This window comes from Moorena sp. SIO3A2 (genome assembly GCF_010672265.1).
In the GTDB taxonomy this organism is placed as follows: Bacteria; Cyanobacteriota; Cyanobacteriia; order Cyanobacteriales; family Coleofasciculaceae; genus Moorena; species Moorena producens.
In genome coordinates this window covers 1-56,462 of sequence record NZ_JAAHHC010000039.1, presented here as the reverse complement: position 1 = coordinate 56,462, position 56,462 = coordinate 1, and the positions used below count along the sequence as shown (strand labels likewise).

General features: G+C 44.5%; 53 protein-coding genes and 3 pseudogenes. 37 read left to right on the top strand and 19 right to left on the bottom strand.

Going from position 1 to position 56,462, the window contains the following annotated elements; translation table 11 throughout:
* Together F6K64_RS38490 and F6K64_RS38485 are read right to left on the bottom strand one after the other, a co-directional pair.
* Positions 1-91 (bottom strand): annotated as a pseudogene (locus F6K64_RS38490) (hypothetical protein); the annotation flags it as partial.
* Positions 61-171: pseudogene (locus F6K64_RS38485) on the bottom strand (hypothetical protein); the annotation flags it as partial. The pseudogenes F6K64_RS38485 and F6K64_RS38490, both read right to left, overlap by 31 nt.
* Positions 172-342: 171 nt before the next feature.
* Here F6K64_RS38485 and F6K64_RS29280 point away from each other — a divergent pair.
* The 6 genes from F6K64_RS29280 (at position 343) to F6K64_RS29255 (ending at position 5,664) form a co-directional block, all read left to right on the top strand.
* Entirely contained in the window at positions 343-741 is a 399-nt protein-coding gene (locus F6K64_RS29280) for a hypothetical protein (RefSeq protein WP_008190663.1), read from the top strand.
* The gene (gene ygfZ, locus F6K64_RS29275; RefSeq protein ID WP_008190662.1) at positions 731-1,798 is read left to right on the top strand and encodes a CAF17-like 4Fe-4S cluster assembly/insertion protein YgfZ; all 1,068 of its coding nucleotides are present in this window, start codon (positions 731-733) and stop codon (positions 1,796-1,798) included. Before F6K64_RS29280 ends, ygfZ begins: the two co-directional genes overlap by 11 nt.
* Positions 1,770-1,904 (top strand): hypothetical protein, encoded by a 135-nt coding sequence (locus F6K64_RS29270; protein WP_287252366.1) that lies wholly within the window; start codon positions 1,770-1,772, stop codon positions 1,902-1,904. The genes ygfZ and F6K64_RS29270 overlap by 29 nt, the downstream gene beginning before the upstream one ends.
* A gap of 131 nt (positions 1,905-2,035) precedes the next feature.
* Positions 2,036-3,427 carry a ribosome biogenesis GTPase Der gene (der, locus tag F6K64_RS29265; protein ID WP_008190660.1) on the top strand — a complete coding sequence of 464 codons (1,392 nt, stop codon included), beginning with the start codon at positions 2,036-2,038 and terminating at the stop codon, positions 3,425-3,427.
* A gap of 46 nt (positions 3,428-3,473) precedes the next feature.
* Complete coding sequence (locus F6K64_RS29260; protein ID WP_008190658.1) at positions 3,474-4,364, top strand: energy-coupling factor transporter transmembrane component T family protein; 891 nt, start codon at positions 3,474-3,476, stop codon at positions 4,362-4,364.
* A gap of 103 nt (positions 4,365-4,467) precedes the next feature.
* On the top strand, positions 4,468-5,664 hold the full coding sequence (locus F6K64_RS29255; protein ID WP_287267192.1) for an S-layer homology domain-containing protein: 1,197 nt from the start codon (positions 4,468-4,470) through the stop codon (positions 5,662-5,664).
* 255 nt (positions 5,665-5,919) lie between these two features.
* Here the strand turns inward: F6K64_RS29255 and F6K64_RS29250 are convergent, their stop codons facing one another.
* Positions 5,920-6,423 carry a hypothetical protein gene (locus tag F6K64_RS29250; RefSeq protein ID WP_131827103.1) on the bottom strand — a complete coding sequence of 168 codons (504 nt, stop codon included), beginning with the start codon at positions 6,421-6,423 and terminating at the stop codon, positions 5,920-5,922.
* 222 nt (positions 6,424-6,645) lie between these two features.
* On the opposite strand from F6K64_RS29250, the gene F6K64_RS29245 reads away from it, so the two are divergent.
* The 5 genes and pseudogenes from F6K64_RS29245 (at position 6,646) to F6K64_RS29225 (ending at position 12,462) form a co-directional block, all read left to right on the top strand.
* Positions 6,646-7,275, top strand: coding sequence for a L,D-transpeptidase (locus F6K64_RS29245; RefSeq protein WP_008190650.1), 630 nt, complete (start codon positions 6,646-6,648; stop codon positions 7,273-7,275).
* A gap of 353 nt (positions 7,276-7,628) precedes the next feature.
* Positions 7,629-8,892, top strand: a pseudogene (locus F6K64_RS29240) (RNA-guided endonuclease InsQ/TnpB family protein).
* A gap of 355 nt (positions 8,893-9,247) precedes the next feature.
* The gene (locus tag F6K64_RS29235; protein WP_008190642.1) at positions 9,248-10,129 is read left to right on the top strand and encodes a hypothetical protein; all 882 of its coding nucleotides are present in this window, start codon (positions 9,248-9,250) and stop codon (positions 10,127-10,129) included.
* A gap of 181 nt (positions 10,130-10,310) precedes the next feature.
* Complete coding sequence (locus F6K64_RS29230; RefSeq protein WP_287267190.1) at positions 10,311-11,417, top strand: DUF1565 domain-containing protein; 1,107 nt, start codon at positions 10,311-10,313, stop codon at positions 11,415-11,417.
* A gap of 166 nt (positions 11,418-11,583) precedes the next feature.
* Positions 11,584-12,462, top strand: a complete 879-nt coding sequence (locus F6K64_RS29225; protein WP_287267187.1) for a hypothetical protein — start codon at positions 11,584-11,586, stop codon at positions 12,460-12,462.
* Positions 12,463-12,613: 151 nt separating this feature from the next.
* Here F6K64_RS29225 and F6K64_RS29220 read toward each other — a convergent pair whose 3' ends face one another.
* The gene (locus F6K64_RS29220; protein WP_287267185.1) at positions 12,614-12,988 is read right to left on the bottom strand and encodes a helix-turn-helix domain-containing protein; all 375 of its coding nucleotides are present in this window, start codon (positions 12,986-12,988) and stop codon (positions 12,614-12,616) included.
* A gap of 450 nt (positions 12,989-13,438) precedes the next feature.
* Here F6K64_RS29220 and F6K64_RS29215 point away from each other — a divergent pair, with 450 nt between their 5' ends.
* Positions 13,439-14,623: an aldo/keto reductase gene (locus tag F6K64_RS29215; RefSeq protein WP_008190635.1), complete on the top strand. Its 1,185-nt coding sequence runs from the start codon at positions 13,439-13,441 to the stop codon at positions 14,621-14,623.
* 880 nt (positions 14,624-15,503) lie between these two features.
* On the opposite strand, the gene F6K64_RS29210 is transcribed toward F6K64_RS29215, so the two are convergent.
* Positions 15,504-16,052 (bottom strand): shikimate kinase, encoded by a 549-nt coding sequence (locus F6K64_RS29210; protein ID WP_008190629.1) that lies wholly within the window; start codon positions 16,050-16,052, stop codon positions 15,504-15,506.
* 243 nt (positions 16,053-16,295) lie between these two features.
* Between F6K64_RS29210 and F6K64_RS29205 the strand changes: the two genes are divergently transcribed.
* Positions 16,296-16,505 carry a hypothetical protein gene (locus F6K64_RS29205; protein ID WP_008190626.1) on the top strand — a complete coding sequence of 70 codons (210 nt, stop codon included), beginning with the start codon at positions 16,296-16,298 and terminating at the stop codon, positions 16,503-16,505.
* A 231-nt stretch (positions 16,506-16,736) separates the two neighbouring features.
* Positions 16,737-16,937, top strand: a complete 201-nt coding sequence (locus F6K64_RS29200) for a hypothetical protein (RefSeq protein WP_008190624.1) — start codon at positions 16,737-16,739, stop codon at positions 16,935-16,937.
* Positions 16,938-17,103: 166 nt separating this feature from the next.
* On the opposite strand, the gene F6K64_RS29195 is transcribed toward F6K64_RS29200, so the two are convergent.
* The 5 genes from F6K64_RS29195 to F6K64_RS29175 all read right to left on the bottom strand — a co-directional run bounded on the left by F6K64_RS29195 (position 17,104) and on the right by F6K64_RS29175 (position 22,647).
* Positions 17,104-17,754 carry a hypothetical protein gene (locus F6K64_RS29195; protein WP_081431888.1) on the bottom strand — a complete coding sequence of 217 codons (651 nt, stop codon included), beginning with the start codon at positions 17,752-17,754 and terminating at the stop codon, positions 17,104-17,106.
* Positions 17,755-17,987: 233 nt separating this feature from the next.
* A complete protein-coding gene (locus F6K64_RS29190; protein ID WP_008190620.1) occupies positions 17,988-18,605 on the bottom strand; it encodes a flavin prenyltransferase UbiX in 618 nt (205 codons plus the stop codon).
* A gap of 363 nt (positions 18,606-18,968) precedes the next feature.
* Positions 18,969-21,221, bottom strand: coding sequence for a ribonuclease R family protein (locus F6K64_RS29185; protein WP_044495596.1), 2,253 nt, complete (start codon positions 21,219-21,221; stop codon positions 18,969-18,971).
* A 579-nt stretch (positions 21,222-21,800) separates the two neighbouring features.
* On the bottom strand, positions 21,801-21,923 hold the full coding sequence (locus F6K64_RS29180; protein WP_267872120.1) for a hypothetical protein: 123 nt from the start codon (positions 21,921-21,923) through the stop codon (positions 21,801-21,803).
* Between the two features lie 559 nt (positions 21,924-22,482).
* Positions 22,483-22,647 carry a hypothetical protein gene (locus F6K64_RS29175; RefSeq protein ID WP_287267183.1) on the bottom strand — a complete coding sequence of 55 codons (165 nt, stop codon included), beginning with the start codon at positions 22,645-22,647 and terminating at the stop codon, positions 22,483-22,485.
* Positions 22,648-22,716: 69 nt separating this feature from the next.
* Here F6K64_RS29175 and F6K64_RS29170 point away from each other — a divergent pair, with 69 nt between their 5' ends.
* Positions 22,717-23,526 (top strand): slr1353 family protein, encoded by an 810-nt coding sequence (locus F6K64_RS29170; protein WP_008190615.1) that lies wholly within the window; start codon positions 22,717-22,719, stop codon positions 23,524-23,526.
* Between the two features lie 4 nt (positions 23,527-23,530).
* Here F6K64_RS29170 and F6K64_RS29165 read toward each other — a convergent pair whose 3' ends face one another.
* The gene (locus F6K64_RS29165; RefSeq protein ID WP_267872119.1) at positions 23,531-23,665 is read right to left on the bottom strand and encodes a hypothetical protein; all 135 of its coding nucleotides are present in this window, start codon (positions 23,663-23,665) and stop codon (positions 23,531-23,533) included.
* Positions 23,666-24,174: 509 nt separating this feature from the next.
* On the opposite strand from F6K64_RS29165, the gene F6K64_RS29160 reads away from it, so the two are divergent.
* On the top strand, positions 24,175-24,375 hold the full coding sequence (locus tag F6K64_RS29160) for a hypothetical protein (protein ID WP_287253711.1): 201 nt from the start codon (positions 24,175-24,177) through the stop codon (positions 24,373-24,375).
* 47 nt (positions 24,376-24,422) lie between these two features.
* On the opposite strand, the gene F6K64_RS29155 is transcribed toward F6K64_RS29160, so the two are convergent.
* From F6K64_RS29155 to F6K64_RS29145, 3 genes are all read right to left on the bottom strand, one after another.
* Entirely contained in the window at positions 24,423-24,590 is a 168-nt protein-coding gene (locus F6K64_RS29155) for a hypothetical protein (RefSeq protein ID WP_154659975.1), read from the bottom strand.
* Positions 24,591-24,825: 235 nt separating this feature from the next.
* Positions 24,826-24,975 carry a hypothetical protein gene (locus F6K64_RS29150; RefSeq protein WP_287267182.1) on the bottom strand — a complete coding sequence of 50 codons (150 nt, stop codon included), beginning with the start codon at positions 24,973-24,975 and terminating at the stop codon, positions 24,826-24,828.
* Positions 24,972-28,436, bottom strand: a complete 3,465-nt coding sequence (locus tag F6K64_RS29145) for a leucine-rich repeat domain-containing protein (RefSeq protein ID WP_287267180.1) — start codon at positions 28,434-28,436, stop codon at positions 24,972-24,974. Before F6K64_RS29145 ends, F6K64_RS29150 begins: the two co-directional genes overlap by 4 nt.
* Positions 28,437-28,873: 437 nt before the next feature.
* On the opposite strand from F6K64_RS29145, the gene F6K64_RS29140 reads away from it, so the two are divergent.
* Entirely contained in the window at positions 28,874-29,152 is a 279-nt protein-coding gene (locus F6K64_RS29140) for a hypothetical protein (protein WP_287267178.1), read from the top strand.
* Positions 29,153-29,212: 60 nt separating this feature from the next.
* On the top strand, positions 29,213-30,073 hold the full coding sequence (locus F6K64_RS29135; RefSeq protein WP_287267175.1) for a tetratricopeptide repeat protein: 861 nt from the start codon (positions 29,213-29,215) through the stop codon (positions 30,071-30,073).
* Positions 30,074-30,218: 145 nt separating this feature from the next.
* On the opposite strand, the gene F6K64_RS29130 is transcribed toward F6K64_RS29135, so the two are convergent.
* The gene (locus tag F6K64_RS29130; RefSeq protein WP_008190602.1) at positions 30,219-30,620 is read right to left on the bottom strand and encodes a response regulator; all 402 of its coding nucleotides are present in this window, start codon (positions 30,618-30,620) and stop codon (positions 30,219-30,221) included.
* Positions 30,621-30,929: 309 nt separating this feature from the next.
* Here F6K64_RS29130 and F6K64_RS29125 point away from each other — a divergent pair, with 309 nt between their 5' ends.
* From F6K64_RS29125 to F6K64_RS29115, 3 genes are all read left to right on the top strand, one after another.
* Complete coding sequence (locus F6K64_RS29125) at positions 30,930-31,109, top strand: hypothetical protein (RefSeq protein ID WP_287267173.1); 180 nt, start codon at positions 30,930-30,932, stop codon at positions 31,107-31,109.
* A 702-nt stretch (positions 31,110-31,811) separates the two neighbouring features.
* A complete protein-coding gene (gene iscB, locus F6K64_RS29120) occupies positions 31,812-33,095 on the top strand; it encodes an RNA-guided endonuclease IscB (RefSeq protein WP_008190597.1) in 1,284 nt (427 codons plus the stop codon).
* A 124-nt stretch (positions 33,096-33,219) separates the two neighbouring features.
* Positions 33,220-35,748 carry a DNA gyrase/topoisomerase IV subunit A gene (locus tag F6K64_RS29115; protein WP_287267170.1) on the top strand — a complete coding sequence of 843 codons (2,529 nt, stop codon included), beginning with the start codon at positions 33,220-33,222 and terminating at the stop codon, positions 35,746-35,748.
* On the opposite strand, the gene F6K64_RS29110 is transcribed toward F6K64_RS29115, so the two are convergent.
* The gene (locus tag F6K64_RS29110; RefSeq protein ID WP_287267167.1) at positions 35,717-36,409 is read right to left on the bottom strand and encodes a response regulator transcription factor; all 693 of its coding nucleotides are present in this window, start codon (positions 36,407-36,409) and stop codon (positions 35,717-35,719) included. The genes F6K64_RS29115 and F6K64_RS29110 overlap by 32 nt on opposite strands.
* A gap of 209 nt (positions 36,410-36,618) precedes the next feature.
* Here F6K64_RS29110 and F6K64_RS29105 point away from each other — a divergent pair, with 209 nt between their 5' ends.
* Positions 36,619-37,959, top strand: coding sequence for an adenylosuccinate synthase (locus F6K64_RS29105; protein ID WP_008190589.1), 1,341 nt, complete (start codon positions 36,619-36,621; stop codon positions 37,957-37,959).
* 21 nt (positions 37,960-37,980) lie between these two features.
* Here F6K64_RS29105 and F6K64_RS29100 read toward each other — a convergent pair whose 3' ends face one another.
* Positions 37,981-38,106 (bottom strand): hypothetical protein, encoded by a 126-nt coding sequence (locus F6K64_RS29100; RefSeq protein WP_008190587.1) that lies wholly within the window; start codon positions 38,104-38,106, stop codon positions 37,981-37,983.
* A gap of 40 nt (positions 38,107-38,146) precedes the next feature.
* On the opposite strand from F6K64_RS29100, the gene F6K64_RS29095 reads away from it, so the two are divergent.
* From F6K64_RS29095 to F6K64_RS38475, 9 genes are all read left to right on the top strand, one after another.
* The gene (locus F6K64_RS29095; RefSeq protein WP_008190585.1) at positions 38,147-38,698 is read left to right on the top strand and encodes a 50S ribosomal protein L25/general stress protein Ctc; all 552 of its coding nucleotides are present in this window, start codon (positions 38,147-38,149) and stop codon (positions 38,696-38,698) included.
* A 272-nt stretch (positions 38,699-38,970) separates the two neighbouring features.
* Positions 38,971-39,990, top strand: a complete 1,020-nt coding sequence (locus tag F6K64_RS29090; RefSeq protein ID WP_008190583.1) for an adenosine kinase — start codon at positions 38,971-38,973, stop codon at positions 39,988-39,990.
* Positions 39,991-40,142: 152 nt separating this feature from the next.
* Positions 40,143-40,721: a hypothetical protein gene (locus F6K64_RS29085; RefSeq protein WP_008190580.1), complete on the top strand. Its 579-nt coding sequence runs from the start codon at positions 40,143-40,145 to the stop codon at positions 40,719-40,721.
* A 27-nt stretch (positions 40,722-40,748) separates the two neighbouring features.
* Positions 40,749-40,967: a hypothetical protein gene (locus tag F6K64_RS29080; RefSeq protein ID WP_008190578.1), complete on the top strand. Its 219-nt coding sequence runs from the start codon at positions 40,749-40,751 to the stop codon at positions 40,965-40,967.
* Positions 40,968-41,091: 124 nt separating this feature from the next.
* Entirely contained in the window at positions 41,092-41,277 is a 186-nt protein-coding gene (locus F6K64_RS29075) for a hypothetical protein (protein WP_008190569.1), read from the top strand.
* Between the two features lie 331 nt (positions 41,278-41,608).
* Positions 41,609-41,773: an excalibur calcium-binding domain-containing protein gene (locus tag F6K64_RS38480; protein ID WP_081432012.1), complete on the top strand. Its 165-nt coding sequence runs from the start codon at positions 41,609-41,611 to the stop codon at positions 41,771-41,773.
* A 953-nt stretch (positions 41,774-42,726) separates the two neighbouring features.
* The gene (locus F6K64_RS29070) at positions 42,727-43,671 is read left to right on the top strand and encodes a trypsin-like serine peptidase (protein ID WP_008190568.1); all 945 of its coding nucleotides are present in this window, start codon (positions 42,727-42,729) and stop codon (positions 43,669-43,671) included.
* Positions 43,672-43,925: 254 nt separating this feature from the next.
* The gene (locus F6K64_RS29065) at positions 43,926-44,327 is read left to right on the top strand and encodes a hypothetical protein (protein WP_287250651.1); all 402 of its coding nucleotides are present in this window, start codon (positions 43,926-43,928) and stop codon (positions 44,325-44,327) included.
* Between the two features lie 20 nt (positions 44,328-44,347).
* Positions 44,348-44,527: a hypothetical protein gene (locus F6K64_RS38475; protein WP_071986983.1), complete on the top strand. Its 180-nt coding sequence runs from the start codon at positions 44,348-44,350 to the stop codon at positions 44,525-44,527.
* A 249-nt stretch (positions 44,528-44,776) separates the two neighbouring features.
* On the opposite strand, the gene F6K64_RS29055 is transcribed toward F6K64_RS38475, so the two are convergent.
* Positions 44,777-46,459, bottom strand: a complete 1,683-nt coding sequence (locus tag F6K64_RS29055) for a dipeptide ABC transporter ATP-binding protein (protein WP_287267165.1) — start codon at positions 46,457-46,459, stop codon at positions 44,777-44,779.
* Between the two features lie 192 nt (positions 46,460-46,651).
* Between F6K64_RS29055 and F6K64_RS29050 the strand changes: the two genes are divergently transcribed.
* From F6K64_RS29050 to F6K64_RS29025, 6 genes are all read left to right on the top strand, one after another.
* Positions 46,652-48,181, top strand: coding sequence for an efflux RND transporter periplasmic adaptor subunit (locus tag F6K64_RS29050; protein WP_008190564.1), 1,530 nt, complete (start codon positions 46,652-46,654; stop codon positions 48,179-48,181).
* A 439-nt stretch (positions 48,182-48,620) separates the two neighbouring features.
* On the top strand, positions 48,621-48,758 hold the full coding sequence (locus F6K64_RS29045) for a hypothetical protein (RefSeq protein ID WP_154659972.1): 138 nt from the start codon (positions 48,621-48,623) through the stop codon (positions 48,756-48,758).
* Between the two features lie 24 nt (positions 48,759-48,782).
* Positions 48,783-52,025, top strand: coding sequence for an efflux RND transporter permease subunit (locus F6K64_RS29040; RefSeq protein ID WP_287267162.1), 3,243 nt, complete (start codon positions 48,783-48,785; stop codon positions 52,023-52,025).
* 84 nt (positions 52,026-52,109) lie between these two features.
* Entirely contained in the window at positions 52,110-52,442 is a 333-nt protein-coding gene (locus F6K64_RS29035) for a DUF433 domain-containing protein (RefSeq protein ID WP_287267159.1), read from the top strand.
* A 154-nt stretch (positions 52,443-52,596) separates the two neighbouring features.
* Complete coding sequence (locus F6K64_RS29030) at positions 52,597-54,705, top strand: protein-disulfide reductase DsbD family protein (RefSeq protein WP_287267157.1); 2,109 nt, start codon at positions 52,597-52,599, stop codon at positions 54,703-54,705.
* Between the two features lie 306 nt (positions 54,706-55,011).
* The gene (locus F6K64_RS29025) at positions 55,012-55,707 is read left to right on the top strand and encodes a redoxin domain-containing protein (protein WP_287267155.1); all 696 of its coding nucleotides are present in this window, start codon (positions 55,012-55,014) and stop codon (positions 55,705-55,707) included.
* Positions 55,708-55,718: 11 nt separating this feature from the next.
* Here F6K64_RS29025 and F6K64_RS29020 read toward each other — a convergent pair.
* On the bottom strand, positions 55,719-56,462 hold a 744-nt coding region (locus F6K64_RS29020), incomplete at its 5' end, for an RNA-guided endonuclease InsQ/TnpB family protein (protein WP_287267152.1).

Genomic DNA, 56,462 nt, shown 5'->3' with positions numbered 1-56,462 from the left:
ACCGCTGACCGCTGACCGCTGACCGCTGACCGCTGACCGCTGACCGCTGACCGCTGACCGCTGACCGCTGACCGCTGACCGCTGACCGCTGACCGCTGACCGCTGACCGCTGACCGCTGACCGCTGATAGCTGACCGCTGACCGCTGAATGCTTACGATTATCTGGCTCAACTTAGAATACTCTACCGGAAGAGGAATTTTTCAAAGATGATAGTCCACTGGTTATTAGGATAGAGCAGATATCGGTATAGTATTAAGAGCGACGGATAGCCGGTGAATATTGCTGTTTTAGTTAATGTCTGGTAAAATAACACCCTTCAAGGGCTGTGTGGGAGTGGATTAATGAAACCCCTATTTAAGGATACGCTGGCATGGGAACAAGCTCAACTGCTGATGCAACCTACGTTTATTCGTATAATAGACCAAATTGGGCGACAGTTGGAGCCAACAAACTGGAAAGTCACCTATCAAAACGTTACTACACCCATACCGGGCTATGAGATGTGTTTGGCACATCAAGATACTTCAGTAGCCATTAATTTATGGGATTTGTGTTTCCAAGTCTGTTTTCGTGACTATAAGCCCACCCAGTCTGAATTAGACACTCAGCCAGTAGAAATTGACCCGATGCTGATTGATCAGGCTGGTGAGGTGGATTGGCAGTGTCTAGATGCAAAAGCCAAACAGCTAGTAGAAGAAGTTGTGGCAGGATTGCCACTGGTAGATACCAATGACAAATGACCAATTGCTAGATGCCCAGCGCCTGGCTGGGGCAAAGTTTGAGTCGGTGGCTTCACGGATGATTCCCGTAAGCTTTGGCAATGATGCAGCAGGGATTGAAGCAGCCCGTCAGGGAGTTGCCTTAGTTGATTGTTGCCATTGGGGGTTGATCAAAGTATCTGGTGATGACCGACTACGCTATCTACACAATCAAAGCACCAATGACTTCCAAACACGAAGGCCAGGCCAAGGCTGTGAGACGGTTTTTGTCACATCTACAGCTCGGACTATTGACTTAGCTACTGCCTATATCTTAGCAGATTCAGTGCTATTACTAGTTTCTCCAAATTGCCGCCAGCAGATCATGGAGTGGCTGGATCGTTATATCTTTCCCATGGATCAAGTGGCATTACAGGATGTATCGGATCACCATGCTGTTTTATCCTTGATTGGACCGGTTAGTGATGCCCTCTTAACAGGCTTGGGTGTCGAGATATCAGGAGAAGATGCTAGTCACCAGCAACTGATGCTCGGGGATAATCAAGTCCGCATCGCTGTCGGGAGTTGCTTGGCAATGCCTGGATATACTGTAATTTGCCCTGCCGAGAATGCTGCCCAAGTTTGGCAGACCTTAACCACAGCAGGAGCAATCCCCATAGGCGATCGCGTTTGGGAACAGTTGCGTATCCAACAGGGACGCCCTGCGCCAGGTCATGAACTGACCGAAGATTACAATCCTCTCGAAGCTGGTTTATGGCAAAGCATTTCCTTTAGCAAAGGCTGTTACATTGGTCAAGAAACCATTGCGCGCTTGAATACCTACAAAGGAGTGAAGCAACGACTATGGGGTATCCGCTTAAGTGCTCCTACTGACCTAGGAAGTGTCATTACCGTAGATGGAGAAAAAGTGGGCAAGCTGACCAGCTTGACGGAAACTGACCAGGGAGTGTTTGGTTTAGCTTATATCCGCACTAAGGCTGGTGGTGCAGGGTTAAAAGTTCTCTTAGGGGACGTCGAAGGGGAAATTGTGCCTGTACCTTGCTTGAGTCATGACTATTATGATCCAAGTGCTGAGTAAGTTATCAGCAATCAGCAATCAGCAATCAGCCATCAGCCATCAGCCATCAGCCATCAGCCATCAGCGATCAGCGATCAGCTATTCCCGTAGCGTGGGCGTAGCTTGAGCCATTCCCGTAGCGTGGCCCAAAGGCCAAGACTGAGGGCTGAGGGCGGAGGGCTGAGAGCCTGCGAATGCTTACTGCGATAAAATGTAAGACTAAAGCATTCACACTCCTCCTTTGAGGACATCCAGTTTATGGCCCTGCCAATTGTTGCAGTTATCGGACGCCCGAATGTGGGGAAATCAACCCTAGTCAATCGTTTGGCCGGGGTGACCGATGCTATTGTCCACAACCAACCAGGAGTAACCCGCGATCGCACTTATCGCGCTGCTTTCTGGCAAGACCGAGACTACCTGGTTGTCGATACTGGCGGCTTAGTCTTTGATGACAATACCGAGTTCTTGCCCTTGATTCGAGAACAGGCAATGGCAGCTTTGGCTGAAGCTAGTGCAGCAGTGTTGGTGGTGGATGGTCAAGCCGGACCCACAGCTGGAGATGAAGCGATCGCACAATGGTTACGTATACAAAATACCCCAGTTGTGCTAGCTGTCAATAAATGTGAATCTCCCCAGCAAGGAATTATTCTAGCCTCCCAGTTTTGGGAACTGAATTTAGGAGAACCCTTCCCGGTCTCAGCAATTCATGGCAATGGTACAGGAGAATTACTAGAAAAGCTGGTTACCTACCTGCCGAATGTAGACAATATCCCAGAAATCCCAGAGATTAAAGTCGCTATTGTCGGACGCCCCAATGTGGGAAAGTCGAGCTTATTGAACACCCTCACTGGGGAAAATCGCTCCATCGTCAGTCCAATTTCTGGCACTACTCGTGATGCCATTGATATGGTAGTACAACGGTCAGCAGATCCAGAAAAGGGTACTGAAGCCCAAACCTATCGCTTGATTGACACTGCTGGCATTCGCAAAAAGAAAAACGTTACTTACGGACCAGAATTTTTTGGTATTAATCGTGCCTTCAAAGCCATTCGCCGCTCAGATGTAGTGCTACTGGTGATTGATGCTATAGATGGCGTGACAGAGCAAGACCAAAAACTGGCAGGACGTATTGCGGATGAAGGGCGTGCTGCGGTAATTGTAGTCAATAAGTGGGATGCCATAGAAAAAGATTCCTACACTATCTATGACTACCAAAAACAGGTAAAAGACCGACTGAGTTTTATCGAGTGGGCTGAAATCATATTTGTTAGTGCCATGACAGGCAAGCGAGTCGAAACAATTTTGGATTTAGTTGACACCGCTGCCAATCAACATGGACGTCGTGTCTCTACCTCTGTAATTAATGAAGTCCTACAAGAAGCCGTTAGCTGGTACACTCCTCCCACCAATCGCCAAGGGCGTCAGGGCAAAATCTACTACGGCACCCAGGTAAGAACTAAACCCCCCACTATTGCCCTGTTTGTTAACGACCCCAAACGCTTCAAAGAAAACTACCGTCGCTACATAGAGCGTCAGTTCCGCCAACAATTAGATTTCACCGGTACACCACTACGCTTACTGTGGCGAGGTAAAAAAGTCCGTGATGGAGAAGAAGCTCAAATCAACCTGAATCGAGCTACCCGTGTGTGACAACTAACCCCCTCGACCACTGCCCCACTCAGCACTCAGCACTAACATGGACTTATTGCGATCGCTTCCCATCGGACTGTATTTGGAACAACCAGTAACCTGGATGCATCACCTCGACTCCAGGGTCAAGATGTTTTGGTTGACCAGTTTTCTGATCGCACCCCTGTTGGCAAATCCCTACTCTAGGATCGGGTTATCCTCGTTACTGATTTTAATCACCTTATCTGCTAGGATTCCCTGGCGGGTGTGGCGTCAGCAAATGGGTTGGTTGTTGATGCTGGCATGTTTTGTCTTCCTGATCACTGCGATCGCTCCAGATGGTATGGCCATTGACCATCAAGTCAGACTACCTGAAGAACTCACCCTACCTCAACCTAGTGACTACCGTTATGTGATCTGGAGTGGTAAAGCCTTTACTATGATTAGTGTTACTATTACTCGTCGCTCAATAGATTTAGCGATCCGCATCAGCACAACTCTATTTATCCTAGTTTACAGTTCAAGTCTCTTCCTGCTTACCACAGCACCAGAAGAAATTACCGCAGGTTTAGAAAGCTTAATCAAACCCTTACGGCGTTTGAATGTTCCAGTTACCGAAATTCTGCTGACCTTAACCCTTTCCTTGCGCTTTATCCCCCTAGTGCTCGAAGAAGTACAGAATTTAGGTCGTTCCATACGCACTCGTGCTATCAACTGGAAAAAACTCGGTCTGAGCCGAAGCCTACAAGTTTGGTTAATGGTTGCGGAAAAGCTTCTGGAAAATCTGCTGTTACGGGCTGAGCAAATTGCTAGTGCCATGACTGTCAGAGGCTTTACTAGTCCCAATGAACATCAAGTGGAGTGGCATCAACTGCGCTTACGCTGGTGTGATTGGTTAGCACTGGCAAGTTTACTAGTATTTTGGGGAGTAAGATTAACCTGGGGTTGGAAAATTTGAATCTTTTGTGAAAAACATAGCTATGGTTTAATCTAGGTAACTTAAAGCAATCCCTAGGCTTTAAAACCGGAACAGTCAAAAGATATGTATCTCAGCCATCTCTATGACAAATCAATCACCGTCCGAGCGGACATCACCCCCAACAGCTCCTCAGCCAAGTCGTAAACCAATTCTAGACCTTGATGAATTACTGGCAATTATCGTAGCCTTCGCTACTATTGGTCTAATTCTGTTTTGGGGAACGAGGGGCAACCGGGGAAAATTTAGCTTAAAATCCGTTGATTCTCCCATAGCATCATCTAAGTCAACGGGGGAATCATCAATATTCCCAAGCCTTAAATCAATCACGGGTGGGGGTAAGTCATCATCTGCGCGTTCCTCATGGTCCAAATCAAGAAATCGTTCTTTGTTTAGGGGATATTCACCTGATCCAGCTACCGGTTTAATGCTTGGGTCAGCTCAACAAGATAACTCACCAGAGGACTCAGAAACTAATCAATTCCTGGGGCTATTCTCATCGGGGTACTCATCGACAGGATATCCCGACCGCACCATGGCTAAGGGCAAAGCCCGAGGCGATAGCACTACTGACGGTAGCACAGGTTCTGACAAAGCCGGATCAGATGGCACTACTGACGGTAGCACAGGTCCTGACAAAGCCGAATCCTCATCACAAACTATCCCTATAGATGTTAGCGATTTCCGCTCCATTCAACCAGCAGAGATTCCTAATAATCATTGGGCAAGTCCTTTCATGATACCTCTAGCCCAGGACAAGCTATTAATTAACTTACCTGATCAGAAATTTCAACCGAACAGACCCGTGACAAGGGGAGAGTTGGCTGCTCAAATTCAAAAAGTGTTTCAAGAGCAGAAGAAGCGACAACGAGTAAATTATAAGGATAAACCTACTGATAAATCAGCCTCTAAAGCCATTGATGAAGCTACCGAAACCGGCTTCATGTCAGGATATCCCGGAGAGAAGTTCCGTCCTGAGCAAAAGGTTCCTCGTGTACAGGTTTTGGTTAGCCTGATTAGCGGTCTTGATCTTCAACCTTCATCGAATCCAGCCAAAACCTTACAGATTTACCGAGATAAGAATCAGATTCCTGAGTGGGCGATTGATAAAGTAGCAGCAGCAACAGAAGCGGGTATAGTTGTTAACTACAGTGACAAAACCTTGCTCAGACCCAATGAACCTGCTACTCATGCTGAAATGGTCTCTATGCTTTATCAGGCTTTGGTCAAATCAGATAAGGCTCAAGGGGTTTCTTCTGAGTATATTGTAGTTCCAAAATAGGTAGCTCCAAAATAGAATTATCGGATCACCGATCAGGTAATGATTAGTTCATTTTAATCAACTTTATTGATTAGCCCGGAGTTAAAACTCCGGGCAATATTTTTTATGGGAATAGTAGGATAGCCATTTTCAATTGGGCTACCTTATTGGTTATAGGAAACAGGGAATAGGGAGCTTCCGAGCAGGGAGTAGGAAACAAAGAAAAAAATCCTGTGTACCTCATTACTATGACAAAGCCTTGTCAAGCATGAACCATTACCAAAGTGCTCTGACAGGTATCCCAATTGGGGTTCGAGGAGGAGTTGTCACTGTTGGCTGTACAGGAGTGGAAATGACAGTTCTCCGAATACGGTTCATCCGTTCGATACGCCTCTGTTGGAGAGACTCTAACACCTCGCTAACACTACTGGTAACCCTCCTAGTGTCTGAACTCGCCAAAGCAATTGAACTAACAACATTAACGATACGATTCCCAGCCATCAAGACTTGCTTACCTTCTATCAAATGCCATTGCCTGAGCTTGGAAGTCGGTAGCCAAACAGTTTGGCTCTCACCGTTGTCAAGCTTAACCTTTACCATATTGCCAACGATACTCTTGATAGTACCTTTGTTAAGCTCTTGCCCCCTATCTTGTTTGAGGATCCGGTTTTGGGCTTGTTCACCCATTGGATTAGCCTTAGCGGGAGCCATAGCAAGGGTACACAGCAGCAGTGACAAGGTAGTCCCTGTCCACACATTCAAGTTTTTAATTTTCATCATCAACTTAACTTATATTTATGTTAATCGAAGGATTTAAAATTAACTAATCTACTGTAATATCTACGGAAATAATAGATTTTTTCCGGAATATTTATCAGGAGATTTACTAATTTTTTATAAAAACAACAATTCTAACCTGGGTGTTAAGGTTTTTGGTAATGTGGCTTTTCAAGTCTATTAAAGTGATGTTATAAAGTTGTTATAAATAAAAAATCATTAGGAATGGTGAGAGGTAAATTGCTATCTCGGAGCTTAATGCTACTCTGCTTGAGTATAGTAATTCCAATACTTGATGGGCAACAGCAGGTAGCTGCCTCTGAAAAAACCAGTAGTCCTGACGCTACTACCAAAGAGGTTTTACATCAAAATCAATTGCCTGGAATTGAAGTCCCAAAATTGCCACCCCTTGGAGACCCGGATATATATCTTCCTCTAGAAGAAGACATCCCAGCAGAGGCTACTCAAATTACTCGTTTGGTGATTAAATTGAGTGAACGTCGTGTTTATGTCTATCAAGCGGCTCAAGTCCTAAACAGTTACCCAATTGCCATTGGTAAAGCGGGTTGGGAAACACCAACAGGCAATTTTGAAGTGATCCAAAAGCTTCAGGATCCAGCTTGGGAGCATCCCTGGACAGGTGAAGTAATTCCTCCAGGGCCGAATAATCCCCTTGGCGATCGCTGGATTGGTTTTTGGACTAATGGGAAGAATTATATTGGATTTCATGGAACAACTGCTGAGGAACTCGTCGGACAAGCTGTTTCTCACGGTTGCATCCGAATGCTCAATAAAGATGTCCGAGATTTATTTGAAAAGGTGGCTATAGGAACACCGGTAATCGTACAGCCTTGACATCCTCTCCGGGAATAGGTTAAACCCGAGACCTAGAGACTTGAGCCCTTAGCTCTTCATAATTATAAGATTATAACAGCTGAAAACCCCGTCACAAAGCGAGCGGGGATGAAAGCTTATAGCGGCTTGACGCGCCTTCTAGGAGTGGGAGAATTTCATCTTGTATCACTACAGAAAGTGTAAGCTGATGCGTATTTAAATTGGTTTTTCCCAGATCCGCTGTTCCCAGATCCGCTGTTCCCTTTGAGAGATTTAGGTATCCCAATCTAAATGCTGAACAGCTTAACAATGCCACTTGTCGTTTTGTTCTAAGTCTGCTAGCATAATAATATAGCAGAAGAGGTCGAGTTCTGATGATCATACTTGAGTTTAAGGCATACGGAAAAAAAGGACAGTATCAATCCATTGATGAGGCGATTAGGACTGTCAAGTTTGTGCGAAATAGCTGTCTTCGTCTGTGGATGGACAATCAAGGTCTAAATAAATATGATTTAAACAAATATTGTAAGACCTTGGCCAAGAATTTTTCATTTGCCAATGAACTGAACTCGACTGCTCGTCAAGCTGCGGCTGAAAGGGCATGGTCATCGATTGCTCGTTTCTTTGATAACTGCAAGAAAAAGGTACCTGGCAAAAAAGGCTTTCCCAAATTCCAAAAGCATTGCCGTTCTGTTGAATATAAGCAATCTGGTTGGAAAATATCTCCAGACAAAAAGTCTATTACATTCACCGACAAAAAAGGGATAGGAAGGCTTAGATTAAAGGGTACATGGGACTTGTGGCGTTTTGAAAAAAAACAGATCAAGCGGGTTCGGATAGTAAAAAGAGCTGACGGCTATTATGTTCAGTTTTGTGTTTCCGTTGATTGTACGGAAACTTTAAGACCTACTGGCAATACTGTTGGCTTGGACGTGGGGCTAAAAGAGTTCTATACCGACTCTAATAGCTATGCCGAACCTAATCCTCGATTCTACAGAAAAGGGGAGAAAAACCTTAAATATAATCAACGTCGAGTATCTCGCAAAAAGAAAGGCTCAGCTAACCGTAAGAAAGCAATTAATAGACTAGGTAGGGCACACCTCAAAATAAGTAGGCAACGTCAAGAACACGCCAAGAGACTGGCGCGTTGCGTAGTCCAATCTAACGATTTGGTCGCTTACGTTCGCGCAGCGTGCCGTAAGGCAAGATTTGAGAGTCAGGAATTTGGTTAAAAATCACTGTCTAGCCAAGTCTATTAATGATGCAGGTTGGTATCAATTCAGAAAATGGCTAGAACATTTTGGTCAGAAGTTTGGCAGGGTGACTGTAGCAGTAAATCCTGCCTATACTAGCCAGAATTGCTCTCAATGTGGCGAGGTAGTGAAAAAGTCTCTATCAACTAGGACTCATGCCTGCAAATGTGGTTGTCAATTAGACCGCGACCACAACGCTGCAATCAATATTCTTGAAAGAGCCTTAGGTACGGTGGGGCACACCGGAACCTGGATCATTGATCCGAACTCTTCCGGAGATCTGTCCTCTACTTTTCCTGACTCCGGTTTGGTTGAGCAAGATGGGTCGTTGAACGAAGAATCCCCGCGTATGCGCGACCGGGGAGTGTCAATAATTTTAAGATAGCGATGAGTTAAATAGATCCCACGCTTAGCGCACTCCCAATTGATTTGCGATCAACTAACCAATGGTGAAATTATTGCCCCTATACCTCGACTTGTGGTCTGTTGCTCCACTTCCGGTCTTGGAGAGTTTCACAACTCAAATCCGATTGTTATAGTTATGATGGTGTAGGTTAAACTAACCGAAAACTATCTAGAGAAACTATCTAGAGAAAATATTAAGGTCAGCACCCCCCTGTTGCCTAGACGGGGCTTCAAGCCTCCGAGGCTAGGTAGCAGGGTGAAAACCGCACTTGACGTTCGTTTTTCCGACCCGGCCCCCCATAAACGGGGTTTCCAAACTTCAAACTTGTTTTTTTATGAGTAAATCAATAATTGAGTTAGTTGATGAACTGTCAACAGATAGCCTAACCGTAAAAATACTGAACGCACTGGATTTTGTGATCCCAGGGGAGTGGGAAAACCTCGTGGGGTTTAACCACACCATTCGCAAGCTAACTGGGGAAGAGGATTACGAGGTGATTACGAAAATTCGCGATCGCGCCCTCGCCATCTACGAAGACCCCAATGAGGGATACCAAAAAGCCGTTGGAATTTATCAAAAGTTTGACAGAACTGACAAAGCGATCGCAGCAGCCGCTTTAGCTGACAAAGTCGGGGATACCTTTAGGTGGATCCCGTTTTTAGAGAAACTGACTCCTAAAGCTGACAAGCTTCAAGGGGTTGACTTGGGTCTGAAATTAGTGGGGGAATTACTTGCCCATAGCAAAATTCACAAGGTTGGCTTGAATCCCTTTGAGTTTGCCAGTTCTATCCGGGAAAACTATGATCAAGCTGCTCTGATGCGGATGGTAGCTTTAGTTTGCATTGATGGGGTAATTCCTCTTGGTGCAGACTTTGTGTCTAAAGTAGGAAATACCCTTGAAGAAGGAGATCAATCAGCCTTTGCCAACAATGATGAGTTTGAAGCCATCAGTGACTCAATCCCAGATGGCGATAAACAGGGATTCATTACTCAAACCTTTGATGCAGTTGGTGGCTGGATGGATAATTTAGTGTCCTCGGTTGGATTAAGCCGTGATTCACTGTCCGATAGTTTGGGGGGCTTTGTAGAAATTGCCGATGACAAGTTAGACTATGTGGCGGCATTTCTAGACGCTAGCACTAACTACTATGAGCATACTGGCATTCAAACCGTTGCGCGTCATTTAATTCTTCGTGCTGCTGAAGAAATTGACTAGGGTAGTGGTAACTGCTCACCCTAAATGATCAGTGATTAGTATAGACGTTCCATGGAACGTCTATACTCAAAAAGGTGCAAAATGTTCAATAGAATAGTACTAGAATAATATCTACTAGAATAATAGTTAATAATACTTGAAGAAAATTTTAATTCCATCCAGTTGAGTACTGACCTTGACAATGCTGCAATACAAAGTTTCTAAGCTAACTGAATCCCCTAACTTTGTATTAGTTGCTGCTGGATTAATTATTGCTTTAGCTGTAACAGGCTGTGAACAATGGGATTCATCTGACCGGATAAGTAGACCAACACCAGACAATTTTCCTAGTCGTACCTTACCGAGACCGAACCCTAGGCAGTCGCCACCAGCGATCAAGCAAATTTTGTACGTGGATTCTCAACAGGGTACAGACACGGAAAACGCTGGTCTAACCACTGCTAATCCCTTCAAAACCATTACCTATGCCTTAAAGCAAGCTCGTCCCTTAGCTACTATCCAGCTAGCGCCAGGTCAGTACACCGTTGAACAGGGAGAAACCTTTCCCCTTAAACTCAAACCTGGCATGATTCTCCAGGGAAACAAGTCCCCTAGAGGTGAAGGAGTAGTTATAATTGGTGGCGGTCTTTACCTCAGTCGCACGTGGGCAGGTCAGAATGTAACGATATTGGCAGCTCAAGATGCTCAGATTCTGGGACTAACTATTACTAATCCTAATACCAGAGGGAGTGGTGTGTGGGTAGAATCCACCAATCCCATCATTCGCAACAATACCTTTATCAATAGCCATCGGGAAGGAGTGTTTGTTAGTGGTAAAGGAAACCCTCTGATTGAAAATAATCGTTTTGCCAATAACCAAGGAAACGGTATATCTGTAACTCGGGAAGCAACAGGAGAAATCCGGGGCAATATTATTGAGCAAACCGGTCATGGTTTGGCGATAGGGGGCAACAGTTCACCCTTGGTAGTAAATAATCAGATTCGTGACAACATTGACGGGGTGGTGATTGAAGGGTCTGCACGTCCTGTGCTGCGCGAGAACAAAATTATCAACAATAGTCGGGATGGCTTGGTAGCGATTAGCCAATCTCAGCCAGATTTAGGCACTGCTAGTACTCCTGGAAATAACCTTTTTGAAGGCAATGAACGTTATGACATTTACAATGTTACTGGCAAAAAGCTATTAGTAATTGGTAATCAGCTCAAGGGGGATGGAGTTGCCGCACTGCTAGAAGCTGAACCAAGTTATCCTGAATTTCCTGAGGTGCGCTTTCCGTTGGCGAATTAAATTCGCCACGGGTCGCACCTGTAGACTTTGACGTTAATTAGTTTGGCTCAGTATGCTCCCTAAGCAATGCCGATTAGATTAGGATTGTTTTCATACTTTATTCACAATTGACATTTACAATGGTGTATGTTTTCCTGAGAGAAGTTTATAGTTAAAACAACTGAAAATGGGTCAATCAATTATTGAATTAGTTGACGAACTTCCAACGGATAATATAACCGTAAAAATCCTGAATGTACTGGATTTTGTTGTTCCGGGGGAATGGGAAAATCTCGTCGGTTTTGACAATACAATTAGCTCAGTTACAGGGGAAACAGATCCAGATGTGATTGAGTCAATTCGCGTACGCACCCTTGAGCTGTACGAAGACCCTGATCAGGGATACCAAACAGCTATCTGGATTTACCAAACTCTTGACAAGACTGACACAGCGATCGCAGCAGCGGCTTTAGCTGACAAAGTTGGGGATACCTTCAGCTGGATTCCATTCTTAGACAGACTGACTCCCAAAGCTGACACCGTTCAATCTGTTGACTTGAGCATAAAACTAGTCGGAGAACTGATCGCTCATAGCAAGATTCACGGCCTTGGTTTTAATCCGGTAGATTTTGCTGCTTCTGTGGCAGAAAACTATCATAAGGAAGCTCTGATGCGGATGGTAGCCTTAGTTTGCATCGATGGTCTAATTCCTCTCGGTGCTGACTTCATGTCTAAAGTACGAAATAGTCTGGATGAAGGAGGGGAGTCCGCTCTAGGAGACAATCCTGCCTTTGCAGCTATCAGTGACTCAATTCCTGAATCCGATAAACAGGGATTTATCAGTAACACGTTTGATGCAGTTGGTGACTGGATGGATAATTTAATTTCCTCTACTGGGTTAAGCCCTGAGTCACTGTTTGACCGTCTGGGTGGCTTTATAGAAGTTGCTGATGACAAGTTAGACTATGTAGCGGCATTTCTAGACGCTAGCACCAATTGTTATGAGCATACTGGGATTCAAACTGTTGCTCGTCATCTGATTCAGCAGGCAGCTAAAGAGATTTGAGATTAAGTCTGGTTAATCACTTATCAAATAGTCCCTAAATTTTGGTGATTGGCATGAGGTAATGGGGAATCAGTAATATGACCACGATTCCCCATTGCACTAGTATCCATGATCCAGGAAATATAAAGATTATTTTTGAATTTATTTGTGCCTATTTTTGTGGCGTATAATGTTTGTTTTTTTTACGGGTTAAATTCAAACGTTTAATCATTCTATCGACTGTGGAACGACCAATTAAAACTCCCGTTTCTTCGGCTAACCAAATCCGGAGTTCATCTAACGTAGCATCCTGGTTTTTGATGACAAGATCTCGGAGAATATTTAATTGCTCTGGGGTAAGTTTTATCGAAGTTTGTTTAGTTCTAACTTTGGGAGCAATATTTCCGGTTTCTCGATACTGTTTGAGTAATTTTTGAACAAAGCTTAAGGCAACATTAAACTGTTGAGCAAGCTTACGTTGAGAGATATTGCCTTGATTATAAGCATCAATAATTTTTTGTCTAAGGTCAACAGAGTAGGCTTTCATGGTTTTTTAGGAGAATTATCTGAGCTATCCTCATTGTACCTGATTAGCTTGGTAAACGCTAGATTTTTTTATGCCAAAACATTGGAGCCTGGTAAGCATATGCGCTACTTGAGATGCTATTTGAGGTGCCGTCAGCTGTCAGCTGTCAGTTTATTTTATTCAAAAGCTGTTCGGTGTAGCATGCACTACGGGGATAAACTATTCCCATAGCTTGGCCACAGCCTTTGGCTGATACCTGATAGCAGATCAAGTAGCAGATCAAGTAGCGCACACTACTTGATCTGCTTATGGGCTATGGGTAAGCTACACTATGCTGACGGCTGAAGCTGACGGCTGAATACTGACGGCTGAATGCTAACGGCTGAATGCTGACGTTGTAAAGTAATCTAAAAATAGTTAGATGCTCAAAGAGCAGACACTAGCAGCTGGGTGATTCAAAGCAGGTTTATGATGCAATATCGAAGATTTGGGCGTACAGAATTACAGATGCCAGTCTTTTCCTGTGGTGGTATGCGATACCAGTTCAAGTGGCAGGATGTTCCCAAGGAGCAAATTCCCCAAGATCATCAACAGAATTTGGAAGCAACAATCCGCCGTTCTCTAGAGCTTGGCATTCATCACATAGAAACTGCTCGTGGCTACGGTACTTCTGAAATGCAATTAGGAGAGATTTTGCCAAAATTTCCCCGAGAACAACTGATTGTTCAGACTAAAGTTAATCCTAAGCCTGACCCCAAAGAATTTCGTCGTAAGTTTAATCAATCCCTAGCTTTATTACAACTTGACTATGTTGACCTACTGGGAATCCATGGGATTAATACCCCTGAGTTGCTAGATGATACTATCCGTCCTGGTGGTTATTTAGATGTAGCGCGACAGCTTAAAGCAGAGGGGAAGGTACGGTTTATTGGATTCTCGACTCATGGTCCTACAGATGTGATTGTTAAAACCATTGAAACGGACCAGTTTGACTACGTTAACTTGCACTGGTATTACATTAATCAGTTAAATTGGCCTGCCATTGAAGCCGCTACTCGTCACGATATGGGGGTGTTCATCATTAGCCCTTCCGATAAAGGGGGTATGCTCTATAAACCACCACAACGGTTAGTGGAACTTTGTGCTCCCCTTAGCCCAATGGTGTTTAATGATTTGTTTTGTTTGAGCCATCCCCAGGTGCATACGTTGAGTCTAGGGGCATCTCGACCATCAGATTTTGATGAACACCTTAAAGCTGTAGAACTTCTGGAGCGCTCAGAGGAAATATTACCGCCGATTTTAGAGCGTTTGGAGTCAGAAGCGATCGCAAAATTGGGAGAAGACTGGTTCCGAAGTTGGCACATTGGTTTACCCACCCATTCAGAAACTCCAGGGGGTATAAATATTCCAGTGATTTTGTGGTTGAGGAATTTAGCGATCGCTTACGATCTCGTAGAGTATGCGAAAATGCGCTACAACCTCTTAACTAATGGGGGTCACTGGTTTCCTGGTGCCCCAGCCAATCGGCTCAGAGAATTAGACCTGAGCCAATGTTTGCGTAACAGTCCTCATGCTGATCAAATACCAGCTTTTCTGGAAGATGCCCATAACTTATTAGGGGGTGAACCAGTCAAACGCCTCTCCCAACAATCATGAATAGGTTTGAAGCATATTGTTAATTGTTTGACACTCCCCGCCCTGGAAGGACGGGGATTCTTGTTTCAACGAGGTGACTTGTTATCCCTTGCCGGAGCCAGGAAAAATAGAGGTCTCCTCTCCCCAAGCGTAGTTGGTCTTTGACCTAGGTTTCGGTGTGCCGGAGACGAAACCTTAGAAGAGTGGAGCCTTAATAAAAAAGTTTTAACCAAAGGTGCGCTTTCCGTCGGCGAATTAAATTCGCCACGGGTCGCACCTCTTTTATGCATAGCCGACTAACCATAAAGGCGACCCTCTGAATACGGTAACTTCTAACCCCACCGTACCTTTTTTTTATATAGATAGATACTTTTTTTGATCTAATTTTTTCCTAGACGTTCAAGTCGTTAGACCCAATGGAGCAATATGTACGCTCTACATATTTTTTACGTTGCCTACTTATGATTAGATAGTATCTCTCTACTTTTAAAGTTTATTGTTTATGCTTTCATTATAGCACATCTCTTACAAACTTTCATTGAAAGCCGTCGAAGGAAGGACGGGGCTTTAAACCCAAAATTTTCGGTAACCATTAAGCTATCAGCTAATGCGCTACGCGCACGCTTGGCCTGTGGCCACGCTGCTTGAGGTGCGAACAGCTATCAGCTAATGCGCTACAGATGGTGCTACTTTCGGTGCTTATGGGCGATGGGCACGCTACTGTTCGCGCAGCGTGCCCATAGCGCAATCGGTGTTTTTGAATAAAATAAGCTGACTGCTGACCGCTGACGGCTGAATGCTTACTTAAGTGTTAAGTGTTAAGTGTTAAGTGTTAATTGGCTATCAACCTAGAAAGATCCAGAAAGATAAGTATTCAACCTGACACGACTGTCCACTAACCCTAATTTTTTTGTGTAGATTTTTTAAGAACTTTCGGAATTTCTGTGATCACTCGTGAAGCAATCTGTGGTGGAGTCTCCCCAAAATCTTCACAGATGTGAAGGTCAGCTAATTCATAAAGACTCCGTCTTTGGTCAAGAATTTTCTGCAATTCTAAAGCAGGATCAGGTTTCTGTAGTAAGGGGCGAGTGGTATCCTCTTGCAAGCGTTCGATTAACATTGCCACAGGGACATCCAACCAGACCACCAGACCATAATGCAGATAACTCCAATTTTGGGGTTTAAGCACAATACCACCTCCTGTAGCAACGATCAATTGCTGATAAGCCGATAGTTGCGATAGTACCTGAGTCTCCAGTTGTCGAAAGGTTTCTTCTCCGTCCTCAGCAAATATCTCGTTAATCGTTTTACCTGCAATTTGCTCAATCAGGGCATCTGTATCACAAAAACCATAACCTAGCTCACTAGCTAGTAAACCTCCAACAGTAGTTTTGCCAGCGCCCATCATGCCAATCAGAAAAACATTGATGCCCTTCAACAAGTCATTCACGCATGCCCTCCCCGGTCTAATCAGTGATTACCCTTAGTTCACACTTAATCAACGGTACCACTCTAGGATTCCCACTGGGAGACAGCCTTTCACATTTATGTTATTATTCACAATAGCTTCATCTAAACTTCATCCCAACAAACCCGATGTAGCGTGGTTTTGGGGAGCCAGTGAGGCCACAGGGGGTGCCCACTGGGCTTACTAAGGTGCTCCCGCAAGCCTTAACACACAGGAACCTTGACCATGAGGGACTGGCGTGGTTTTCCCCATCTGGGACTGGATCTAGACAAAGGCAGCGTGGAAACCGTCATCATTTATGTGGCTATGTGGCGGAGGAAGCAAGACAAGGCGGTTTTAACCGCCGTCATTATAAAAGTAGCCAGAAGCTTAGGGTTAGGCTTAAGCCGACTAGGTAAGCGGTGTTTAAGCACCGTTTGCCTGGTGTACCTTTAGACTGAATACAAGTCCAAACTTGGCACGAGGGTAAAATAATCCCCGGTTCTCTAGACCAGGGAAACTCAAATATGTGTAACGCACAGTTTCTAATCCCTGGCATTTAACTACCTGATGAAGCAGCTGATTTCGGTGTCTCACAAAACTATCCCACTAGTGAAACAGATAGTTAAACCGATCTACTGGTTTTCACTAGTGGTCACTCCATCTAAAGTAGGGGTAACAAAGTAAATGTTGCTAATTCGTGACATTGTCAAACAAGCTCTCACCACCGGTTATCTTACCATAGAAGCCGAGGATAAATTACGCAGGATGCTCCATCAAAAACATAAAAAGTACGATTTGGCGGATCTCGATGCCTTTATGGCCTTACAGGAAGCTGCCATGACTGGTCGCGTGAGGCAACAATCTCGCGAACAAATGAATCATTAGCCAAATGGATAATTGACTAACTATCTAACAATAGCAGCCAAGGAGTGACCTTTCACTACCTTGGCTGCTATTGTTTGACTAGTAATAAACAAAGTCAACAGTGAGTTAGGATTGCTATATAACGTAATTAAACATTATTGACACACAAATATTGACACAAAAAGGGTTATTCAAAGTCTTCATCATCCTCAAACCCCCAGTCCTCTTCATCCTCTTCAGGCTGCTTAGCTACCGTCTTGTAAGGTGGATTAATTACTCGAAACTTGGCATCGTAAACTGTTTCGGATTTACCAACACCTGAATTTCCAGGTTTCCGATAACTATAGGAATACACAGAGTCGCTTTGATCACTACTTTCGAGTTCTTTGCTCAGGTCATAGCTAGTGGGATCCGCAATAGTTGTGTGTGAGGTCGAATCTTGCTTAACCCCTTGGCGACCTGATGAAACTCGATCTGAATCCTGATCTTTGTCAAAGTCCCAGTCTTTACTACTACTTTCTTCCCAATCCGAGACCGGATCATCTTTTGAGGTTTCTTTCGAGGCTGGACGCTCACGAGTTTTATGCTGCCTCGTCTGGGTTTGATTACTTTCGCGACGGCTATATTCAGAAAATAATGGCTCGTTGTCCGGTGGTTCAGAATTTCGACGAGAGTAACGCCAAGCCAGGTAATTGGGGAGTCGTAGGCTGATGCTGGTTAGAACTCCAGCTCCAACGGCACCAACAATCCACAAGGCTAGAGGTAGAGGTGGTGTCTTCATGCCTAGAAAGACCAACGGTAGCACTGGCAACCAATTATCGACAACAAACAGTGCCAATCCACCTATTACCAAACATAAGAATATAATAATCCTAAACATAAACCAAGGGCTTGAAGGTTACAGGTTAAAGGTTGCTTGAGGGGTGATGAAGATTGATCAGCATATGTCCGGCTCAAGGCAGAAACGTCTGACGATTTAGCCTCCTACTACTTCCTCTTTGAAATCTGCCCTATTTTCCCCATCTTTCCGATATCTTTATTTGCTTACCTATCATAATAACTATGTTGAAGCTAATCAGTACTTCTGCCCTGCCATCGTTTTAGGGGAATGCAGTCAATGTCTAACTGGTCTAAAGCACGAGCTACCACAAAATCCACCAAATCTTCGATGGTTTGAGGGTTATGGTACCAAGCCGGTATAGCTGGAACAATTCTAACTCCTGTTTCTGCTAACCTGGTAAGGTTACGCAGATGGATTAAGCTAAAGGGTGTTTCACGAGGTACGATTACTAGCTTACGCCCTTCTTTAATTTGAACATCTGCTGAACGCTCCAGCAGGTCAGTACTGAAGCCCGCAGCCATTTTTGCTACGGTATTCATACTACAGGGCATGATCACCATTCCTAAAGTACGGAAAGAACCACTAGCAATGCTGGCTCCCACATCCCCCCACCGATGACAAATGAGTTTGCCCCCCTGATCGACTGCTGCTTGCTCACGCCAGAATTGTTCTTGTAGATCGGGTTCTAGAGGCATGCGAATATTTTGCTCTGCCTGCCAAACCATATAGGTAGATTTTGAGGCCACCAGCTCAATAGCATAGTCAGCCTCTAGTAAATATTTTAAAGCCCGTACAGCATAGATTAGCCCAGATGCACCGGTGACACCAAGAATTAAAGGAGTTGTCATTAGTTGTGATTAGTCAGTAGTAAAATCATGTCCGGTGTCATGTAAGCATTCAGCTATCAGCTATCAGCTAATAGCTTAAATTGTTAATTAACAAAAAGGAATCAACCCTATTAGAATCAAGCATATTATACAGCGTTTTTCATAACTATGAGGTAAACAAGTTTTTTTTCCTGTTCCCTGTTCCCTGCTCCGAAGTCCCTGCTCCGAAGTCCCTGCTCCCTAAAACCGATAAGTTTGTACCTCACCGAATTTAAAACCGCTGTAAGTGATTAACCGGACTTAATATCATTTCATTAGTAGTGAGTGGTTAGTGGTTAGTGGTTAGTTAACCTTCTAGTAACCTACTAACCACTCACGAATAACTTACTCCTCTAAATCTTCGTTACTAGCAAAACTACCACCGCTTACGGTTACCAGGTCAATTTGTTGACGGTAATAATCCACACTCTTGACTTGGACTTCGACGCGATCGCCTAATCGATAGGCAGTGCGATTTTTGCGACCGACTAGGCAGGCGTGACGGGAGCGATACTCGTACCAGTCATCCTTGAGAGAGCTAACATGAACCAATCCTTCTACTAACAAGTCTTCAATTTCGACAAAAAAGCCGTAGGATTGAACCCCAGTAATCAGACCGCTGAAGATATCTCCTGTACGCTCTTTCATCTGTTCAGCTTTCTTTAAGCCCTGTAAATCCATCTCTGCATCCATGGTGATTTTTTCACGGTCATTGAGATGGGGAATTAATGTAGTTAACTGATTTTCTAACTCTTGGTGAATTTCTGGTGGTAAAACATTCCAGTTTATATTACCTTGACAGCTGCTATGATTCAGATTTACCCGGTCTTTGGAACGGGTAGAACGACGGTCTCTTCCTTTTTCAAATACCAAATGCAGTAACTGTTGTACCCATAAATCCCCATAGCGCCTCAGTGGTGATACTCCGTGAGTATAGCCAGTATCCAATGCTAGACCAAAGTGCGATCCTGGTTTAGAACTATAACCTGTTGGTTTTAAGGTTGATAACAACAAATAGATCAATACTTTAGGTGCTATGGATTTGGCAAATAGCTGGGTAAAGCCTTGATAGTCTTGAGGGGTAATAGTTTCCTCTTGCTCAAGCTGCATATCATGCTCTAGATTCATGCCCAACCTCATCAAATCCTGAAGCCCATCCCAATCCGGTAGCCCCTGGACACAGTAAATCCCTGGCAAAGTTAGGGCTTGGATGTGGGTAGCTATTGCTTGATTGGCTAAGATCACTAATTCCTTCAACAAAGACTGCATTGGTACTGTTGAAGAAACCTCCAGAGCCCCCACTCTCCCTTCATCTTTATAGGGGTATGGAATCTGGGACAAATTTAGGTCAAAGGCACCCCGCTGCTTTCGTTGCGCCCTGACTGCTGGACTCAAGGTAAAAAACAGTTCCTTGAGTATGTCCACCACAGGTGCCAATTCTGAGTCAGCTTCCTCATGTCCCCCCAGAAGGGATTGAGCCTGCTCATAACTGAGCTGGTAGTGTACCTGGGTTATGGACGGTTGAATCTGATATTCTACTACCTTACCAGCTTCGTCTAGAGTGAGTAGTACGGAGATGGTTAAGCGGTCTTGACCTGGTACTAGGGAACAAAGCTGGGTAACGGCGTCCGGTAGTAAAGGCAATATCACATCGGACAGATAAACTGCTGTACCCCTTTTTCTGGCTTCATCCGCCAAGGGAGAGTCTGGAGGGACAAAGTAAGCCACATCAGCAATATGTATCCCCAGTTGCCACTGATTTGCTTCAGTTTTTTCTAGAGTAAAGGCGTTTTCTACAACTACCTTTTCTGAGTTAGCTAGCTTATCTTCAATGATAATGGTTAGAACCTTTCGCAAATCTAGGCGCTCGCTATAGTCGGATTTTTTCAGCTTTTTCGGTAAGTTATCAGCGGCTAGAAGTACCTCATCAGGGAAGTTAGAGCGTAAATCGTGCTTGCAACAGACAATGTCGGTGTCAGCGGCATCTTCTGCATCACTTCCTAAAATACGGGCAACTTTTCCAAGGGGAGGGTTTTGTCCTAGGGGGTAGCGTAGCACTTCTACATGAACCAGATGCTCCACTGCTTTTTGTAAGATTTCCTGATCTGGTTCAAGATCTAGTTCAAACAAGAGTCGGTCATCAAGGGGAAAGGCTCGGTAACCATTACCAGTTTCCTTGACTCGCGCTAGCACTGAAGGATTTACCCGTTCCAGAATTAACCGCACTTCTCCTTCAGGAGAGCGGCGTCGGCTACCTTCTTTGGTAACTTTGACTAGGACGCGATCGCCATTCCAGGCAGTACTCAGATTACTCTCCCGAATGTAAATATCATCGGCTCCCTCGACTTCTTGGATGGCAAAACAAAAGCCTTTACTGGAACACCGCAGCTTGGCTTCCACCACGTCTTCTTCGTAAACACGCCGATACCTGCCGCGATCTTTAACCAGAATTCCTAATTTTTCCAGTACATCCAGGGAAATCTGGAGTTTTTTGAGACTGTCTTTGTCTTGGCAACCAAGTTTTTTTTCTAAGACTTTGGGTGCCACTAGTTTATCATCAGTAAAATTAGAAAGTAATGTAGCGATTGAAAATTCCATCCAACAATCCTTTTCGTCTGATCGTGGTTTTTGCTTGTTGCCCTTAAGAGCATGCGATCGCATTGGTAGGACAGTCCCTGATGCGATCGGGTCATCGGCTGAACATTGAAAGGCAAGCCAGGTGTACACTTCTCCAGCAGCAGAGAATAGTGCATCAGTAATCCCGGGTAGCTGAACTTGTTCCACCCCTTGTGTTTCTTTCCCAGGAAAGGGTATCCACTGATGGTTTGCCTAAACTGGTTAACCGACTCTGTTGTTTTTGTTCCGAAGCAAGACTAAGGTCAGGGTAACTTTTTAGGCTAATGACTCACCTAACAAAGCCTGCGGGATTTTTGAGATTGAGGTTGGTCAATAGCCAGTGATTCAAACGCCATGGCACCTTCTTTGAGTTACGGTTTGAGGAACCTAGGACGATTGTTTCGTTGGCGAAGTTATCATCAAACGGGTAACTAACAGGCAGTTATGTATAAGAAGCAACCGATTCAAAGAGTGAGTTTCTCCAATGCCACCCAGAATATTCGGCTAAAACTCTTATGTTCAGACACTGCAATAATCGGAACCATTACGCTTCCTGGTAACTTAGTCCCCTTGCTTTGCCGATGCTTTAGCCCCTGGGGCAAAAGAGAAGCTAGCCAACGTCTGGTCAGCCTCGGAACTGTGTTCAAATTCCCCAGTTATATCTACTACTAGTCTACGTGACATACTCCTACACTAACTCTTCGAGTTCAGTGTAGGCTTCTTGCCAACTCCACCCAACGGTTAGGATACTCGGCAAGCTTTATTAACGACACGAGATGCCCCTCCGCGCCGGAACAATACAAAAAAGTTCTATTTTTAGCAAGTAGGTGGCGGTTAGCTCTTAATTTCATTACCCTACTATGTTCATTATAGATGATCACAAAGTATAAAAGTTCTTATCCGCCATTCATGTCACGCCGACATGCAAGTTCGGACGTGGGGCATAAGAGCAGATTAAGCTAAAAGGCTACGGACTACATCAGCAGATGACAGCTCTTGTGGAAGATAGTAGGTGTGGGCAACGAGGGGAACTTGGAGGTTTACCCGCCCTCTGATTTCCTATTCCTAGAGCGCCTGGAAAAAAGGAACTTTAGTTGTACTTGGCTGTACTGCTCCACTGGATCAGGAACAGAACAGAAATTCCTTTCTCCTAGGTCTGTTGAAGATTGTAACCACAGAATACTTTCACTAAGATGACCATTTTTGAGCGAGCTTACCAAATATAGTTTTATTGTATCATGTTTTATTGTACATCAACGGGAGTAGAGAATCGGGAACAAATGTTCCGGTGATCCGTAGATATGCTGTTCCGTTGTCTTGATGCAGCGCGGTCATGGGGGAAACCACGCCAGTTGCTCATGGGGGGAACCCCCTTTGGCCTCACTGGCTCCCCAAGACCGCGCTGCATCGCTTGCTACAGTTTTCGGGTAAAGCTATGCTATGATATAATGCTTAGATTTGGGCAGGAAATGGTTTTATGTTTACTCAGTTCCGAGATCGTTATCCTCAAGGCAGCTTGATCAGCGATCTTTTAGCAATTGACCATGGTCAGTACATAGTACGTTGCTCAGTTAAAGTTGAGGGTACCATCTTGGTCACCGGTCTAGCTGCTGCCCAAACCGTTGAATTAGCAGAAGACCAAGCCAGACTTAGAGCTTTAGCTGCTTTAGGCATGGATAGCACCAAAGGGATTGATCAAAACAAGGATATTCCCAGAGCAAAGCGTGAGGTAAATCTGCCGCTGCAACCATTGCCTCGCTATGATGTTGGCTCGACCTCAGCAAGTCAGGAACAGACTCAACCCAATCATCATTTTACTCAAGCTAGTCGAACCAGTGACACCAGTAGTTACTCTTTCTCAGAGTCAAGAGCTAGAGAGGTTAGGGAAACCGCTGCCAATATCCCATCAGTAGAACCAGTAAGGAACTTTAGCAATGATTCCTTCTCAAGGGAAGTAGAGACCACTGTGCCAGCTGACATCCCTAAGAAGAGGGAGCCAATTAGCTACCAGACCTCACCACCTGATCCTCCAGTTCAGTCATATTCTCAAAATACCATGGAGACTAACACCAGTGACATGGGATCATTGAGTTCTGGGATTATTGACCATTCTGACATCATTACTAAAACTAATGTAGAAATGAAGCGTCTGGGTTGGACAACTCAACAGGGGAAAGACTATCTTCTACAAACTTACGGTAAGCGATCGCGTCAGCTGCTTAGTGACAAAGAATTAATGTCTTTTCTGGAATATCTAGAATCTCAGCCCGTACCTTCAGATTCGTAAGTTATTAGCTATAGGAAAGGGAATCGGGCATCGGGCATCGGGCATCGGAACCCACCCCTAACCCCTCCCAGGAGGGGTTAGGGAATCGGGAATCGGGAATCGGGAATCGGGCATCGGTAAAACATCCTGTGTAACTCATAGTTATCAAAAACGCTGTCAGTAAAATTAGATCAACAACAAAAGCGATGCTCAGCCAATAGTATCGCTTTTTTTTATTAATATTAAATCGTAAACTCTCAGCTCTCAGCTCTCAGCTCTCAGCTCTCAGCTCTCAGCTCTCAGCTCTCAGCTCTTAGCTCTCAGCTCTCAGCTCTCAGCTCTCAGCTCTCAGCTCTCAGCTCTCAGCTCTTAGCTCTCAGCTTATTAGCACGCTACGCGAACATCTTTTGAATAAAATGGGCTTTTACCTAGACTTTAAATTCTCATTAATCTATCAATATTAAATTCTTACTAAATAGGTTAATTTTAAACTGAATGCTGATAGCTGAAGGCTGTTCACGTAGCGTGCGCATAGCGCTTAAGCTTAGCTTTTAAATTAATTGCAACTTCTCCATAAAACCCCCAAAAAAAAGTTTTTTTAAAACCCTTGACAAATTAATATATAATCATTATGATTATATATATAACGTCGAGTTCAAAAATTAAAACATGTCAACAGAATTTAACCCAAACCTAAAAAAATACCCTGTTGAGCACACTCTGAAAGGCTCTCGTAAAGCAGTAACCTATAGCATGCACACCCTCTATGTATTTGGGTATGCAGAGATTTGCGAGTGGAGTCCTCTGGAGCCGACGGAGGTTCCAGGGGAAGTGAGGACTACCATGATGAAGTATTGGCTGTTGCCATAACACGTTGTCTTGATGCAGTCGCTCATGGGGGAAACCACGCCAGTTGCTCATGGGGGGAACCCCCAAGACCGCACTGGCTCCCCAAGACCGCGCTGCATCGCTAAATTTCTGGGGGGGTTTCCCCCCTTGCAAAGGCTCCTGGTCTTTTCGCGTAGCGTGGCCTTTGGCCAATAAAATAAGATCACATCAGGTTTGGTTTGGAATCTGACTGACATGACAATTTCAATCCACTTACTGTGGTATTGAAAAAGCCGTAGACATAATATCTACGGCTATTTTTTTTATTTTTAGACTTATATTTTTTGTAAGCATTCAGCGGTCAGCCGTCAGCGGTCAGCCGTCAGCGGTCAGCCGTCAGCGGTCAGCCGTCAGCGGTCAGCCGTCAGCCGTCAGCCTTCAGCCGTCAGCCTTCAGCTGACGTAACAGAGATTAAAGCAATGCTTACTTGTTTTATTCAAAAGCTGTGCGCGTAGCGCATAAGCTGATAGCTGAATGCTGAAAGCTGAAAGCTGAAAGCTGATCGCTGATCGCTGATCGCTGATCGCTGAAAGCTGAAAGCTGATCGCTGATCGCTGATCGCTTATCTTGCCTTTTTCTCAAAATATCTTACTAATCAAACCTGGTAAATCCTTACATATAGTTACCATATTAGCAGTAGGAGACAAAGCAGCAGCAGTTCCCATGAGTATTTTCATCGCCTTCTTAACTACTTTCTTCACAGCACCATCTTCGGAATTAGTTAAACCAGAAGCGATCGCTTCAATTTGTTCTAGGGCTTCTGCTTTGTCTTCGTCATCCAAATCTTCTGCTAAGACTGCGCTTTGCAGTTGACTGAGTAATTCCTTCAGTTGTTTTTTATCAGGCTCAGGCTCAAAGCTAGGTAACTGGTTGATAGTATTAGCAACTGTACCACTAATCTCACCTAAGTTAAACGCACCAGCAAAACTATTTGTTACTGTAGCGTTATCCGATATATTTATATTTTGACTTTTATCGTTGATATTAGCCATGATTTCAGAATAATCTCCAGAAATATTACCGTGTTGTGATAATAGCAATACTAATTTTTGAATATCGCCTTTAAACTGAATGGATTGATTACTATCTTGTGGATCGTTAGATACTAACTTGTTCAAATCTATTATATCACCAAGTAAACTCCAAACATTAACGTCTTCAACGGTTGTTTCACATTTAATGTTGTATTCCTTGTATTCTATATATTTTAGCAATGTTTCAAAGCGATAAGAGTATGGCGACTGACTGTCTTTACACGTAGGGCAATTACAAGGTATGAACTGACTGTATTTTAATCGCTGATAAGAATCATTAATTTTATCTAGTTCGTAAGCAACTATGCTCAATAATCCCCGCTTATCTCTACCAGCAACCCTAATCTTAATCTCCCGTTTGCCGTAATATTCAACCACTTCCGCTTTGGTGTTGTCCTTAGTTAAGATGACGCCACTTTTCCAAACGTATTGTTGTTGGTCAATATACTGATGCATCACCACAATCAAGCGAGTGATAATACCCTTGGGCATAAAATCCGGATAAGTGTAGCGTAAAATCAGATTGTGGGATGGATCCCAATCATAGTCTGGTTGGTCTTCGCTGAGGAGTTGAGGGGCGATAAAGGTATCTTTGCTGTCAGTAATTTCATAGCAAAGTTGAAATTTCTTCATTAGTTCTAGTAATTCTCCTCTGGTAGAGGCATACTTGTCATCTTGCCAAATACCTTTTAAATCGTTACGGGTAAACTTTCCGTTGTTATTCATAACTTTACGATTATCCAGCACTTTGTAAACAGCATCGGTACCCCATTCTGGTTTAAGAATGACTATTTTATATAACAACGAATCTTCTTGATCCTGGAAATGAAGGCATACCCCTAAATCGTGGAGATATCCGCTTAACTGTAATTTATATTCTAGTAGAGTAAATCCGTTAGTTTCACAGATCTCTAGATATTCTTTAAGAGAGATATAATTACGAGAATCGTTTTCTAAAGCTTGACGAACGTTTACCCAAGTTTTGGGTAATGGTTGTCCCACGTGAGGTAAATTTTGAATGTAATGTTTAATCTCATTGGTAATTTTTTCTAAATCTCGGTTAGTTTTGAGGTTAGTAGCCAGAGTTTTTTCGAGATTTTCAAACTCTCCTCGCAAAGCTCGTTCGTTAATGTCCCTTTGACGGTCTTGTTTCTCGTTTTTAATAATCAACAGGGGGCTATTATCACTTAATTTTTCTACAATATTTAACCAATAATAAAAATTGGTATCTTCTTTGCGACTATCTGCAACTAAAGTATAGAGAGAACGTTTAGTCAAGAAAAACTGATGGGTAGCATGATAAATTTCTTGTCCGCCAAAATCCCAAATATTAACCTGAAATTTTCGTCCGTTATCTAGAGGGAAACTCCATTTAATAACATCAATGCCTTCTGTAGATTCTTGATTGTCTTGGAGTTGGTATTGGGGGTCTTGAATTTTTTTAGCTAAACTAGTCTTGCCTGCTCCGGCCTCGCCGACAATCAACAACTTCGCTTCATAGATATAATCTTTTCCTTCTTCTATTAATTGTCGAAAATATTGTTTAATAGCACCTACACCTCCACTGGCTACTTCTAGCGGTGGCTCAACTAGGGGATTATCCGCTAAATCTAGATTGGTCAAATTGGATAGATTACCGATAAACTCTGGTAGTTCTGTTAGTTCATTACCCGATAAATCTAGCGTAGTCAAATTGGATAGATTACCGATAAACTCTGGTAGTTCTGTTAGTTGAAGTCTCGATAAATCTAGCCTAGTCAAATTGGATAGATTACCGATAAACTCTGGTAGTTCTGTTAGTTCATTAGCCGATAAATTTAGCGTAGTTAAATTGGATAGATTACCGATAAACTCTGGTAGTTCTGTTAGTTCATTACCCGATAAATCTAGCGTAGTCAAATTGGATAGATTACCGATAAACTCTGGTAGTTCTGTTAGTTCATTACCCGATAAATCTAGCCTAGTTAAATTGGATAGATTACCGATAACCTCTGGTAGTTCTGTTAGTTTATTACCCGATAAATATAGCGTAGTTAAATTGGATAGATTACCGATAACCTCTGGTAGTTCTGTTAGTTCATTACCCGATAAATTTAGCGTAGTCAAATTGGATAGATTACCGATACACTCTGGTAGTTCTGTTAGTTGATTACCCGATAAAGCTAGCGTAGTTAAATTGGATAGATTACCGATACACTCTGGTAGTTCTGTTAGTTGATTACCCCATAAAGCTAGCGTAGTCAAATTGGATAGATTACCGATAAACTCTGGTAGTTCTGTTAGTTGATTACCCCATAAATCTAGCGTAGTCAAATTGGATAGATTACCGATAACTTCTGGTAGTTCTGTTAGTTCATTACCCGATAAAGCTAGCGTAGTCAAATTGGATAAATTACCGATAACTTCTGGTAGTTCTGTTAGTTGATTACCCCATAAAGCTAGCGTAGTCAAATTTGATAGATTACCGATAAACTCTGGTAGTTCTGTTAGTTTATTAAACGATAAATCTAGCCTAGTTAAATTTGATAGATTACCGATAACCTCTGGTAGTTTTGTTAGTTGAAGTCTCGATAAATCTAGCCTAGTCAAATTGGATAGATTACCGATAACCTCTGGTAGTTCTGTTAGTTGATTAGCCGATAAATCTAGCGTAGTTAAATTGGATAGATTACCGATAACCTCTGGTAGTTTTATTAGTTCATTGCCAGATAAAGCTAGCGTAGTCAAATTGGATAGATTACCGATAAACTCTGGTAGTTTTGTTAGTTGATTAAACGATAAATATAGCTCGGTTAGATTGGATAGATTAACAATATAGTCTGGAATTGTTTCTATTTTGTTACTGCTTAATTTTAATACTTTGATTTGTTTGAGTTCAAAAACTTCTTCCGGAATTTTGGTCAATGGTGGGAATCCATATTCATTACTCAAATCAAGTATTTCAAGGTTTTTTTCCCTAGCTTCTTGGATTTTTTCTCGGAAGCGCTTTGGAATATTATCTTCGCTCATATAGCAATTGTTATTTGGGTGAGTGACAAAGCTTATGATTTTAATGCAATAGGCTTTTAAGGTAATCAGCCTGAAAAAATACTGTACCTCATAAGTGCGATAAATGCTTTATTATCCCTGACCTAACAAATATATTATAATCTTTACTATAGAAAAGTCATGTGGCATCACTTGTTAAATGCAAGTACAAGTATTTATACTCAAAAACTTTGGTGGAAGAATTCCCTTCTTTGATTCAGCAATACAAAAAATCCGATGTTGCATAAATGCATGATGATTTGAATAGTTTTGTGGAATGAGCATCATGGTGAAATGAGCATCATGGTGGAATGAGCATCATGGTGGAATGAGCATCATGGTGGAATGGGCATCTTGCCCGTTTCATTTCCGGAGCGACTTTCCCAACACTGGCTACCGATAAAATCAGCTTTTTGGTGGTGCGTTACGGGGCGGACTATCCCAACTTTGGCTACGACACGAAAAATAATCGCAAGTCCGCCCCTAACACACCCTACGCAACTTGTGTGGAATGGACATCATGGTGGAATGGGCATCTTGTGTGGAATGGGCATCTTGCCCGTTTCCCGACTCCCGACTCCCGACTCCCGACTCCCGACCCCCCCACACTTACCTTGGTCAGATCCTCTAGGATGACAGATGAAGCAGGAAAGTCCTATCGTGAGGGTAAAGCTAGAGCTATATTCCTTCCGGATTAGTCTCAGCAGTTGCGTAACCTGTAGATTCACATTAAGGTCATTATTCTAAGAGGCTGTACCGTGCCTAAATCTATTCCATTACTATCTATTCTTGTTGTCATGGGTTTGATGAGTTGGTCAGCACCAGTGGCTGGACAAGCACTGATTCCCTATACCCTAAAATTAGATTCAGAGGAACTCGAACAGCAGGGCTTAACTCTGGCTCAAGAAGCCATTCAGTTAGTCCGCTTTCAACAATACGACCTGGCTCTGCCTAAGGCCAAGTTAGCTACTCAACTTGCCCCCAACACCTATCAAACCTGGTTTATCTTGGGAACCTTGTACGTACAGTCCCAAGAGTTGGATCAAGGCATAGAAGCCTTGCAAAAGTCTTACTCTCTGGCACCAGATGAGGCTGGAGTGCTGTTCACCTTGGGGTCAGCCTATTTCCAAAAAAGCGACTATAGAAAAGCGATCGCTCAGTTGAAAGCGGGATTAAAACTAAAGCCCGATGTGCCAGAAGCTCTGTTTGACTTGGGCAATTCTTACTATATGCTAAATCAGTATAGTGAAGCAATCGATGCTTACAACAAAGCTGTTGACCAAGACAAAAGCTTTTGGCCTGCCATCAACAACATTGGTTTGGTCAACTATGAACAAGGAGATGTGGAGAGTGCCATTAGACAATGGGAAGCAGCCATAGGGATTGATAAAGAGGCCGCAGAACCTCAACTTGCGATCGCTGTGGCTCTGTATGCCCAAGGGGATATCGAAAAGGGACTGTTAATGGGAGAAGCGGCAATCCGCCTAGATAGCCGCTATGCTAACTTAGAGTTTCTTAAGGAAAACTTGTGGGGTAAACGCCTGCTTTCTGAAACCAAAAAGTTTCTGGAAAATCCCAGAATCCAAGCCACCATTATCCAGGGTGAAGGTATACCCTAAGTAGCTCAACTCCACCTGTCATGGGTGACTTCTAAAAATAGTGCTTGATCTCTATCAATTGCCAATAGGGGAGGGATCGCAGCCAAATATGGGCAATCATCTCAAGGGCGGTGGTTTTAAGATTGGCAATTTTCAAGACAGGAATTTAATTGTCCTGGGGTAGTAGAGCCATGATTTGATCAACAAACTGTTGATGGTCAACAACGGGTTTGGAGATGTAGTCATCGGCACCACTTTGCTTAAGAAATTTTTCTCTATCTCCTTCCATCGCATGAGCAGTGACCAGAATAATGGGCAGTTTAGAGGTATCAGCATCAGCCTTAAGCATTTGGGTAATCTTAATGCCGTCTACTGATTGACCCTGATAAACACTATGAGCTAGGGAAACATCCATCAAGATAATGTCTGGCTCCCCAGCTTGGGCTAGCTGCATTACTTCTTCTACATCTTCAGTATGCTTTACATTCAAACCGCCCCGCTTAGTGAGAATCTTGGCAAAAACACGAGCATTAATCGGATCATCTTCGACAATCAGAACGGTTTTCATGGGCGTTGCATCAAGAGAGTCATTTTTGGCAAAAGAGTCATTTGATCATAAGTTTGACAGGGAATCTGTCATTTTGCTATTTCAAATTCAAGATGTCATCTTCCCAAGTCTACTTTCCCCACATCCTTAGCTAACTAGTAATGTTCATGGGACTAATACAGGTGATAGGCTGCTTAATACCAGGGAAGCTGACGCTCCTGGCAAAAGCCAACCCACACTGCATCCAAATTTACATTGTAGTGTCTTGGGGACAGTGGAACGGCTTGCTGGAAGCGAAGCTTCTGGCTGGTTAAGCTTGAGCCTGTTTCTTTGAGTCCTTTAGCTAAGCAACACTATCTTAAGGCGGGAAATCGGCTTTGGAACCAGATGCTCAAATTTTATGGTGTAAGCATTCAGCCGTCAGCCGTCAGCCGTCAGCCGTCAGCCCTCAGCCGTCAGCCCTCAGCCGTCAGCCCTCAGCATTATTCCAATGCTTACCTGTTGTCTTGATGCAAAGCGCGAGTGGGGAGGGGCTGCGTGGGTCACCTGCGTCCGCACCTTGAAAGCCCCGTGGAAACCCCCGCAGGTCGGCGCTCCATCGCTTATTCAAAAGCACCTCAAGTAGCGTGCGCATTAGCTGAAAGCGGAAAGCTGAAAGCGGAAAGCTGAAAGCGGAAAGCTGAAAGCTGAAAGCGGAAAGCTGATAGCTGAAAGCTGAAAGCGGAAAGCTGATAGCTGAATACTTAACTTAGGGTGAGCTAGTGTCTGTGTTTTTCTATATGCATCACCTATATGCATCAATAGTCACGCTGGTTAAGCTGGATGCTAGAGCAGATGGAAAGATCAAGGGGACTTGATTAGGTGAAGAAGACATTCTCTTCTCCTTATTTTTCCGATCTTTTCGAGTACCGTAGCCTTAACGAGCGTGCAATTTCCCTATACCCTAAACCCCGATCACCCTGTCAACTACCGCACACTGACCCGATGCGGGTACAGTGTGGGCTTGAATAAAGCCTGTTGACCAGACGGCCTTAAAAATAAGCGCAGCCGTTAGTACCAAGAGTTAAAGTTCGTACCTTGGAATGCGTGCCAGTTCCAAGCTCTACAACCGGGTGATTAAACAGGCCATTCGGGAAAGCCAGTGTGATCCGGAAAGTACCGAGTACTAACACCGTCTAGGCAAACCTTACCAAGAAATTGAGAGGTACAGTAATGTACACTTTTGTTTACGATAAAAACCTCTTTCCTCTAGACCCCTGCCATCCGGCACGGGCAAGAAAATTGCTAAAAAAGGGGCGTGCTAAGGTGTTCAAGCGCTACCCCTTCACCATCGTAGTACTAGACAGGACGGTCGAGGATTCAGTTACCCATCCCTACCGACTCAAAATAGACCCAGGCTCCCAAAAAACCGGCATTGCCATAGTTCAAGAGCAGACCGGACGGGTGACTAATGCCTTCGAGATTGAACACCGAGGGCAGCAGATTAAGAAATCTCTAGACTCTCGTAGAAAGTTAAGACAAAGGCGGCGTAGTCGTAAACTCCGATATCGCAAACCTCGGTTTCTTAACCGGACTCGAAAAGAAGGCTGGCTCCCACCATCTCTTGAAAGTCGGATTGCGAACGTCGAAACCTGGGTCAGGCGGATTCTAAGGGTATGTCCGATCACGGCACTCTCTCAAGAGTTAGTCAGGTTTGATATGCAGAAAATGCAGAACCCCGAAATTAGCGGCGTTGAGTACCAGCGAGGAGAACTATTCGGTTTTGAAGTCAAAGAATATTTACTCGAGAAATGGGGTAGAAAATGCGCTTATTGCAGTACTGATGGTGTTCCTCTTGAAATAGAACACATTCAAGCTTTAAGCCAGGGTGGCTCTAACCGAGTCAGCAACCTGACCCTGGCTTGCCGCCCTTGCAACCAAGCTAAGGGAAATCAGCCGGTGGAGATGTTTCTGCTGAAAAAACCGGACGTGTTAAAGCGGTTATTAACCAAAGCATTAACTCCTTTGAAAGATGCGGCGGCGGTTAATTCAACCCGATGGGAATTGCTCAGGAGACTCAAAGGGTACGGGTTACCTGTGGAAACGGGTACTGGTGGTCAGACTAAATTCAATCGCAAACTCCAGGGGCTTGCTAAAACCCATTGGACAGACGCGGCTTGTGTTGGTACTTCTACACCCGAAAGACTGCTAATTAATCGGCTCAGACCTCTGATTGTCAAAGCCAAAGGTCATGGCAGGCGGCAGCGATGTCGAACCGACCGATATGGCTTTCCTAATGGACATGCTCCCTCACAGAAATTCTTTATGGGGTTTCAAACCGGGGATTTAGTCAAGGCCGATATCCCATTAGGTAAATACGCGGGGCAGTATACCGGACGAATTGCGATTCGCTATAGGCCATCTTTTAAGCTGAGCACTAAGATAAGGAGCTTTGATGTACATCCGAAATATCTAAAAACCATTCAGCGAGCGGACGGCTATCAATACGGACTTTGAATCAACGGACTCGCTACCGCTCGACAAATTTATTGGCGGTAATTCCCCGGGCGCTAACCCTAACGGGTTTAGGCGTCCGCCCCCTTAACGCTTTTTAGGTGGTCAATTCCTTGGAGGATTTTTGATGACAAAACAGCTGAACCTACTGGAAAACAGTAATGTCATTCCCACAGCCCTGCATTTGGAGATGCAACGGTCATATCTTGAATATGCCATGAGTGTGATTGTGGGGCGTGCTTTACCTGATGTCCGTGATGGGCTTAAGCCCGTACATCGACGTATCCTATATGCGATGCACGAATTAGGGTTAACCCCAGATCGACCATACCGCAAATGTGCTCGTGTGGTTGGGGATGTGTTGGGAAAATATCACCCCCACGGTGACCAAGCGGTGTATGAAGCCATGGTGCGTTTAGTCCAAGACTTTTCCACCCGCTATCCCCTCCTTGACGGTCATGGCAATTTTGGTTCGGTGGATAATGATCCACCAGCAGCCATGCGTTACACTGAAACCCGACTTTCTCCCGTGGGCGCTCAAGCCCTATTGTCAGAAATTGGGGAAGCAACCGTTGATTTTATCGACAACTTTGATAGCTCCCAGCAAGAGCCAGTGGTACTCCCGGCACAATTACCGGTGTTGTTGCTCAATGGTTGCTCTGGCATTGCTGTGGGCATGGCCACCAATATTCCTCCTCACAATTTGGCAGAGATAGTAGATGGCTTGATTGCTCTGATTGACCGGCCCAATTTACCAGATGAAAAACTCTGGGAATTAATTCCCGGACCTGATTTTCCCACTGGGGGGGAAATTGTGGCAGCTGAGGGGATTCGGGATGCCTATACTACCGGTCGTGGCAGTATACCGATTCGAGGCATCACCAAGCTTGAAACCATTCAAGTCGGTCGAAAGAAACGGGGGCAGCGTAGGGCAATTGTAGTGAGTGAGTTGCCCTATCAGGTCCATAAGGCCGCCTGGATTGAAAAAGTAGCAGCTTTGGTGAATCAAGGGCGTATAGAAGGGATTAGCGATATCCGAGATGAAAGCGATCGCGAAGGGATGCGGGTGGTGGTGGAACTCAAACGAGATGCTCAGCCATCAGCGGTTCTCCAGCAGTTGTATAAGCAAACTCCCCTGCAAACAAACTTTGGTGCTATCCTGCTGACCTTGGTAGATGGACAACCCCGACAACTTACCCTGCGGCAGTTGTTAGAATCATTTATTAGCTTCCGAGAACAGACTCTAACCCGCCAATATACCTATGAGCAGTCCCAGAAAGAAAGACGTCTTCACCTGGTAGACGGGTTACTGGCTAGCCTCAATCAGCTGGATGCCATGATTGACATTCTCAGAAATGCTCCTGATGGTACCACTGCTAAGCTGTCCCTGCAAAATCAGTTAAACTTAAGTGAAATCCAGGCTGACGCAATTCTGGCCATGCCCATGCGACGGCTAACTGGCTTAGAACGAGAAAAGTTAGAGACCGAGGGTGAGGAACTTTCCCAGCGCCTGGAACAGCTGCACCAATTACTCAATGATCGGCGGGAATTGCTCAAAGCCCTGAAGAAAGATTTGCGATCGCTTAAACGCAAGTACGGTGATCCTCGCCGTACCATAATAAACTCTATTGCTTCCACTGAAAAAAAGCTAGAACAACCGACAGCTGCTCAACCCAGGAGTAAGAAATCTGCTCAACCCCAAAAAACTCCTGATACCCTACCTAATGCTCCCACTGAGCCAGAACAAACACTTCTAGAATTTACCTCTCACGGGTATGTACAGCGGCAAAGTGCCACAACACAGCCAAAATTACCCAAGTCAATTAAACAAGGGGAGGACTTTGTAGTTCAGGCTCAGCTGTTGCTCACCACACAAGAATTAATGGTAATCACTGGTTCTGGCAAAGCCTACCCAGTCAAAATTAGAGATATTCCACCAGCGGCTGGACGCAAGCAGGGTATTCCCTTGGTAAAGTTGCTGCCAAATTCTGCCCAATCAGAAACAGTTGTGGCTCACTTTAGGGTGCCAGATGACCTAGAAAACTTCACCCTAGTTTTGCTGACTCACCAAGGTAAAATTAAGCGTGTATCAGTATCTGAGTTGACAAAACTAACGAACCGTGGTATGTTGCTTACCAAGTTCAGAAATGATGATCAACTACAGTATGCCAACCTATCTACTACAGCGACACAAGTGGTGGTAGCAACCAGCAATGGACGGCTTTTGCGGTTTGAGGTGAATGACAAACAGTTACCGATTATGGGACGCAGCGCTCAAGGAAATCAAGCTTTGCGGCTAAAGGGTAAAGAAAAGCTGGTTGGCTGTGTTGTCCTAGGGGAAGAGGAAAACCTCTTACTGGTGTCTGAGCAGGGGTATGGAAAGCGCCTCCCCGTGCAGGCGATCAGGTTGGCTAATCGGGGAGACCTGGGAACTCAAGCGCTACAGTTTAAAACCGCTAAAGATGGTTTGGTCAGCATGGTCAGGGATTCCATCGCCAATGACGTCATGGTAGTCACTTCCCTTGGCGGTAAGCGTTTAGCTATGAAATCCGTGCCGATTTGGGGAAAAGATGGCACAGGCGATCGCATTGCCCAACTCAAGCCGGAGGAAAAAATCATCAGCGTTACTCCTGTGATTCAGGACTTAACTGTTTAAGGCGATAGCCCACACTGTGAACGGTTTCAATCAAATCTCTGGGTGCGCCAGCTAATCTCAGTTTGCGCCTCAAACTTTTGATGTAAGCGTTGACCGTCTCCTCTTCGGGAGGGTTTTCAAAAGACCAGACGTGCTCGATAATAACACTGCGAGTTAGTACCCGCCGACCGTTGCGCAGCAAAAACTCCAGTAAACTATACTCCTTACGGGTAAAGTGGATAGGTTGGTGAGCATAGCTTACTTCATAGGTACTCGGGTCAAGACGCAAATCTCCCCACTTAAGTACTGGTGGTGCGATAGATTGACCTCGGCGCAGCAGAGCCCGAATCCGAGCAAATAATTCTGGTAAGTCAACTGGCTTAACTAGATAATCATCAGCCCCTGCATCTAGACCCTTGACTTTATCATTAGTGGTATCGCGACCCGTCAACATTAGAATCGGCATTTGATAGCCTTGGGCTCGCAATTTTCGACAAACACCAAAGCCATCGAGCTTGGGCAGAGTCAGATCTAGCACCATCAAGTCATAATCAAGCATTTGGGATTGCTGGCAAGCAATTTCCCCATTGGTAACCAGATCAACCACGTAACGTTGGTTGGTGAGGGCTTCGGATAAATTTTCAGCAAGGAGAATATCATCTTCCACTAATAAAATTTTCATTGTAGAAGTAGTTTTTTGTTAAAAATGACTGATAAGAGTACATAGGTAAAGTCTAAAAGAGATTGGAGTGGCGATTCTAGGTCAAGATTAACTTATGTGACTCTCGTTCCTCCAGTTTCTACCTAGATCAGCAACAGTTAAGTTGACAGCAGTCGCAACCACTGTTCATAATTATCAGGTGGATAAACTTTAGCATTCAAAATAAACCCTTGGCTAACGTTGTTGTAATTGGTGCCCAGTGGGGCGATGAAGGAAAAGGCAAAATAACAGATCTGCTGAGTCGTTCAGCAGATGTAGTCGTCCGTTACCAGGGGGGCGTCAATGCTGGGCATACGGTTGTTGTTCAAGGTCAAACCTTTAAACTGCACCTGATACCTTCTGGAATTTTGTATCCGGATACAGAGTGTATTATTGGCTCCGGTACAGTTATTGACCCAGAAATTTTAATTGCCGAACTTGACCAACTTGAAGCACTGGGCATTTCCACTAAAAATCTGCTGATTTCAGACATAGCCCATGTCACGATGCCTTATCATCGATTGATTGACCAAGCATCGGAAGAGCGCCGGGGTAGGCAGAAAATTGGTACCACGGGTCGTGGTATTGGTCCGACCTATGCGGATAAATCAGAGCGTACTGGTATTCGGATCATTGACCTGATGGATCCGGAAGTATTGGTAGAAAAGTTAACCTGGACGATTAATTATAAGAACCCTATTTTAGAGAAGCTCTATAATCTATCGCCCTTAGACCCAGCTGGTGTGATCAAGCAATACCAGGAGTATGCTGAACGGCTAGGCTCCTATGTGGTGGATAGTTCCTTGAAGATTTATGAGGCGATTGAGCAAAAACGCAATATTCTGTTTGAAGGGGCTCAAGGGACACTGCTAGATTTAGATCATGGGACGTACCCCTATGTAACCTCTTCCAATCCAGTGGCTGGCGGAGCTTGTGTGGGTGCTGGTGTCGGACCGACAATGATTGATCGGGTGATTGGTGTGGCAAAAGCTTACACAACCAGAGTCGGAGAAGGACCGTTTCCCACAGAGATTCACACTCGAGAAGGAGAGTTACTTTGTGAGCTAGGATCAGAATTTGGGACAACCACCGGTCGCCGCCGCCGTTGTGGCTGGTTTGATGCCGTCATTGGTCGCTACGCTGTTCGGATTAATGGTCTTGACTGTCTAGCGATCACCAAACTGGATGTACTCGATACCTTTGAAGAAATTAAGGTCTGCGTCGCCTATGAAATTGACGGTGAACTCACTCGGGAATTTCCTAGCAGTACTAGCGTGTTTGCCCGATGCCAGCCCGTTTACAAAACCCTATCAGGTTGGCAAAAATCTACTGCTGAATGTCGGTCTTTAGAGGATTTACCAAAGGAAGCCTTGGATTATCTTAAATTCCTGGCAGAACTGATGAAAGTTCCTATTGCTGTGGTTTCCTTAGGAGCCAGCCGTGACCAGACAATTATTGTGGAAGACCCAATCCATGGTCCAAAGCGAGCACTATTGGATGCTAGCGGTACACCGATAACTTCGGGAGTTTAAGTGCGTCAGGGTATCAGGGCGTCAGGGTGTCAGTCGGAGAGTTTGAATCTCAGTAGTTTCCGATTCGATTAAAAACCCTGACCTACCATTGAGGTCAGCACCTCCCTCGGTGGCGGAATCGACCGGTAGCTGACCAGTAATTGCCATTAATTTGGCTACGTTATCTCGAAGAGTTAAAGTCCTAGCGATGAATGTTACTGTAGAATGTCAAAAGCGACCAGAAGGTAGTAAGCCGAGAGCCTTACGCCGTTCTGGATTGATTCCCACCGTACTTTACGGTCACAATGGTGCAGAATCTGTATCCTTAACTATGACGGCTAAAGCAGCAGAAGACTTGCTTAAAACAGCCTCGGTTAATAATACCCTGATAGAGCTCTCTATTCCCGACATTTCCTGGAATGGTCCAGTGCTGCTGCGGGAGATACAATCTCATCCTTGGAAAAATTCCCTTTACCACCTCAGTTTTTTCTCAGTGGCTTCTCAAAATAAAGTAGAGGTTGTTGTACCTCTGAAGCTAGTGGGAGAAGCCGTGGGAGTTAAGCAAGGTGGAATTTTGCAGCAAAGGCTTACAACAGTAAAAGTGCAATGTCCCCCAGATAAAATTCCCGAAACCATTGATATTGATATATCAAATTTGGAACAGGGTAAGATGCTGTACATTTACGAGTTAGTCTTGCCAGAAGGGATCGAGGTTATGGATGAGCCTAAATTAAGTGTTCTTGCTATCACTTCTAAATAAAGCGTTGCAGAATACAGGTAAGCATATGCTTACCTTAAATCCTATTTTGTTAATTGCCGATTGAGCACTGAGAATTTTCACTGAGAATTTTCACTGTTCAATTTTAAATTAACAAATAACGTTCCATGATAAATATTCAACCGAAAACAATATCATTACTTTATACAGTAATCATAGAGCAATGATAGGTTGGTTATAGTTGTCTGATTAAGCCAGGGCAGAGTTAAAATTTCCCTGGCTTTTTTGTGAATGATTAGTTGGATTGGAAGAAAATGACAGAAAACTCTCAACAGTCAAGACCTATTGATGTCTTTGGTGTCGGAAATGCTTTAGTCGATATTCTGGCACTGGTGGATGATGATTTTATCCGGCAACATGACCTGAATCGAGGGGCAATGACTTTGATGGATGCCCAAAAGCAGGCTATGATTCTACACAATCTTGAGCATCATTCTCTGGAACTAAGCTCAGGAGGCTCGGCTGCTAATACTATGATTGCGATCGCTCAAAGTGGTGGTAAAGGCTTCTATTCCGGTAAAGTCTCTAGAGATACCAATGGGGAATTTTACCGACAAGACTTATTGGAGGCAGGGATTCAATTTGATGTGCATCCAGCTGAGCTATCTAGTGGTCCAACTGGTACCTGTGTGGTTCTAACTACCCCTGATGCTGAGCGTACTATGTGTACTCATCTGGGAGTGTCTACTACTTTGGCTCCTACTGATATTGATGTAGAACGACTCAGCCAATGCAAATATAGCTACGTTGAGGGCTATCTGTGGACGGGGGATGGCACTCGGAAAGCTTGTATTGAGGCTATGGAACAGTCCAAGCTTAAAGGAGTAAAGAGTGCTTTTACCTTTTCCGACTTCTTTCTAGTAGAGAATTTTGCTGATGATTTCCGTCAGCTGATTACAGATTATTGTGATGTGGTCTTCTGTAACGCGGAAGAAGCACGTCACTTCTGTGGATTGGAATCCTTGTCTGATTGTGCTGGTAAAATTAGTGAGTTAGTGGATACAGCTTTTATCACTGATGGCTCTAATGGTTGTTTAGTGGTGGAAAATAAAACAATTTTCCAGGTGCCTGGATTCCCAGCTAAGGCCGTGGATACCGTAGGAGCTGGTGATGCCTTTGCCGGTGGTGTGTTGTTTGGAATCACCAATGGTTTGACCACTAAGCAAGCAGCACGTTGGGGAAACTATTTTGCTTCAAAAGTAGTACAAACTCATGGTCCACGTCTGGAGGGTTCTCAGGCTGAGTCTGTCAAGGAAGTTGTTAGTAGCGATTAAGCTATTGTGTATTTAATTTAGACAGCTTTCGTTCGCGTAGCGTGGCCTACGGCCAATCATTGTAAGCATTCAGTCATCAGCTGTCAGCTAACAGCTGACAGCTGAATGCTTCCCAATTAGTAAACAGTTCCAAGTTAACTGTTTATTGAAAAATGACACAGACAGATATTCCCAGTTTAATTAACCAGATGATGCAGCCGGAATTTTATCCTCATCCGGTGAAACTACCTATTGAACTGATTCAGACCCATGCTTCCTATGTGCTGCTTACTGGCGAGTACGTCTATAAAGTCAAGAAAGCCGTATATTTTGGATTCCTGGACTATTCAAGTTTAGCTCAGCGAAAGCATTTTTGTCAAGAAGAAATGCGCATCAATCAGTCAGTTTCTCCTGAGATTTATTTGGAAGTTGTGCCAATCATTAAAACCAGTGATGGGTTTGGACTAGGGGGAGTGGGTGAGGTGGTAGAGTATGCAGTTAAAATGCGCCAGTTTCCTCAAGAGTCTCTGTTAAGTACTATCCTGGAACAGCAGAATCTTACCACAACTCATAGGTTGGAATTGGGAAAAGTTGTAGCTCAGTTCCATCAAAGGGCGAAGACCAATAATTATATCCGTAGTTTTGGCACAGTTGCTAAAATTCGGGAGGCGATTGACCAAAATTATCAGCAAAGCCAAAAGTACATTGGTGGACCTCAAACTGGGAGCAGGTCAAATAAGCCTAACAAATGAACTACTTGACAAAACAACAAAAATCCTGTGTTCGAGCCGGTCTTAGTTGCAGAACAGATGAACTATTTACCAGAGGAGCAAGCAATTACCCATGAGGGGGCGATCGATAAGGTAAAAATATTCGGTAAAAGTGACATACTCCCCCTATTACCTATTACCCATTACCCATTACCCATCACCATTCCCCATTCCCCATTCCCCATTCCCCATTCCCCAGATAAGCGTACAAATGTTCTGCATAAGTGACATGCTCCCTATTTGAGATGGTAAGTATGACCGACTGGCTTTCCGAGAATTAGCGATCGCAAAAGCCAAGCGTTATCAGTTACCGATACAAATTATTTACGCTCTGCGCACCAGAAGCTGTGTTATGCGAACGCGCCCCGCGTGGCCTACGGCCAATCGCTTATTATCTCGTAGTGGGGATGTGTCTGATGCTACGGTTGATTTGCTTAAGGGTCAACAGGCTGGATTTGAAGGGTTTACAGAAGAGGAACAATCTTTGGTGATTAGGTTGGATACTAGTCAGGATTGGGAATCCCAGTTGTTAAAGTAAGAAGTATGAACAAGGCATCAAGTATCAATTATGAAGGCTTAAGTATCAATTATGAAGTATGAAGGGTTAAGTATGCAGTGTAAGAGCATCTCAATTAGGCTTGACACAAGGAGTTAGAAGAATCTAATCTATGGTCAATGAAACTTGAACTGAGAACTTGAATCATGTAATCATGATCCATACTGATAATAAAAATAACAGTCACAAATGGGAGCGCTCTGATGTTATCGCTGCCTTTGCTTTAATAGTATCAATTTTGACTTTTGTATTTAGCTCTTCAGGACAGAGAGCACTATGTTCCATTGGAGTTTAAAATGAGACCTGTCCTGAAATCCCACCTTGTGTTATCGGTACAGGTGATACTTGTAATTGCGCGGATTTTAAAAGTCAAAGACAAGCTCAATTATTACTGAAAACCTATCCCGGGGATATTCACAACCTCGATGGTGATCAAGACGGTATAGCTTGTGAGAAGCTCTTACAAATCCAAAACTAAAGATGTACTTGGAGGACTGACTTAGGCGTTTGATTGACTTCAGGTTATAACCAAGGTTCAGAAACACCTGTTACCCAAGATCTGGCGGCCAATGCCAGTCGTTCATCTAGTAGTTTATCGATTACGTGGCCATTGAGGTTCGCTCGCTGTACGTGATTCTTATTCTCACAGGGCTGATCTAATGATATAGGGGATATAGGGTATGTATTTACAAATTGTTAAGCTGTAGGTGTTGATGCCCTAATGTGTTATACTTAAGTTGTAAAGAAAAATACAAATATGCGCTTATTATAAAGAGAAAAAGTTATTTATAGTAAGGAATCAAGGTCTTCTTTGTGGTATCAAAGGCGAAAAACATCTATGATACCAAATTTTAGCTAAAATCAGCAATCAGCTATCACGTTCTTGAGGGTTGGGTTGTTCAGGATAACTGATGTACTCCCGTACCTCAGTTAAATACCTAAGTTTTCCTTGATCAAAAAATTGACTATATAGCACTACCCATTCAGATTAGGACATTGTCTTGATGCAAAGCGCGAGTGGGGGAAACCACGGCAAAGCGCGAGTGGTTTGAAGTTACCGTAAGACAGGCTCGCCTTAATCAATAAGTTTTAACCCTTTTTTGCATAACCTACCAACCATAAAGGCTCAACGTAATCAGGTTTCGTCTCCGGGGGGAACCCCCAAGACCGCGCTGCCTCCCCAAGACCGTAATGGTGCGTTTTCCGCATTAAGAATGAAATTCGCCACGGGTCGCACCTCTGCATCGCTCCTAAACTCCGAAACGTAAGTAATCGCTTACTTTTGACTTCTGACTTCTAACTTCTGACTTGCCCGTAGCGCTATAAGTACCCGCAAGGGTACTGTCAAGCCTAGTGCAACCTTGCGATTATGTACATGGAAAGAACATTCACTTGAGTTCTTTGTAGTAGTTAATTGTAAGGAGAATGGTTATGTCAGAAACTGAAATAGTTTCCAATCAAACCAACCAAGGCAAGGAAATAGAACGGGAGGATCAGCAGCTCCATGAAATCACTTCCAGCGAAACTCAATCCCAGTCAATAGATACCGAAGACCAATTTGAGGGAATGATGGGTCGCGGTGAAATCGAAGCAGTACCCAGATTCAATAAATCCCGAGCGCTTAATGAGGGTTTTGATTTCCAGGAAAGAATGTTGGTCACAGAGGATATGGAAAATCTTCCAGATGCTGGTGCTGGAGAATTCCAAAGGCCAGAGTCAGTATGTGGTAGTGACGACCGCATCCGCATTTCTTCACTTACTAGTATGCCCTGGCGATGGATTTGCCAGTTAATCATTACCAAAGCTAATGGGAGGCGGTCTCTGTGTACTGGCTGGTTGATTGGACCACGGACAGTAATGACTTCTGGACACTGCGTCTATAGCCATAGTGCTGGTGGTTGGGCCAGGAAAATTGAGGTCTTTCCCGGTATTGATGAAAACGAAGCTCCCTTCGGCTCCCAAGTTAGCACATCCTTCCGCAGTGTAAAAGGCTGGACACAAGAACAAGATGATGATTTCGACTACGGAGCAATTATTCTACCGGATGACACCCTAGGGAACCGAGTCGGCTGGTTCGGATTTGCCAATCTATCCGACGACTTACTCACAAATCTACTGATAAATAACTCTGGCTACGCTGGTGACAAACCATTTGGCACACAATGGTTCAATGCTGGTCGAATTACCAGAATCACTGGTCGCAAGCTCTCCTATATGCTCGATACCTATGGCGGTCAAAGCGGTAGCCCAGTCTGGCGCTTGCAAGATGGTCAACACCATGTAGTGGGAATTCACGGCTATGGTGGCTGTCCTAACAGTGCTGTCCGCATCAATAAGTCTGTGTTTGATAACATGTCGGCTTGGAAAAATGTCTAATATAGCGCTACGCGCAAGTCAGAAGTCAGAAGTCAGAAGTCAGAAGTCAGAAGTCAGAAGTCAGAAGTCAGAAGTCAGAAGTCAGCTATGACTAAGTTTAGGAGTTTAGGAATGTCAAACATCTGAATGCGTTGCTATATCAGCTTTTAGTTATCAGCTTTTAGCTCACGCTAAAAGCTGACGGCTGACGGCTGACGGCTGACCACTGATACCTGAATGCTTACAGTTCAACTAACAAAGGAAAAAACTGTCAGATGACTACTAAACTACAAATTCCTGTTAAATCTTTTGCTTTGAGCAGTCTTATCGGATTATGCCTGCTGTTTTCCGCTTGTAGCGCTCCGCAACCAGACGTTCCATCGGAAAACAATCAGGGTAATAATCCAGATAATAATCCAATAGAAAGGTCAACTGATGAACAAATGATTATCGAAGGTAAAATTGTCGCAGTTATGGAAAGCTTCCCTCTACAGTTAAAGGTAGAGACGAAGTCTGGTTCCTATAGTGTACAACTTCTTTCCGATACCAAAATCACTCGTCAAGGAGAAACTGTTGACCCAGGAAAATTAAGTCCTGATCAGAAGGTTCGGATTAAAGGTCAGAGTTCTGGTTCCAGTAAGTCTGCTATCACTGCTCAAACTATTGAAATCCTTTAGTAAGCTATCAGCATTCAGCTATCAGCATTCAGCGGTCAGCGGTCAGCGGTCAGCGGTCAGCGGTCAGCCTTCAGCGGTCAGCCTTCAGCGGTCAGCGGTCAGCGGTCAGCGGTCAGCGGTCAGCCGTTAGCGGTCAGCCTTCAGCGGTCAGCCTTCAGCGGTCAGCGGTCAGCGGTCAGCGGTCAGCCGTTAGCCGTTAACTGTTCGCGTAGCGTGCGCGTAGCGCATAAGCTGATAACTGATAACTGATAACTGATAACTAAAAACTGAAAACTGAAAACTGAAAGCTGAAAGCTGAAAACTGAAAGCTGAATGCTGAAAGCTGAAAGCTGAAAGCTGAAAGCTGAAAGCTGAAAACTGAAAACTGAAAACTGAAAACTGAAAGCTGAAAGCTGAAAGCTGACCGCTGAAAGCTGAAAGCTGAATGCTGACCGCTGAATGCTTAGAAATCACCTTTGTTTATCTAACAATGGAGCTGCCTCTAGCAAGGTTCTAGTGTAAGGATGCTCAGGATTAGTAAACAGGTCATGAGTTGGTTTCTTTTCAACAATCTGACCTTTATTCATCACGGCGATTCCATCACAGAAAAACCGTGCTACCCAGAGGTCATGAGTAATAAACAAATAGGTAAGATTAAAGGCTTCTTTCAACTCCAACATTAATTCTAGTACTTGAGTTTGGACACTAGCATCCAGCATACTCACTGGTTCATCACAAATCACCAAACTAGGATGAGTAATCAATGCCCGAGCAATAGCAACCCGTTGTTGTTGTCCTCCAGAAAGGTCAGCAGGATATCGATTATAGTAATCTTCTACAGGCGTTAATCCTACCCGTTCTAGCATTTCCTTGACCTGGTTTTTTGCTGCTGTTGGATTAGCCGCTAATTTATGAATAAATAACGGATCGGCAATACTTTCTCCCACAGTCATTAAAGGATTAAGACAAGCATGGGGGTCCTGAAATACCATTTGGATTTGACGACGAATCTCTTGTAGGGAATGTCGATTGAGTGTAGCTAAATTTGTGCCTTGAAACTCAACGGTTCCAGCAGTAGGACGAACTAATTGCAAGATAGTGCGAGATAAAGTACTTTTACCACAACCGGATTCTCCTACTAGTCCCAAAATTTCACCAGGATATAAATCAAAACTGACGTTATCCACAGCTTTGATAACGTTTTTTTCTTGAGATACCAGTTGCTGAATAAAATTGCTTTCTAAGGTATAATATTGCTGGAGATTGGTAACCCGTAGCAAAGGGGTAGGAATGGCAGAGCTGGAATTACCCTCATTGTCATTAGTGTCAGGGTCATTAGTGTCAGTGTGCTCTCTAACTGCCTGGAGATGTAGAGCTGCTTCTAAAAGCGATCGCGTATAATCATGGTTAGGTTGCCACAGAATCTGTGCCACTGGCCCAGTTTCCACCATTTTCCCACCATACATGACCGCAATGCGATCGCAATATTCCCCGATCATGGCCAAATCGTGAGAAATCAGTAACAGTGCCATGTCCCGTTCTCGACAAGCCATGGTTAATTCTTCTAATATCTGTGCCTCTACCGTAACATCCAAGCTAGTGGTGGGTTCATCTGCTACAATTAGCTTGGGATTGAGCAACAAGGCTAATGCGATCGCAACCCGTTGCCGCATCCCACCACTAAATTCATGGGGATATTGAGAGAAGCGATTAGCGGGAATTTTCACCGCATCTAGAGTTTCTATTACTTTTGCTTTAGTCTCACGTCCTGATAGCTGGGGTTGGTGAGCTCTGAGGGTTTCTAGGCAGTGTTCCCCTATACTCATTAAAGGGTCAAGGCGAGTCATCGGGTCTTGAAAGACTAGGGCTACTGCTTCTCCCCGAAACTGGCGCAGCTGTGCAGGGGTTAAATCAAAGACAGACTTTCCTGCAAACCTAACCTGTCCTTTCACTCGGGACCGTTGCGGTAACAACTGCATGATTGCTCGTCCCAGAGTAGACTTACCGCAGCCTGACTCACCGACTAATCCCAGTCGGTCCCCTGAATCTAGGATAAAGGAAACATCATCTACTGCCCAAGTGGGTTTTTCAAGGGATTGGCTGCTAGGATAGGCCACCTGCAAGTTTTCGACACAAAGTAGCGCTTCACTCATCTATTAAATATTTCTCTCCCAATAATATAAAAACTTTGATGCCATAACCATTAAATTTTGATTAAAATTTGTAAAGCTAGACTAATTCCTATCTAAGTCAACTGCTCTGATCGAGTTCATGAGGCCGCCAGTAGGATTGAGCAAAGTTATCCTATAAACATCTTTTTGACATCTTTTTGTCAGGGCATCACCATGGAACCTGTAAATCCCCAAGTGTCTAATCACTATCAGCCAGATTCAAATTCTCAAAGCCAAGAAGAAACCAAAGCCAAATCCTCGGCATGGCTACTCACAGTCCTGTTTTTGGTAGGAGGTCTAGCTTTGTTGCAAATCTCGACAGTACCAGAACCCCCTGTAGCCCAGACGAAAACTAAACAGACACCACCGCGACCTGTAGAAACTATTCCCCTGACCTTAGGTAAAGGAATTAAACGGATCCAGTTACTGGGTGAAGTAGAGGCAAGTGAAAAAATCACGATTAAATCTCAGGTGGATGGTGTAATACAACAAGTCAAAGTCCGAGAAGGCGATCGCGTTAAACCGGGCATGACCATTGCTATTCTTGATGGTGCTGACCAACAGTTAGCCCTCGCCCAAGCTAAGGCAAGGCTTGCTCAGGAAAAAAGTAATCTCGCTCGATTACAAGTGGGAACCCGTCCAGAAATTCTTGCCCAACGGCAAGCAGAACTGGATGCCGCTAAAGCTAGGGAACAAGAAGCAAAGGACAACCTTGATGGTATGATAGCCGTCCAACCCAATTTAATTGCCCAACGGCAAGCAGAACTAGATGGGGCTCAAGCTCGGGAACAAGAAGCCAAGGATAACCTAAAACGCATTGAAGCCCTAACTCTGGAAGGAGCTCTGTCTGAACGAGCAAAAGTGGAAGCCGAAAAAGCAGCTGATGCAGCTACCAGTGAGCGCTTACGGGCTCAAGCTGCCCTAAGTGCAGAACAAACTAAAACCCAGCAAGAGATTGCTGAAGCCAGAAGTACCGTTGATGCCACCATCAGTGAGCGGTTGCGCATTGCAGCTCTGTTAGCGGAAGCCCAAGTCGGACCAACCCAGGAAGAAATTGATGCCCAGAAAGGGGTAGTAGCAGCAGCTGTTGCAGCGGTTGAGCAAGCTCAACTAGCATCAGAACGAGCCACGATTAAAGCGCCTATAGCCGGAGTTGTGCAATCCCGCCAGGTTGACACTGGCAACTATGTTGAAGGTGGCGATGCCATCATTACCTTGGTCAATAATGCTCAATTCGATATCTTTCTACAAGTACCAGAAAAGTTTACTAATCAGGTCAAACCAGGGATGTATGTGGAATTAACTGCACCGCGAAGTTTACCTAACTGGCAGCAACGAGCACAGATTACCAGCGTTGTGCCTACAGCCAATGCCAACTCACGGCGACAACTAGTAAGGGTAAATCTCAACAATCCCCCAAAAGACTTATTAGCTGGAATGGGAATTGAAGCCACCTTAGATTTACCCATTGATGTAGATCCCAGTTTTGTTATCCCCCGTGATGCCATCATTAAACGAAAAAACCAATCCTTAATATATACCATTTACCAAGACAAAGCACAAGAGTTTACCGTAGAAATATTAGCGGATATGGGGGAAAAACTCCTGATCACTAATCAAAAATTACAAGCCAATCAACCCCTAGTTGTGTCAGGTGGTGAAGGACTAAAAAACGGCGCACCAGTCAAAATTACTAGTCCTTAATTCCTAATTATTGAACCTATTGCAAACCTGAAAAACTAGTACCGCTGTGCGGAATTCAAAATTCAAAATTCAAAATTCAAAATTCAAAATTATTACATGTTTAGTTATTAGAGGTTTAATATATAAGAGTTTTGCTATTTTTGAAAAGTATATTGATTTCCGCCGTGCTGTATAGCGGTTTTCAATTTGGTGAGGTACAGATTACCTGGTTTTAGGGAACAGCGGATCTGGGAACAGGGAACAGGAAAGAGGAACCCACCCCTAGGGTGTGTTTTCAAAGTTTTCCGCAAGATATTAGATCCCCCCCAGCCCCCCTTATTAAGGGGGGAGCCATACTCAAAGTCCCCCTTTTTTAAGGGGGACCAACGGGGGTACTCGGAGTTTGAAGACACGCCCTAACCCCTCCCAGGAGGGGAAGAGGGAACAGGGAAAAAATCCTGTGTACCTCATTAGGCTAGAAACCGCTATATTAGTCTCTAGAATCCTTCCCGATTCCCGATTCCCGATTCCCGATTCCCGATTCCCGATTCCCGATTCCCGATTCCCGATTCCCTGTTCCCTAATTCCTAGTTCCTAAAGTTGCCAACTTCGGTGAAATTTGATGAAACTTATCGAAACAGCTGTCCGCTGGCGACACGGAACATTTGTTCTGTTCTGCCTCCTAGCCCTATGTGGCATCTTAGCCCTATTCCAGCTTCCCCTAGAACTTAGACCAGGAGGTGATACCCCAGAAATTACCATTAGCACCTCCTACGGTGGAGCAGGACCGACGGAAGTAGAAGACCTGATTACTAGACCGATCGAAGAAGCGCTCGAAGAAGTCACAGGAGTTAAAGAAATTACCAGTAGCTCTCGCCCTGGACGCAGTCGGATTTCTCTGGAATTCAATTGGGGAACAGATATTGATGCTCGCTTAGTAGATGTCTTGAGCAAATTACAGCGAGTGTCCTCTCTACCTCCAGAAGCGGGAGACCCCTCTGCTGAAGTGGTCAGTGGTGTTAGCCGTCCCATGATGTGGATTGTCCTAATGCCCAAAGAAGGCTATGATTCTGACCCAGACCATTACCGTGACTTGATTAAAGATGCCATCGTACCCAAGTTACGCCAAGTCGAAGGAGTAGCTCAGGTTCTTACTCCTGGGGGACGGGAACGGGAAGTGGAGGTGATTGTAGACCCGAAAGCCTTAGCTGACCGCAATCTAACCCTTTCTAATGTCGTGAATACTTTGCGCAATAATAACCGCAATATTCGGGGTGGACCGATGGTAGTGGGAAGACGGGAATACCGAGTCCGCACCGTCAGTCGCTCTGAGGATGTGAAGGAGTTGGAAGGGTTTGTGTTGCGCCGAGACCAATCAGGAACTGTCTATTTGGGGGATGTAGCTGATGTCGAAATTGGTCGCAAGCTTGAAAGTACGGTTCTTGTAGCAAATGACCAACCAACCGCTGGCATTGGTATCGAAAGACGAATTGGTGCCAATGTCCCAGAGATATCTAAGGGGGTCAGAGCAGTACTCAAGAAACTGGAAGCCCAACTGGAACAGCAAGGGGAAGGTGTCCAGTTCTTAATTAACTACGACGAGAATGACTATATTAACCAATCTATTGCGTTAGTGCAGCAAAATTTGATCATGGGGGCAATTCTAGCATCCCTAGTGTTGCTGCTGTTTCTCGGGTCATTGCGAACCGTAGCAGTCATTGCCCTTACTATTCCGACTACTATTATTACCGTCTTTATTGTCTTAGCCTTGCTAGGTCGGTCTCTGAATGTGATCAGTCTGGCAGGATTAGCCTTTGCGGTCGGAATGGTCGTAGATAATGCCATTGTGGTGCTAGAAAATATCTTCACCCACATGCAACGGGGAAAAAATCCGCTCCGAGCTGCTATTGACGGTACTCAAGAAGTGTGGTCAGCTATGCTAGCCTCTACTCTGACTACCGTAGCAGTATTTGCTCCCATTGTTTTAGTCACAGGGGAAGCAGGACAGCTGTTCTTTGATATTGGTATTGCTCTATCGACATCGGTATTGTTTTCCCTGTTTGCAGCTCTGACCCTAGTGCCTATGCTATCGGGACTGTTTCTTAATCAAGCGGAGGCGCAACAGATTTTGCAGGGGATGGGGGATGTCGGCACCCAAGGTTTAGACCCAAAACCATTGCGCCCAAAGCAGCGAAATAGAGGAGCCAAAATCCAAAATGTCCTAGTGCTAGCTGTAGCCAAAACTTCAGCAGTGTTTCGAGTATGGCAAGGCAAGCTAGAGGGATTTTTATTAAAAACCGTGCGTTGGTCTCTTGGTGGCAAACGGATCGGAAGGCGTTTGGCTGTGTTGTTGATTCCTGTAGTATTGCTCTTTGTCAGTATTCGGTTACTCCCCCCCATGGATTACCTACCAGAAGGGAACCGTAATTTAATTATGTGGTTAACGGAACCCTTTCCAGGCACCAGTATTCCAGAATTCCTACGGCTATCTCAACCGGCCAGAAAGTTTTTGGCACAGCAGCCGGAAATTGACCGAACCTTGCTATTAGCAAGCTCCGGATGGAAAGCAATTTTTGTCCTTCTCAAGCCAGAGTTAGCTACCGCTAGGAATCTCGATGACATGGTGAATCGGATGGGAAAGGTAAAGTCTAATTTCCCTGGTTATCGCTTTGTGGTTGCCAGGCGCACTGCCATTTTTCGGAATCCAGGCAAGTCCTATAAAGTGCGTCTGGTAGGACAAGACCTGGATCAATTAAACCAGTGGGGTCAGGATATTACTAAGCAATTGCGCCAACTGGACGGTGTGCGCAATGCTCGTTCCAGTTTTGTTACTGGTGCGCCAGAATTACAAGTAATTCCCAATCGGGTGCGACTGGCAGAAGTGGGCTTGTCAGAAGCTGAGTTAGGGAGAATGGTTGAAGCTGCTCTCGGTGGGATTAAAGCCTCAGAATTTGTGGATGGTAAACGGGAACTGGATGTGACCGTTGAATTACAACATACCGTTGTCAAAACCCCAGAGCAGTTGCGTCAGTTAGTGATCTATACTCCCAATGGTGGGCAAGTACAACTAGCTGATGTCGCTGAAGTAGTAGATACCACCGGACCCGATCGGATTGACCGAGTGGATTTACAGCGTTCTATTACCCTAACCGTTAGTGTCGAGCGCTCAGCTCCCTTAGGCAAACTAGTTCAACAGACAGAGCAGCAAATTCTCAAACCCTTCCGGAAAAACCTACCTGCTGGCTATCGTGTCGAGTTAGCTGGTTCGGCAGATTTGCTATCGGAAACGTTAGTGCAGTTGGGGTCAATCTTTATTCTGTCTTTAGTGATTACCTATCTGTTGCTAGTCGCACTCTACCATTCTTTTCTCTATCCCATCGTAATTATGGCAACCGTACCGATAGGATTAACCGGAGCGTTGTTGAGTTTGGTGATAGTGAACAGAATTCCTGGTGTTTTGGTACCACTGGATATGATTACTGGGTTGGGATTTGTGATTCTGACTGGAGTTGTGGTGAATAATGCCATCCTTTTGGTAGACCGAGCCTTGCAATTACAGCAACAAGGAATAGATTACGATACATCGTTGTATAAAGCTGTATGCGATCGCTTACGACCGATATTCATGTCTGCTGGCACTACAGTACTAGGAATGTTACCGCTAGCAGTAATACCAGGGAAAGGAGCTGAATTATATCAAGGGTTAGGGATTACCTTAACTGGGGGATTAGCCTTGTCTACATTACTGACACCTACAGTAGTTCCAGCATTGATGGGATTATTAGGAGACTTTAGGGGTCAAAAGCTGAAACCTTCTGAGGTGAATAATAAGGAAGAATCCCGTGAAATGGTTAGAGTTGATTAATCTGACGTTGCTGATTCAGTAACACCCATATCCTCACCCTGACTAGGCGTTTGCTACCATCTGAAATAGCAACCTGATAAAGTCATGACTCTAGCAATTGCCCTTGAACCCGCACCAATAGAGACAGATGCCTATGGTGTTGTACGAGTTGGCAAAACTCGTGTCACCTTAGACACTGTTGTGACTGCTTTTCTTGAGGGATGCACGCCAGAGGAAATCGCAGAGCAATATCCATCACTACAACTACCAGATATCTACTTGGTTATCGGTTACTACCTCAGACATCGAGATGAGGTTCATACCTATCTGGTAGAACGTCAACGTCAGAGAGATGCAATTCAGCAGGAGGCTGAACAACGCTTTAATCCAATGGGAATACGCGATCGCTTATTAGCTAGGCGCAATCAATCCAGGTAATCCCAAATGGTTCGATTCCTGGCAGATGAAAATTTTAATAACCAAAAGATTAGTTGCTTAATCGATAATGGGTAATGGGTAACTGACCTAACTGTACCTGAGATGATTCCTAAAAAAAAATCGTGTAGGTTAAACATGTATCAGTAGAGTCATCATGTTGCACCAACTCCTCACCTGGATCATAGCCCTAGCCCTAACCCTCTCCACTGCCTTACTACCCATTGCTCCTGCCTCGGCTAACCCAGTCCAAACCGAGAACGTCGAGGTGCAATTGATCAGCGAAGTGATCAACATTCAACCTGGAACCCCCTTCTGGGTAGGACTACACTTCAACATCAATCCCGCCTGGCACACCTATTGGCGAAACCCTGGTGATTCGGGTCTTGGAGCTACCCTTAAGTGGACCCTACCCCCCGGCTTTGAAGTGGGAGACATCGTTTGGCCCTATCCCCAGCGGCTACCCCTTGAGCCATTAATGAACTTTGGCTATGAAGAAGAGGTTACCCTACTCAGCCAAATCACACCCGCAGCCAACCTAGCGACTCCCGATTCTCTGCAACTCCGAGTAAAAGCTGATTGGCTCGTGTGTGAAGTAAACTGTATTCCCGAAGAAGGCACCTTCAACCTCACCTTACCAATTACCTCTAGACCTCCCTTAGTCAACCAAAATTGGGCACAGGTATTTGAGCAAGCCCGTCAAGGTCTACCCAAACCCTCCCCATGGCAAGTCACGGTCACTATCGAACCAAAAGACTTAGTCCTGCACGTTGAAGCCCCGGAAATGGAAGAGGCTCAAATCCAAGAGGTGACCTTTTTCCCACATCAAGACGGTATCATTAGCAACCCAGCGCCTCAAATCGCAGAACTTAATCAAGATGGAATCACCTTGCGATTAGAGCGAGGCTATCTTAGGAAACTCGACCCCATCACTGGAGTGCTAGTGGTTCGAGAATCCCTAGACAACCAATCCGTAGTCCAAGCCTTCTCCATTGAAGCCGCAGTCAGCAATGAAATAGGCAAAACCGCCCCAACCCCAACCCAACCCCGATGGCAATTGCTCCTGCTAGCACTACTCGGAGGCATAATCCTAAACCTGATGCCCTGTGTTTTGCCAGTGCTATCCCTCAAAGCACTCAACATAGTCCAAAAATCCCAGAAAAGTCCCAAACAAGTGAGACGCCATGCGATCGCATTCACCGTAGGCATTCTGGTCAGTTTTACGGTAGTGGCCAGTGTGCTATTAATTTTGCGATCGCTAGGGCAACAAATCGGCTGGGGATTCCAGCTACAATCCCCCGTTTTCGTGACCTTAATGGCATATCTAATGTTTGCGGTTGGCTTAAGTCTATCGGGAGTCTTTATCTTCGGTGCTTCCATCATGGGAATTGGGCAACGATTAACCACTCGCTCAGGATACATCGGGGAATTTTTCACAGGAGTCTTTGCCACCGTAGTCGCCACTCCCTGCACCGCACCATTCATGGCAACCGCCCTGGGAGTAGCCCTGACCCAATCCGTACCGATAGCGATCGCAATCTTTGAAATGCTCGGTCTTGGGCTAGCCCTGCCCTACCTAGCCATTAGCTTCACCCCAGGATTGCAGCGTATTTTACCCAAACCAGGAGCATGGATGGAAACCTTCCAACAGCTTCTGGCATTCCCCATGTACGCCGCCACCGCCTGGTTAATCTGGGTATTAGTCCAGCAAACTGGAACCAACGGTTTAGCAGCTGCCCTAACAGGGCTAATCCTAATTGCCTTTGCCACTTGGTTGCACCAAAAAACCCGCCTACTCCCCCCTCTAGGAAAGCATCTTGGCTCAATCTGCGCCTTAGTCGCCCTAGGATTTTCCCTGAGCTTAGCCCAAGTTTCCACCACCACTCCTACTGCACTGACCCATAATCAAAATAACGGCATCAAATGGCAAGGCTATACAGCTCAACGACTAGTTAAACTAAGGCAATCAGGAAGCCCAGTATTCCTGAATTTTTCAGCATCCTGGTGCATTACCTGTCTAGTTAATGAGCGTGTAGCCCTCAACCAGCCAGAAACCATAGCCGCCTTTGAGTCTAAAAAAATTGCCCTACTCAAAGCAGATTGGACTAATCGTGACCCAGCCATCACCAAAGCTCTAGAATCCTTCGGACGTAGTGGCGTACCCCTTTATGTATTGTATCCACCAGACTCAGAATTTACCCAGCCGATTATACTACCTCAGATTCTATCCCCAGAGCAAGTTCAACGTGCCATCAAAAAACTATAGCAAACGGAGTCAGGAGTCGGGAGTAGCGTAGGGTGCGTTAGGGGCGGGCGAGCCCTCATTTTCTGCCTCTAAACCAGTGTTAAGATAGCCAGCCCCGTAACGCACCATCGGGTCAAACAGCAAACAAGAGATGCACCCCAGCGGATTTGGGAGTAGGGAGTAGGGAATATGGCATCAAAAATTATCACAATTAATTTAGGATCCCTATATAAAATTTAGGTAGAATTTAATGAAATGGCAAATAACAAGTAACAAGTAATAATCAACAATCAACAATCAATAATCAACAATCAGCCATCAAAAAACATGAACAACTTTCTCAAATTTAACGGTCATAAAATTACCACCACTGGATTAGTAGCCCTAGCCTTAATTATCACTGGATGCCAGACTAATCCCCTCACCAAAGATGCCAAAAATACAAGTCAAGTATCCACCGCAATTGCAGCATCATCACCATTAAATATTGATGAAAAAGCACCAGAATTCACTGGAGTTGATAGCAACAATACCACCCACAAGCTCAGTGATTTCAAAGGCAAAGTCGTAGTATTAGAATGGACTAATCACCAATGTCCCTTTGTCCGCAAACATTACAACAGCGGTAACATGCAGAAACTTCAGAAAGAAGCCACCAGCAAAGGAGTAGTCTGGTTATCCATAATCTCTTCAGCTCCAGGAAAGCAAGGTCATGTCACCCCTCAAAAAGCCAATGAATTGATTAAAAGCAGTAGCGCTAATCCCACAGCAGTAATTATAGACTCCGAAGGCACCATTGGTCGTCTATATCAAGCTCGCACCACACCCCATATGTATGTTATTGATACTGATGGAGTCTTAAAATACATGGGAGCAATTGATAATAAACCCTCAGCTAATCCAGCCGATGTAGAAACTGCTAGCAACTATGTCCAAGCTGCTGTGGATAGTGTTATTACTAATAAACCAGTAGAAACAACAGTCACTCAGCCTTACGGTTGCTCAGTTAAATATAATAGGTGAACTACCCCGACCTACTTCGTAGAGGTCGGGGCTTCCAGCTTCACGGAAGAACGCCTTAACTTGGACGGACGCCCACGTCTTGGTCTTACTTCTTCTCCACTGGCGTTGTCCCCCCCCGTCCCAGAGGAGGATAGCATTCTGATTCCTTCTGCCCTAATATTTTTTGCCGCATTACCATCTCTATCGTGGTGAGTTCCACAACTTGGACAAGTCCAAGTCCTTAAGTCAAGTGGTAACTCTTTGATTTGATAATGACAATTAGAACAGGTCTTAGAACTGGGGAACCACCGATTTATCTCTACCAATACTTTCCCTTCTTTTTCGCATTTGTAAGAAAGGAAATTGACAAAGGTTCCCCAGCCCAGATCAGAAATTGCTTTAGCTAATTTATGGTTACGAACCATGCCCTTGACATTCAGGTTTTCGACTACCACTACTTGGTTCTGATCTACTATCTTTCTAGACAGCTTATGTAGGTAGTCTTGGCGGACATTTCCAATTCGCTCGTATACCTTAGCTACAATCTTTCTGGCCTTTTTACGCCCACTGCTGCCTTTTTTCTTTCGAGCAGCAATACGCTGTTTTTTGGCTAACTTCTTTTCATACTTAGCCAGATGCTTGGGATTACTGAACTTAGAGGTCTTTTCACCGTCATAGGTAATCGCCAAATCTTTGATACCTAAGTCAATACCGATCACCTTAGGTGCGCTTGACCTTGGCGAATTTAATTCGCCTAGGTCAAGCGCACCTCCGTA

Excerpts from the sequence above, each read along its gene's own strand:
- F6K64_RS29050 (WP_008190564.1), top strand. The coding sequence starts at position 46,652 with ATGGAACCTGTAAATCCCCAAGTGTCTAATCACTATCAGCCAGATTCA.
- F6K64_RS29145 (WP_287267180.1), bottom strand. The coding sequence starts at position 28,436 with ATGAGCGAAGATAATATTCCAAAGCGCTTCCGAGAAAAAATCCAAGAA.
- F6K64_RS29255 (WP_287267192.1), top strand. The coding sequence starts at position 4,468 with ATGACAAATCAATCACCGTCCGAGCGGACATCACCCCCAACAGCTCCT.
- F6K64_RS29250 (WP_131827103.1), bottom strand. The coding sequence starts at position 6,423 with ATGATGAAAATTAAAAACTTGAATGTGTGGACAGGGACTACCTTGTCA.
- F6K64_RS29075 (WP_008190569.1), top strand. The coding sequence starts at position 41,092 with ATGCGAACGCGCCCCGCGTGGCCTACGGCCAATCGCTTATTATCTCGT.
- F6K64_RS29035 (WP_287267159.1), top strand. The coding sequence starts at position 52,110 with ATGACTCTAGCAATTGCCCTTGAACCCGCACCAATAGAGACAGATGCC.
- F6K64_RS29095 (WP_008190585.1), top strand. The coding sequence starts at position 38,147 with ATGAATGTTACTGTAGAATGTCAAAAGCGACCAGAAGGTAGTAAGCCG.
- F6K64_RS29110 (WP_287267167.1), bottom strand. The coding sequence starts at position 36,409 with ATGAAAATTTTATTAGTGGAAGATGATATTCTCCTTGCTGAAAATTTA.
- F6K64_RS29270 (WP_287252366.1), top strand. The coding sequence starts at position 1,770 with ATGACTATTATGATCCAAGTGCTGAGTAAGTTATCAGCAATCAGCAAT.
- F6K64_RS29245 (WP_008190650.1), top strand. The coding sequence starts at position 6,646 with ATGGTGAGAGGTAAATTGCTATCTCGGAGCTTAATGCTACTCTGCTTG.
- F6K64_RS29175 (WP_287267183.1), bottom strand. The coding sequence starts at position 22,647 with ATGCAGCGCGGTCTTGGGGAGCCAGTGAGGCCAAAGGGGGTTCCCCCC.
- F6K64_RS29230 (WP_287267190.1), top strand. The coding sequence starts at position 10,311 with ATGCTGCAATACAAAGTTTCTAAGCTAACTGAATCCCCTAACTTTGTA.
- F6K64_RS29220 (WP_287267185.1), bottom strand. The coding sequence starts at position 12,988 with ATGAAAGCCTACTCTGTTGACCTTAGACAAAAAATTATTGATGCTTAT.
- der (WP_008190660.1), top strand. The coding sequence starts at position 2,036 with ATGGCCCTGCCAATTGTTGCAGTTATCGGACGCCCGAATGTGGGGAAA.
- F6K64_RS29030 (WP_287267157.1), top strand. The coding sequence starts at position 52,597 with ATGTTGCACCAACTCCTCACCTGGATCATAGCCCTAGCCCTAACCCTC.
- F6K64_RS29160 (WP_287253711.1), top strand. The coding sequence starts at position 24,175 with ATGTCAACAGAATTTAACCCAAACCTAAAAAAATACCCTGTTGAGCAC.
- F6K64_RS29130 (WP_008190602.1), bottom strand. The coding sequence starts at position 30,620 with ATGAAAACCGTTCTGATTGTCGAAGATGATCCGATTAATGCTCGTGTT.
- F6K64_RS29225 (WP_287267187.1), top strand. The coding sequence starts at position 11,584 with ATGGGTCAATCAATTATTGAATTAGTTGACGAACTTCCAACGGATAAT.
- F6K64_RS29190 (WP_008190620.1), bottom strand. The coding sequence starts at position 18,605 with ATGACAACTCCTTTAATTCTTGGTGTCACCGGTGCATCTGGGCTAATC.
- F6K64_RS29170 (WP_008190615.1), top strand. The coding sequence starts at position 22,717 with ATGTTTACTCAGTTCCGAGATCGTTATCCTCAAGGCAGCTTGATCAGC.
- F6K64_RS29235 (WP_008190642.1), top strand. The coding sequence starts at position 9,248 with ATGAGTAAATCAATAATTGAGTTAGTTGATGAACTGTCAACAGATAGC.
- F6K64_RS29070 (WP_008190568.1), top strand. The coding sequence starts at position 42,727 with ATGTCAGAAACTGAAATAGTTTCCAATCAAACCAACCAAGGCAAGGAA.
- F6K64_RS29055 (WP_287267165.1), bottom strand. The coding sequence starts at position 46,459 with ATGAGTGAAGCGCTACTTTGTGTCGAAAACTTGCAGGTGGCCTATCCT.
- F6K64_RS29200 (WP_008190624.1), top strand. The coding sequence starts at position 16,737 with ATGTTGCTAATTCGTGACATTGTCAAACAAGCTCTCACCACCGGTTAT.
- F6K64_RS29040 (WP_287267162.1), top strand. The coding sequence starts at position 48,783 with ATGAAACTTATCGAAACAGCTGTCCGCTGGCGACACGGAACATTTGTT.
- F6K64_RS29100 (WP_008190587.1), bottom strand. The coding sequence starts at position 38,106 with ATGGCAATTACTGGTCAGCTACCGGTCGATTCCGCCACCGAGGGAGGT.
- F6K64_RS29280 (WP_008190663.1), top strand. The coding sequence starts at position 343 with ATGAAACCCCTATTTAAGGATACGCTGGCATGGGAACAAGCTCAACTG.
- F6K64_RS29115 (WP_287267170.1), top strand. The coding sequence starts at position 33,220 with ATGACAAAACAGCTGAACCTACTGGAAAACAGTAATGTCATTCCCACA.
- iscB (WP_008190597.1), top strand. The coding sequence starts at position 31,812 with ATGTACACTTTTGTTTACGATAAAAACCTCTTTCCTCTAGACCCCTGC.
- F6K64_RS29260 (WP_008190658.1), top strand. The coding sequence starts at position 3,474 with ATGGACTTATTGCGATCGCTTCCCATCGGACTGTATTTGGAACAACCA.
- F6K64_RS29155 (WP_154659975.1), bottom strand. The coding sequence starts at position 24,590 with ATGTCAGTCAGATTCCAAACCAAACCTGATGTGATCTTATTTTATTGG.
- F6K64_RS29025 (WP_287267155.1), top strand. The coding sequence starts at position 55,012 with ATGAACAACTTTCTCAAATTTAACGGTCATAAAATTACCACCACTGGA.
- F6K64_RS29085 (WP_008190580.1), top strand. The coding sequence starts at position 40,143 with ATGACACAGACAGATATTCCCAGTTTAATTAACCAGATGATGCAGCCG.
- F6K64_RS29165 (WP_267872119.1), bottom strand. The coding sequence starts at position 23,665 with ATGAGTTACACAGGATGTTTTACCGATGCCCGATTCCCGATTCCCGAT.
- F6K64_RS29180 (WP_267872120.1), bottom strand. The coding sequence starts at position 21,923 with ATGTCACGTAGACTAGTAGTAGATATAACTGGGGAATTTGAACACAGT.
- F6K64_RS29065 (WP_287250651.1), top strand. The coding sequence starts at position 43,926 with ATGACTACTAAACTACAAATTCCTGTTAAATCTTTTGCTTTGAGCAGT.
- F6K64_RS29090 (WP_008190583.1), top strand. The coding sequence starts at position 38,971 with ATGACAGAAAACTCTCAACAGTCAAGACCTATTGATGTCTTTGGTGTC.
- F6K64_RS29185 (WP_044495596.1), bottom strand. The coding sequence starts at position 21,221 with ATGGAATTTTCAATCGCTACATTACTTTCTAATTTTACTGATGATAAA.
- F6K64_RS29205 (WP_008190626.1), top strand. The coding sequence starts at position 16,296 with ATGAGGGACTGGCGTGGTTTTCCCCATCTGGGACTGGATCTAGACAAA.
- F6K64_RS29215 (WP_008190635.1), top strand. The coding sequence starts at position 13,439 with ATGCAATATCGAAGATTTGGGCGTACAGAATTACAGATGCCAGTCTTT.
- ygfZ (WP_008190662.1), top strand. The coding sequence starts at position 731 with ATGACAAATGACCAATTGCTAGATGCCCAGCGCCTGGCTGGGGCAAAG.